The sequence below is a fragment of the Methanosarcina acetivorans C2A genome (genome assembly GCF_000007345.1).
Lineage (GTDB): Archaea > Halobacteriota > Methanosarcinia > Methanosarcinales > Methanosarcinaceae > Methanosarcina > Methanosarcina acetivorans.
Genome location: NC_003552.1, coordinates 461374 through 519044, shown reverse-complemented (window position 1 = coordinate 519044; position 57671 = coordinate 461374). Strand labels below are relative to the sequence as shown.

Annotated in this window: 53 protein-coding genes and 5 pseudogenes (1 of these 58 running past the window's edge); 14 read left to right on the top strand and 44 right to left on the bottom strand. The window is 41.0% G+C overall.

Annotated elements, in window-relative coordinates; all coding sequences use genetic code 11:
• Positions 1-886: 886 nt before the first annotated feature.
• On the bottom strand, positions 887-1702 hold the full coding sequence (locus MA_RS02290; protein WP_011020489.1) for an IS5-like element ISMac11 family transposase: 816 nt from the start codon (positions 1700-1702) through the stop codon (positions 887-889).
• Between the two features lie 94 nt (positions 1703-1796).
• Entirely contained in the window at positions 1797-2792 is a 996-nt protein-coding gene (locus MA_RS02285; protein WP_048066092.1) for a radical SAM protein, read from the bottom strand.
• A gap of 264 nt (positions 2793-3056) precedes the next feature.
• Between MA_RS02285 and MA_RS28300 the strand changes: the two genes are divergently transcribed.
• The 6 genes from MA_RS28300 to asd all read left to right on the top strand — a co-directional run bounded on the left by MA_RS28300 (position 3057) and on the right by asd (position 8419).
• Positions 3057-3563, top strand: coding sequence for a hypothetical protein (locus MA_RS28300; RefSeq protein WP_011020487.1), 507 nt, complete (start codon positions 3057-3059; stop codon positions 3561-3563).
• A 1250-nt stretch (positions 3564-4813) separates the two neighbouring features.
• Entirely contained in the window at positions 4814-5119 is a 306-nt protein-coding gene (locus tag MA_RS02275; protein WP_011020486.1) for a hypothetical protein, read from the top strand.
• A gap of 233 nt (positions 5120-5352) precedes the next feature.
• Positions 5353-6417, top strand: a complete 1065-nt coding sequence (locus MA_RS02270; RefSeq protein WP_011020485.1) for a CobW family GTP-binding protein — start codon at positions 5353-5355, stop codon at positions 6415-6417.
• Positions 6418-6553: 136 nt separating this feature from the next.
• Positions 6554-6862 carry a hypothetical protein gene (locus tag MA_RS02265; protein WP_011020484.1) on the top strand — a complete coding sequence of 103 codons (309 nt, stop codon included), beginning with the start codon at positions 6554-6556 and terminating at the stop codon, positions 6860-6862.
• A 246-nt stretch (positions 6863-7108) separates the two neighbouring features.
• The gene (locus tag MA_RS02260) at positions 7109-7291 is read left to right on the top strand and encodes an indolepyruvate ferredoxin oxidoreductase subunit alpha (protein ID WP_011020483.1); all 183 of its coding nucleotides are present in this window, start codon (positions 7109-7111) and stop codon (positions 7289-7291) included.
• A 99-nt stretch (positions 7292-7390) separates the two neighbouring features.
• Entirely contained in the window at positions 7391-8419 is a 1029-nt protein-coding gene (asd, locus tag MA_RS02255; protein ID WP_011020482.1) for an aspartate-semialdehyde dehydrogenase, read from the top strand.
• 254 nt (positions 8420-8673) lie between these two features.
• On the opposite strand, the gene larC is transcribed toward asd, so the two are convergent.
• The 4 genes from larC to MA_RS02235 all read right to left on the bottom strand — a co-directional run bounded on the left by larC (position 8674) and on the right by MA_RS02235 (position 12849).
• On the bottom strand, positions 8674-9864 hold the full coding sequence (gene larC, locus MA_RS02250; protein WP_011020481.1) for a nickel pincer cofactor biosynthesis protein LarC: 1191 nt from the start codon (positions 9862-9864) through the stop codon (positions 8674-8676).
• 37 nt (positions 9865-9901) lie between these two features.
• Positions 9902-10735: a nickel pincer cofactor biosynthesis protein LarB gene (gene larB / locus MA_RS02245; protein ID WP_011020480.1), complete on the bottom strand. Its 834-nt coding sequence runs from the start codon at positions 10733-10735 to the stop codon at positions 9902-9904.
• 343 nt (positions 10736-11078) lie between these two features.
• A complete protein-coding gene (locus MA_RS02240) occupies positions 11079-12281 on the bottom strand; it encodes an aldo/keto reductase (RefSeq protein ID WP_011020479.1) in 1203 nt (400 codons plus the stop codon).
• A gap of 355 nt (positions 12282-12636) precedes the next feature.
• Positions 12637-12849 carry a hypothetical protein gene (locus MA_RS02235; RefSeq protein WP_193589513.1) on the bottom strand — a complete coding sequence of 71 codons (213 nt, stop codon included), beginning with the start codon at positions 12847-12849 and terminating at the stop codon, positions 12637-12639.
• Between the two features lie 310 nt (positions 12850-13159).
• Between MA_RS02235 and MA_RS02230 the strand changes: the two genes are divergently transcribed.
• Positions 13160-13552, top strand: a complete 393-nt coding sequence (locus MA_RS02230) for an SBBP repeat-containing protein (protein ID WP_226990920.1) — start codon at positions 13160-13162, stop codon at positions 13550-13552.
• A 230-nt stretch (positions 13553-13782) separates the two neighbouring features.
• On the opposite strand, the gene MA_RS02225 is transcribed toward MA_RS02230, so the two are convergent.
• The 12 genes from MA_RS02225 to MA_RS02175 form a co-directional block, all read right to left on the bottom strand.
• Complete coding sequence (locus MA_RS02225; protein ID WP_157860079.1) at positions 13783-13944, bottom strand: hypothetical protein; 162 nt, start codon at positions 13942-13944, stop codon at positions 13783-13785.
• A 197-nt stretch (positions 13945-14141) separates the two neighbouring features.
• Positions 14142-14372: a CxxC-x17-CxxC domain-containing protein gene (locus MA_RS02220; RefSeq protein ID WP_083755869.1), complete on the bottom strand. Its 231-nt coding sequence runs from the start codon at positions 14370-14372 to the stop codon at positions 14142-14144.
• Between the two features lie 546 nt (positions 14373-14918).
• Positions 14919-15158: a hypothetical protein gene (locus tag MA_RS26425; RefSeq protein ID WP_011020475.1), complete on the bottom strand. Its 240-nt coding sequence runs from the start codon at positions 15156-15158 to the stop codon at positions 14919-14921.
• Positions 15159-15441: 283 nt separating this feature from the next.
• A complete protein-coding gene (locus MA_RS02210) occupies positions 15442-16644 on the bottom strand; it encodes an aldo/keto reductase (protein ID WP_011020474.1) in 1203 nt (400 codons plus the stop codon).
• A gap of 450 nt (positions 16645-17094) precedes the next feature.
• Positions 17095-17694: a DUF2202 domain-containing protein gene (locus MA_RS02205; RefSeq protein ID WP_011020473.1), complete on the bottom strand. Its 600-nt coding sequence runs from the start codon at positions 17692-17694 to the stop codon at positions 17095-17097.
• A gap of 123 nt (positions 17695-17817) precedes the next feature.
• On the bottom strand, positions 17818-18006 hold the full coding sequence (locus MA_RS29270) for an NAD(P)H-dependent oxidoreductase (protein ID WP_282679574.1): 189 nt from the start codon (positions 18004-18006) through the stop codon (positions 17818-17820).
• Positions 18007-18074: 68 nt separating this feature from the next.
• Complete coding sequence (locus MA_RS29265) at positions 18075-18161, bottom strand: hypothetical protein (RefSeq protein ID WP_282680155.1); 87 nt, start codon at positions 18159-18161, stop codon at positions 18075-18077.
• Between the two features lie 69 nt (positions 18162-18230).
• Positions 18231-19214, bottom strand: coding sequence for an alpha/beta hydrolase (locus MA_RS02195; protein ID WP_011020472.1), 984 nt, complete (start codon positions 19212-19214; stop codon positions 18231-18233).
• A 213-nt stretch (positions 19215-19427) separates the two neighbouring features.
• On the bottom strand, positions 19428-19967 hold the full coding sequence (locus MA_RS02190) for a flavodoxin family protein (protein WP_011020471.1): 540 nt from the start codon (positions 19965-19967) through the stop codon (positions 19428-19430).
• A gap of 335 nt (positions 19968-20302) precedes the next feature.
• Positions 20303-21487, bottom strand: coding sequence for a glutathione-independent formaldehyde dehydrogenase (locus MA_RS02185; protein WP_011020470.1), 1185 nt, complete (start codon positions 21485-21487; stop codon positions 20303-20305).
• Between the two features lie 63 nt (positions 21488-21550).
• Positions 21551-21976, bottom strand: coding sequence for a cupin domain-containing protein (locus MA_RS02180; protein WP_011020469.1), 426 nt, complete (start codon positions 21974-21976; stop codon positions 21551-21553).
• Between the two features lie 170 nt (positions 21977-22146).
• Entirely contained in the window at positions 22147-22917 is a 771-nt protein-coding gene (locus tag MA_RS02175) for an SDR family oxidoreductase (RefSeq protein ID WP_011020468.1), read from the bottom strand.
• Positions 22918-23612: 695 nt separating this feature from the next.
• Here MA_RS02175 and MA_RS02170 point away from each other — a divergent pair.
• Complete coding sequence (locus MA_RS02170; RefSeq protein ID WP_011020467.1) at positions 23613-23969, top strand: winged helix-turn-helix transcriptional regulator; 357 nt, start codon at positions 23613-23615, stop codon at positions 23967-23969.
• A 256-nt stretch (positions 23970-24225) separates the two neighbouring features.
• On the opposite strand, the gene MA_RS02165 is transcribed toward MA_RS02170, so the two are convergent.
• From MA_RS02165 to MA_RS02100, 15 genes and pseudogenes are all read right to left on the bottom strand, one after another.
• Entirely contained in the window at positions 24226-25134 is a 909-nt protein-coding gene (locus tag MA_RS02165) for a cyclophilin-like fold protein (protein ID WP_011020466.1), read from the bottom strand.
• 18 nt (positions 25135-25152) lie between these two features.
• A pseudogene (locus tag MA_RS02160) lies at positions 25153-26056 on the bottom strand (DUF3737 family protein).
• 340 nt (positions 26057-26396) lie between these two features.
• Complete coding sequence (locus tag MA_RS02155; protein WP_011020463.1) at positions 26397-26972, bottom strand: sugar O-acetyltransferase; 576 nt, start codon at positions 26970-26972, stop codon at positions 26397-26399.
• A gap of 30 nt (positions 26973-27002) precedes the next feature.
• The gene (locus tag MA_RS02150; protein ID WP_011020462.1) at positions 27003-27755 is read right to left on the bottom strand and encodes a carboxymuconolactone decarboxylase family protein; all 753 of its coding nucleotides are present in this window, start codon (positions 27753-27755) and stop codon (positions 27003-27005) included.
• A 20-nt stretch (positions 27756-27775) separates the two neighbouring features.
• On the bottom strand, positions 27776-28060 hold the full coding sequence (locus MA_RS28295) for a 4Fe-4S dicluster domain-containing protein (RefSeq protein ID WP_226990919.1): 285 nt from the start codon (positions 28058-28060) through the stop codon (positions 27776-27778).
• A gap of 36 nt (positions 28061-28096) precedes the next feature.
• Positions 28097-28918, bottom strand: a pseudogene (locus tag MA_RS02145) (aldo/keto reductase); the annotation flags it as partial.
• Positions 28919-28965: 47 nt separating this feature from the next.
• Positions 28966-29505: a flavodoxin gene (locus MA_RS02140; RefSeq protein ID WP_011020461.1), complete on the bottom strand. Its 540-nt coding sequence runs from the start codon at positions 29503-29505 to the stop codon at positions 28966-28968.
• Positions 29506-29559: 54 nt separating this feature from the next.
• Positions 29560-30180 (bottom strand): flavodoxin family protein, encoded by a 621-nt coding sequence (locus tag MA_RS02135; protein WP_226990728.1) that lies wholly within the window; start codon positions 30178-30180, stop codon positions 29560-29562.
• A gap of 36 nt (positions 30181-30216) precedes the next feature.
• Positions 30217-31200, bottom strand: a pseudogene (locus tag MA_RS02130) (aldo/keto reductase).
• Positions 31201-31444: 244 nt separating this feature from the next.
• On the bottom strand, positions 31445-32524 hold the full coding sequence (locus tag MA_RS02125; protein ID WP_226990727.1) for an aldo/keto reductase: 1080 nt from the start codon (positions 32522-32524) through the stop codon (positions 31445-31447).
• Between the two features lie 185 nt (positions 32525-32709).
• Positions 32710-33837 carry an NAD(P)-dependent alcohol dehydrogenase gene (locus MA_RS02120; protein WP_011020458.1) on the bottom strand — a complete coding sequence of 376 codons (1128 nt, stop codon included), beginning with the start codon at positions 33835-33837 and terminating at the stop codon, positions 32710-32712.
• 6 nt (positions 33838-33843) lie between these two features.
• Positions 33844-34269 carry a cupin domain-containing protein gene (locus MA_RS02115; RefSeq protein WP_011020457.1) on the bottom strand — a complete coding sequence of 142 codons (426 nt, stop codon included), beginning with the start codon at positions 34267-34269 and terminating at the stop codon, positions 33844-33846.
• Positions 34270-34598: 329 nt separating this feature from the next.
• Positions 34599-34820 (bottom strand): hypothetical protein, encoded by a 222-nt coding sequence (locus MA_RS02110; RefSeq protein WP_011020456.1) that lies wholly within the window; start codon positions 34818-34820, stop codon positions 34599-34601.
• A gap of 349 nt (positions 34821-35169) precedes the next feature.
• Complete coding sequence (locus tag MA_RS02105) at positions 35170-36045, bottom strand: MMPL family transporter (RefSeq protein WP_052279095.1); 876 nt, start codon at positions 36043-36045, stop codon at positions 35170-35172.
• Positions 36042-36959: an IS481-like element ISMac4 family transposase gene (locus tag MA_RS02100; protein WP_011020628.1), complete on the bottom strand. Its 918-nt coding sequence runs from the start codon at positions 36957-36959 to the stop codon at positions 36042-36044. Before MA_RS02100 ends, MA_RS02105 begins: the two co-directional genes overlap by 4 nt.
• Before the next feature lie 57 nt (positions 36960-37016).
• Between MA_RS02100 and MA_RS02095 the strand changes: the two are divergent.
• A pseudogene (locus tag MA_RS02095) lies at positions 37017-37445 on the top strand (ISNCY family transposase); the annotation flags it as partial.
• A gap of 158 nt (positions 37446-37603) precedes the next feature.
• On the opposite strand, the gene MA_RS02090 reads toward MA_RS02095, so the two are convergent.
• The 10 genes and pseudogenes from MA_RS02090 to MA_RS02055 form a co-directional block, all read right to left on the bottom strand.
• Positions 37604-37954, bottom strand: coding sequence for a DsrE/DsrF/DrsH-like family protein (locus MA_RS02090; RefSeq protein WP_011020453.1), 351 nt, complete (start codon positions 37952-37954; stop codon positions 37604-37606).
• Positions 37955-38679: 725 nt separating this feature from the next.
• Positions 38680-38965 (bottom strand): annotated as a pseudogene (locus MA_RS02085) (acetyl-CoA synthase subunit delta); the annotation flags it as partial.
• 1281 nt (positions 38966-40246) lie between these two features.
• A complete protein-coding gene (locus MA_RS28135) occupies positions 40247-40591 on the bottom strand; it encodes a hypothetical protein (protein WP_011020452.1) in 345 nt (114 codons plus the stop codon).
• 47 nt (positions 40592-40638) lie between these two features.
• The gene (locus MA_RS26415; protein ID WP_157860078.1) at positions 40639-40794 is read right to left on the bottom strand and encodes a hypothetical protein; all 156 of its coding nucleotides are present in this window, start codon (positions 40792-40794) and stop codon (positions 40639-40641) included.
• Positions 40773-40904 carry a cation transporter dimerization domain-containing protein gene (locus MA_RS24965; protein WP_157860077.1) on the bottom strand — a complete coding sequence of 44 codons (132 nt, stop codon included), beginning with the start codon at positions 40902-40904 and terminating at the stop codon, positions 40773-40775. Before MA_RS24965 ends, MA_RS26415 begins: the two co-directional genes overlap by 22 nt.
• 266 nt (positions 40905-41170) lie before the next feature.
• Positions 41171-42496, bottom strand: coding sequence for an energy-coupling factor ABC transporter ATP-binding protein (locus MA_RS02075; RefSeq protein ID WP_048064875.1), 1326 nt, complete (start codon positions 42494-42496; stop codon positions 41171-41173).
• Between the two features lie 33 nt (positions 42497-42529).
• On the bottom strand, positions 42530-43312 hold the full coding sequence (cbiQ, locus tag MA_RS02070) for a cobalt ECF transporter T component CbiQ (RefSeq protein ID WP_011020450.1): 783 nt from the start codon (positions 43310-43312) through the stop codon (positions 42530-42532).
• A 269-nt stretch (positions 43313-43581) separates the two neighbouring features.
• Positions 43582-43761 carry a hypothetical protein gene (locus MA_RS02065; RefSeq protein WP_048064874.1) on the bottom strand — a complete coding sequence of 60 codons (180 nt, stop codon included), beginning with the start codon at positions 43759-43761 and terminating at the stop codon, positions 43582-43584.
• An 18-nt stretch (positions 43762-43779) separates the two neighbouring features.
• Positions 43780-44130: a hypothetical protein gene (locus MA_RS02060; RefSeq protein ID WP_226990726.1), complete on the bottom strand. Its 351-nt coding sequence runs from the start codon at positions 44128-44130 to the stop codon at positions 43780-43782.
• Between the two features lie 300 nt (positions 44131-44430).
• Positions 44431-44805, bottom strand: coding sequence for a putative zinc-binding protein (locus MA_RS02055; RefSeq protein ID WP_048064873.1), 375 nt, complete (start codon positions 44803-44805; stop codon positions 44431-44433).
• Between the two features lie 1280 nt (positions 44806-46085).
• Here MA_RS02055 and MA_RS02050 point away from each other — a divergent pair.
• The gene (locus tag MA_RS02050; protein ID WP_048064872.1) at positions 46086-46322 is read left to right on the top strand and encodes a hypothetical protein; all 237 of its coding nucleotides are present in this window, start codon (positions 46086-46088) and stop codon (positions 46320-46322) included.
• A 223-nt stretch (positions 46323-46545) separates the two neighbouring features.
• Here the strand turns inward: MA_RS02050 and MA_RS02045 are convergent, their stop codons facing one another.
• The gene (locus tag MA_RS02045; RefSeq protein WP_011020446.1) at positions 46546-46755 is read right to left on the bottom strand and encodes a hypothetical protein; all 210 of its coding nucleotides are present in this window, start codon (positions 46753-46755) and stop codon (positions 46546-46548) included.
• Positions 46756-46924: 169 nt separating this feature from the next.
• Here MA_RS02045 and MA_RS02040 point away from each other — a divergent pair, with 169 nt between their 5' ends.
• The 4 genes from MA_RS02040 to cobN all read left to right on the top strand — a co-directional run.
• Positions 46925-48229: an ISNCY-like element ISMac19 family transposase gene (locus MA_RS02040; RefSeq protein ID WP_011020445.1), complete on the top strand. Its 1305-nt coding sequence runs from the start codon at positions 46925-46927 to the stop codon at positions 48227-48229.
• Between the two features lie 312 nt (positions 48230-48541).
• Complete coding sequence (zupT, locus tag MA_RS02035; RefSeq protein WP_011020444.1) at positions 48542-49309, top strand: zinc transporter ZupT; 768 nt, start codon at positions 48542-48544, stop codon at positions 49307-49309.
• Between the two features lie 417 nt (positions 49310-49726).
• Positions 49727-54043: a cobaltochelatase subunit CobN gene (locus MA_RS02030; RefSeq protein WP_048064871.1), complete on the top strand. Its 4317-nt coding sequence runs from the start codon at positions 49727-49729 to the stop codon at positions 54041-54043.
• A gap of 579 nt (positions 54044-54622) precedes the next feature.
• A protein-coding gene (gene cobN / locus MA_RS02025; protein WP_162013063.1) for a cobaltochelatase subunit CobN crosses the window boundary here: on the top strand, positions 54623-57671 show its 5' portion. 2648 nt of this gene lie beyond the right edge of the window; 3049 of the gene's 5697 nt are visible here — the first part of the coding sequence; the start codon lies at positions 54623-54625; its stop codon lies beyond the right edge, outside the window.

Genomic DNA, 57671 nt, shown 5'->3' with positions numbered 1-57671 from the left:
TCTTAACCAATAGACCTTAACCAATAGGCCTTAACCAAAAAACCTTAGCCGAAAGGCCTTAGCCGAAAAGCCTTGACAGGATAAGCCTTTTTAATCTTTTTTCGTTATTTTGTTCACATAGAATTACAACTTTTGAATGATGCCCCCGGAACTTATTAGAGACATCTCCGAAACCCCTGTCAGGATATGTCCGGAATTGCATTGACCTTATCAGGAACTTCAATCTAAATAGATGGATGTGAGACTTTCAACAATATGAACTTTTTTTTCAAAATAAGTTTTCCTTCCATTGAAAGTTTACCAGATCAGGAACCTGCTATTGTATACACCGGAAAAAGAGTATTTGTTTACCTGTAGATTCCAGTGGAAATAAGGGGGTTTGAAAATTACTACCTGTAGGGAAAAATGTGAGGTTTGTGTCTTGTGAGGAGTTAAGAGAATAACATCCGGGTAAACTAAAGAAAAAGGCAAGGGAAAGGGAATTTTTGTGAATACGAAGGCTTCTCGAGAGTGTAGATACATGTAAGAAGTCATTACAGTCTAAAACAATAGCAGAGTGAGTAAAAAAAGTTTCTTCTCTGAAAACAGAAATAAGTGAAACAATTGAGAAAATATATAGAAAAAAGATGAAATGTCATAGAACAGAAGAAAATACAGATCATAAAAAAAGTTAATCTGCAAATGTCTCCAGTGGAAACAATGGGGTGCCTGCTGGAGGAGAGAAAGAAAATTGAAGAGTTCCAGAGAAGGGGTTGAAAACCTGTAAAAAGATAAAGACACCTCTCAAATAGTAAAAATTAAAAACGAGAGTTTGGAATTTAGAGAGAATTACTGTTCCAGACCGGTAATTCATTCTATGAAACCATACATGAATCAAACTTAGAGCCTATCCGAAAAGTCCCGCTGCTCTGAAAGTTATCCATGCGCATGCTAAATGTAGCATTGCGAGATAATTCTCAATCTTCTTTTCCCATCTAATCAGCAGCCTCCTGAATCTATTCAGCCAAGAATGTGTCCTTTCCACTACCCACCTTCTTGCCCTGTAACCTGGTATATCTATTTTTATGTTTTCTTCTCCACGTTTCCTGATATGAGCAGTATATCCATAATCATTAACCAATTGTCTGATATCAGGAAAATCATATCCTTTATCCATGCATATATTCTGAGTTACTTTATGCGAAGGTCTTTCAATAATAATGGCATCAAGAGTCCCTTTCACAAGCATTTTATCGTGACGATTGGCACCATCCACAACAACAGAAAGCGGTATACCTTTTCCGTCTGTTAACAGACTCCTTTTTGTACCTTTTTTGCCACGATCAGTAGGATTTGCTCCTGTTCCAGCTCCACCCAATGGTGCTTTTGTCATAGCTCCATCAATAGCTTGCCATTCCCACTCTAGCCCTTCTTCATCATCATAATCCAGCAGACCTAATTGCCATATTTTCTCAAATAAGCCTGATATTTGCCATTCCTGAAATCGATCATGTACAGTGCTTGGTGCTCCATAACATCTTGGCAACGCTTTCCATTGGCAACCTGTACGAAGGAGGTAGAAAATGCCATTCATTATTTTCCGATCATCCTCTCGCGGTCTTCCAGCCTTCTTTTTAGGTTTGGGCAATGGCAGTAAAGCTTTTATTTTAGTCCACAATTCATCAGAGATCTCGTAGTCGTGTTCCGTTTTTCGTTTTGTCACTACAAAACATTACCCTAAATCGTAAGTAAAATACTTTTCGGATAGACACTTAATGCATTATATGAAGCCATACATGAATAAGGACATGCCTGAATCAGAAGTCTACAAAGGGTACAAGGTCACAACCTGTGCATTTCAGGCACATCGTCTTCGCAAGTCCGGGATCAAGCCCGTATTTCTTCAGGATCTCAGCTTCCATTTTCGCAAGTTTCAAAAGGCGTTCAGGAGACGGGCGTTCGGTAAAGCAGTCTCTGGACCTGAGAGGGTGAGGGTTTACCGGGCGTAAGATGGGGATTACTCCTATCTTTGCAAGGGTTTCGATTCCTTCCCGGACAGTAGCGTCGCTCTCCCCAAGCCCGATTATAAAGTTGCTGAAGACCCTGTTTTTTCCGAAAATTTCTACAGCCTCTTTGAGCCGGTCCAGGATATAGTCAAGGGAAAGGTCTCCACAGACTTTCCGGAAAATCTCTCTATCCATGGTTTCAACATTGTATTTGACTTCGGCAACTCCGGCATCATAAAATTTGCGGGAACAGCCTTCGGTCGGATAAACCGAAACTCCTATTGGGACATTGTATTTTTTGAGAGCAGGAAGCAGCTCGAGCACACGCTCAACTTCCCCTTCGATTGAGGTCTCTACTCCGGAAGTAAGAGAGATGGCTTTGAGAGTTCCGGCTTTCATGACCTCCTCAACTATGCTCAGGACTTCCTCTTCATTTTTGACATGCCCCTGAAGTTTGGGCACAGGGCAATATTTGCAGTCAAAGATACACCTCTCGCAGAGCGTGATGAAAGCCTGCTCAGGGCAGTGGGCAGGAGCAGGCTCAAGTTTTCCCCTGAGCAGTTCTTTTCCTTCATGTAAAAGCGCAACTGTTCCGTCCTCTCCTGCGGCTTCGATGGAAAGCAGGGAGTTCTTATTTACACTGAGCCGGACTCGCTTTTTCCCTGACCTGAAAAAGACGGAGCTGGTACCTGCTCCAGGACCTGCAGTAGAACCTCGTGCCCTTGGAATCAGCGAAGGGTCCACGGAAACGGAACCTGTAGAGATCAGAAAAGCCTTTATTTCCGGAGTAATTTGCGTGCCTTGCATTCGGATGTTCCTCAAAATAGTTATTTTTTCCTGTAGTTCCGGCCTGTTTGTCATCTCCACCAGATAGTATATAAATTATTCTGAAAATATAATTTAAACAGTCTGGAGCCAGCTTTGAAATAAGGAAGACTCTTTTCGTTGAATATTAATTTAGGATATCCGGCCCGAAAAAAAGCCTTTTTTCCCGGGAAAAGTCAAAGTAAGCACATATAAATAAAATAAATGCTATTTAAATTTTGAAGTTAATAGAGGAGGAGTAGATTTATGTTTAAGAAGTGGTTTCCAGTACTGGTAATACTCATATGTGCCATCTTTGCTGTTTCTTCGGGGTGTAGTGACAACAGCGAAGAGGACACAAATGTTCCGGAAGAATCGATTGAAGAAGTAAACGAAGAAGAGGCTTCTGCAGAAGACACCGAAAATGAAGAAAACGTTGAAGTGGAAATGGTTAGCGGAGACACCAGCAACTGGTGTGCTGTAGGATCTTCCTGGAAGTCAACAAACCCCCAGACAGGCGAGGAAGTAACAATGGAGATCGTAGGGACCGAAACTGTTGATGGGGTCCTGATGTGCAAAGCCGTTTATGAGACTAACGTCGAAGATGAAGATGTCTCCAGCATTGAATATTTATGGTCCGAAGACGGAGCAACCTATTTCTGGACTGCTTATGACTCTTCGGGAGACGTAATATCCGAAATGAGCATGAAAGACGGCAAAATGAAAATCGTAGATGAAGAAGGCAATGTGATGGAATATTCCCAGGGGCAATAAAAATTCCCAGGGACTATAAAATGAATACTCTGCAATTCTGCTGGATTTTTCCAGCATATTCTGTTTTTCTTAAAACTCGGACTTTATTCGTACTTATTCTGAACACTACTCCATAATTGGTTCTAAGAATCAATATTATAGAAATTTTTTATAGAGAGTCCAGATCCAAAAAAAAGAGAATTCACACCATTACATATCAAGAATTTGTGTTATAAACCAAATTTTATAATCTATTTTCAAAGCCGTTTTTGCAGGAAAGAAACGCCGGATTTATTTCCGAACATCTTTAAACTCCGATGCAAATATGGGAAATAAGAGGGCATAAGATACTGATTTTTCCCGAGATTTGGAGAGGTTATAAAGGTTCTATAATATTATACCAGTGAGTTAAAGTTAGATAGAGGTAACAATGATACGAGAATAAAATAACATTATGTGTTACATATAATTACAAAAGTGTTATATACATGAAGTGCATAGTATAACTTGCGTTCTCATCCCTTCAACACCCCACACTAGTACAAGATCCACTCCGCAAGTAAAGGGATAAAATAAATAAACAACTCGCAACCCGTGAGTCCAGTACCTCAATATCTCTTCCCAGACAAAAAAAGCATCATTTAAAGCCGTTCGGAACTTCCAGGTTTTTGGATGGGAACGCAAAATTATTTTCAGGAAATTTCTGCAACAGTTAGTAATTTGTGAATCTTTTCTGAAACTATTGACACTGTTTTAAGAAATATTATTCCAAAGATATTTCTTTCCAAGATATTGTTCATACATCGTTTCTAGAGATATTACTTCCAAATTATTGTATTATATAATACTATTTCATGCGTCTTCGGTTAAGTGAGGAATCATGATAAATTGCCTCCATTTTCGTAACAGTTCTCAAAAACTGTATCCCATTGGTGATTGGAACTGGATATCGATTTCATGTAAAAAGGACAAAATTTAAGGCGACTTTTGGTGCAAAATCGATATCCTTCAGGCAAGAAAATTCCTTAACCGATGACCAATGAATACTATTTTTGTGATTCATTTCCACGCCCTGAGCGACGCCCGAGCCTGCGTGCTTAAAGCAGAAAGGAAAATGAAAACACCCGGCAGGCAACTATTGCCCCAACAACGATTACACAGACTTCCTTTAAAAAATTCCGTATCCTTAAACCGGGAAAACAAAATCAAAATAATTATATATTTACCCTCCCGAATTTCAAAGGACATTTTTACGGCACAGGAAGGCATTAATGATGGAAGAAATAGATGAAATTGACCTTTTTCTGGATTCGCAGGTAAAAACCGAAAAAGAACTGATGCAGGAAAAATGTGAAAAAACCTACAATGCAGCATCCAGCCAGACCCGCAGAAATATAATGAGAACTGTTTGTTTTCTCGGGAAAAGGAAAGTAGAGCTTCTTAAAGAAACAGGTCTCGATGAAGCTGCTTTAAAGTTCCACACTGAAATTCTGATCAGTGCTGATTTTCTCTTCCAAGACGAAAAAGGCGTTTACAGGCTGACCGAACTCGGGCTGAAGGTGCTTCCCAAACTATGAAAAGTTTGCAGCCCGGATGGAAAATTAGCTCGGGATCGTTTTGAATATTTACCGGTTTTCATTTGTTATAACCACCTGGATAGAAGGCTTTACCAATTTTATATATATGAGTAAATATATTATACTTGTCAGCCCTAAATAAAAGATTCTTGCACAGAATCTACCTATACGGGATCTTCTTATACGGAATCTCTTTTCAGGATAATTTTCAGGATAAAAAAGGATAGAAAAACATGAAAGTCATGATCATAGGAGGTTTTCTCGGAAGCGGGAAAACAACTGCAATTCAGAAAATAAGCAGACAACTCAGTGATGCCGGAAAACGGATTGCTATTATCGTAAATGAAATCGGAGAAATAGGGCTTGACGGAGATACCCTCAAAAGCCCTGACATCAAAACTGAAGAATTGACAAGTGGCTGCATATGCTGCACCTTAAAAATCAGTATGCAGTACACTCTTCAGACCCTTGAAGAAGAATTCAGGCCTGAGATTGTGATTATCGAACCGACAGGTATTGCTTTTCCAGGGCAGATAAGGGAAGAAATCGAGATAATGGGGCTCTCCGAATTGTCCTTTGCCCCGATTGTGACCATAGTAGACCCGGGGCGTTTCGGCACCGAAGCAAAAGAAATCCCCAGGTTTATTGAGACCCAGGTAAAAGAAGCCGAAATCCTCGGGATAAATAAGGTGGACATAGCCCCTGCGGAAATAGTTATGGCAACAGAACAGATGCTTACCGAACTGAACCCTGAAGCTAAAATTCTGAAGTTTTCGGCAAAACTGGGAGATGAACAGTTCGAAAACCTGCTCGCCCACCTTTCGGTTCCCGGGACCGCGAAACCTCCACAGGAAAAGCAAAATTCCATTGAAATTTCGGAAGTTTCGGCCCACTCGGTACTCTATACCTTCAAGGTCTGCAGCCTTAACCCTGAAAAAGGCAGGTTCCTTATTGAAGAGAGCCTTCAAACCATAAGGGACAGGGTAGAAGAAATGAACCCCGAATTTATAGGGCATATCAAACTTTCCCTGAAGCTCCCGGACTTCATGGTAAAGGGCAGTGTGACATCCTCAGAAGAAACTCCGCAGGTGGAATTTATTCCCCGCAAAAATGAAAAGTTCGAACTCAGGCTGCTCTCCGCAATTACAAAGGTTCCGAAAGACAGGCTCAGAAATATCGTGGAAAGCACACTTGAAGCAAAGTTGAAGGAATCAGACATATCTTTTGAGAAAAAGGAACTGCACCACGGCACGCTTACGAAAATCGACGGGCTCATGAAAAAGAAGGTTTCGTATTAATTCCAGATATTTTAAGAAATCCGGTTCCAATCAACGAAAAAAATAAAAGCAACTATATTCAGTATCAAAAACTGAAACAAACTGATAAATTAAAGAACAAACTGATAAATTAAAGGATAAGAATTGGAGTTTCAATATGCAAGACGAAATTGACGAACTTGATGCTTATTTCGCCTCAAAGGGAGAAGTGACCGAAGCCGAAGCTGTCAAGCTGGACCACATGATGATGGAAAAAGTTTCCATAAACCCGGCGAGAAGGAAACTTCTCAGGATAGTCGGTATCTTTGGGAAAACCGAGGAACAGCTAAAAGAAGAGTCAGAGTTAACCGATTTTTTTTACAAATTCCATATGGATTTCCTGTTAAAAGAAGGACTCCTCAAATTTGAAGAAGGAATGTACCGGCTTACGGATTCCGGAATTACATTGCATGATTCCGTATGTTAAAAAAAAAGATTTTCTCATATTTTTTTGTTATTTTTATGTACTTTCAAAAACATAAATTTTCGGAGCTTGAGCCTTAGCTCCTTCCGATTATTGAAAATTGCCTTTTGCTAAAAAGCGATAAGTTTTTATGTTTATCTGAGTAATGGCGTTATGATCAATTTTTCGATATTCTATGGAAGTTTCAAAAACGCCCCGATATAATTTCCTGGTACATATCGAGCAAATCAAAAGGAGTGTGAAAAAAATATGCCAGCAATAGTTAATGCAGATGAATGTTCTGGATGCGGAACCTGTGTCGATGAATGTCCTTCTGAAGCAATCACCCTCGATGAAGAAAAGGGACTTGCAGTTGTCGATCAGGATGAATGTGTAGAGTGCGGTGCATGTGAAGAAGCATGCCCGAACCAGGCAATTAAGGTAGAAGAGTAAAAACAGAGCTCATTGTGGAATAATTATTTATTCCATTTTTTTCTTTTTCCTTTTTATCTTATCAAATCATTTCTTATCTCTCCGGAGGCAATTTTTTAGATGGTAGCAGTTAAAGCGGGTATTTTAGGCGCCACCGGCGCTGTAGGGCAGCGATTTGTAGAAGCACTTGCAAACCACCCCTGGTTTGAGATTACAGCCCTTGCAGCGTCCGAAAGAAGCGCTGGCAAAACGTATCGAGAAGCGGCAGGATGGAGGCTGGATACAGCCATGCCGGAAAGTGTCGAAAACATAGAGGTTGTTCCCGTAGACCCGAAAACCGTTGAAGCGGATGTGGTCTTTTCGGCTCTTCCTGCAGACCTTGCCCTTTCAGTGGAACCCGAGTTTGCAAAAGCCGGGTTTGCAGTTGCAAGCAATGCATCTTCCTACAGGATGGAAAAAGACATCCCTCTGGTGATTCCCGAAGTAAACCCCGAACACCTGGGACTCCTTGAGGTCCAGCAGGACACAAGGGGCTGGGACGGATACATCATTACTAACCCTAACTGCTCCACAATTGTCATGACAATTACCTTAAAGCCCCTCATACAGTTTGGGCTTGAAACCGTACAGGTAGCAACCATGCAGGCGATTTCCGGAGCAGGTTTCTCCGGCGTTGCAGCCATGGCAATCTATGATAACGTAATCCCCTATATAGGGAGCGAAGAAAAGAAGATGGAGACTGAAACCTTAAAGCTCCTCGGGGAATTTAATGGCTCGGAAATCGTGCCTGCAGACATGAAGGTCAGTGCTTCCTGCCACAGGGTCCCTGTAGTCGACGGGCACACGGAAGCCATCTGGGCAGGCATGAGGGATAAACCCACCCCTGAAGAGGTAAGAGAATCCTTCCTCAAATTTGACCCGAAGCTCGGAGAACTCCCCTCAGAACCAGGGAAAGCCCTTATAGTCCGGGACGAAGTCGACAGGCCCCAGCCGCGCCTTGACCGCAATATGGGAAAAGGCATGAGTGTTTCGGTGGGCAGGATCAGAGAAGGAATCCGTTACATCGCAATGGGGCACAACACAATCCGGGGAGCTGCAGGGGCAAGTGTCCTTAATGCGGAACTCCTGCACTCAATGGGCAAGCTCTGAGTTAAAGCAGAACTTGCGGCTCAAGAAAAATCGTAAAGAATAAGAATGAGAAGTAAAAGGTCTGAAAATCCGGACTTTTACTTTTCTTAAAACTCTTTTCTCAGAAACTTTTCGTTTTTTGTTTTTAATCTCTTTTTCTCGGGTTTTTCAAACACATTTTTAGATATTACTTTGTTTAGCTGGAAAGTTTGGCTGGAGAGTTTAGCTGGAGCAGTTATCTGGAGAGCTACTTTTCAGGCAGCTCTCGGGTAACATCAGGAAAAGAGTTTTCTTGCGACTTCTTCTGTCCTGCGCATGATCTCTCGAACAGGAATACCGCTGGCTTTTGCAATCTTTTTGCAGTCCTCAAACTCCGCAGAGATATTGAGCAGAACCCCTTCCGAGTCCCTGGCAACCTTGACTGCGGTTTCAAACTCCTGACCTTCGAGTTCTATTTTGATCCTTTCAATGTTGCGGGCAGCCATGAGCCTGTGGCGTGCAGGCATAACCCTGACTCCAAGCGACCCTGTTTCAACAATGATTTTCCTGGCGAGTTTCGCACTGTCTTCGGGCTTTGCAATGACTTTGATGATATGGGCAGGCCTTCCTTTTTTCATGGTTGCGGGCATAATCGCAACATCCCTTGCCCCCATCGAGAGCAGTTCTTCAAAAAGGTTGCCCAGAACTTCCCCGCTTACATCATCGGCATTGGTCTCAAGCACCTCAATTATATCCGAAATCAGGTGGGAGTCAGGTTCAAGAAGCACTCCCTGGAGCACATTGGGCCCTGGAAGGTCGGCATTTCCTGCCCCGTATCCGATGGCTATTGCCTTCCCCTGGGGAAAAGTCTCAACAGGCTTTGCAAAATGTGAAAGGATAGCAGCCCCTGTAGGGGTCAGCAGTTCCTTATTCACGCTCCCTCCTCTGAAATAGAGTTTCCCCTTTCTGAGAATCTCCAGAGTTGCGGGAGCCGGCACAGGAAGGGTCCCATGGGCACATTCTATTGTTCCGCTGCCCACGTTGATGGGAGTGCAGTAAACCGAATCACAGTTAAGCGAATGGAGGGCTGCAGAAGAACCTATGACATCGGCAAGGGCATCACTCTGTCCCACTTCGTGGAAATGGAGCATTTCAAGGTCGGGCTGCCCGTGGACGGCAGCTTCGGCTTCGGCCATTTTCAAAAAGATACTAAGAGTACTTGCTTCCAACTGAAGAGGTAGTTTTGCAGCCTTTACGAGGTCTACGATTTCAGGATACGTCCGGACATGTTCATTTTCAGGCACTTTTATGCGGACATCCAGGGCTTTTATTCCCTCTTTCACCACTTCCCTTATATCCATGGATACGGGCGCTGAAGCTTCAACAAGTTCCTTCACCGCTTGCTTGTCAGCTCCGAGATCGAGAGCGCACGCCAGAATCATATCCCCAGCTGCCCCTGAAAAGGGATTAAAGACCAGTGTTTTCATAAAGTTCCTCCCTAATCATACTCCTAAATTATCACAGTTATGCTTCTTCCTGTTCCTCTCTCGGTTCTTCTTCCTGCTTAAGGTCTTCGGGATTTTCTTTTTTTCCAGAAGCTGCAGCAATCATGTTTGCGATCCTGGCTGCATAAGCTCCTGCAACGAACCCTGCGTCAATATTTACCACTGCAAGGGTCGAACAGGACTGAAGCATTGATAGCAGAGCTGCTTTTCCTCCGCCGCCAGCCCCGTAACCCGTAGATACGGGAAGCCCTATTACAGGCACGTCGACAAGTCCTGAGACTATAGTCGGAAGCGTCCCCTCTCTTCCGGCTGCAACAACTATTGCCCCCGGATTCCGAATCTTGAGCTTCTGTAGTTCGGGGATCAGCCTGTGAATCCCTGCAACCCCTACATCGTAGACAGCTACGGTTTCGCAGCCCATCTCGGAAGCAACGACCCTGGCTTCTTCTGCAACAGGAATGTCTGCCGTGCCTGCGGATATTACTCCAACAACCCCTCCTGTAAGCGGAGCAGGAGTCCCGTCATGAATAACCACTGTGCGTGCACGGCTGTTCCACTCGAGTTTATCAGCACCAAAAGCCTTCATTAAAGCTTCCAGATGCGAGGCAGAGACGCGGGTAATCAGGGCTCTATTACTTTTTACTACCATAACCCTGGCAATCTCGACAACATCTTCAGGCTCCTTGCAGTCAGCAAGAATAGCTTCGACTACTCCGGTTCTGTTTTTTCTATGGGTATCCACTTTAGCTATATGCGAATAGGAAACAAAACCCAGACCTCGAACCTGCTGTTCTGCCGATTCAAGATCGATTTTTCCTTCTTTGACAGACTTTAATATATCAGTAAGATCCATGCGCCACCCTTAATCGAAAGGAATTGAATGCTTTAGCAATAAACAGCTTAAATACAAAGCTACCAGGCACTAATTTATTATTTTGGAGACTCTTTAGAGTTTCGTGCTAACTCATACAGGTTTGATTTTTATAATTATTTGGGTTACTACTTTGTAATTTGAGGTAAAAAAATCAAAATTCTAAAGCTGAATGAGTATAATTAACTGAAAAAGCTGAATGGGTATAGTTAACTGAATTTGGAGATCAGCAGTGAAAAATGGGAATATTGTTTAATCTGTTGGTAAAAGCCAGCTTAAACAATATCTTCATTTTGTCACTTTTCACTTCAAATCGTTCTTACTTTTAAATCTGCTTGTGCATCTCCTGTTTTACTATAGCAATCCTTTCCTCCAGATCGGATCCTTCAAGCTCTTCTGCAACTGACTCGAGAATCGTTGGAATATCGATGTGCTGGGGACACTTCTCAAGACACTGCCCACATTGTACGCACTGGGATGCCATTCCTGGTTTTCCACCTGAAACGGCGCCACTCAATAATCCTATATACAGCAAATTTGCATCTTCTGCATTGCCGAAAGTACTCAGGTGATTATAAATACTAAAACATTCAGGTATATTAACTCCTGAGGGACAGGGCATACAATACTGACAACCCGTACAGCCAACTTTCATAATCTGACGGTACTTTTGCTCAACTTTACTGACAAGTTGTAATTCGGCTTCTGTCAGAGAATTCGGATAAGCTTCGGATGCTATTTTCAGGTTTTCCTTTATGTGGACTTCTTCATTCATGCCTGAAAGCACGACAGTAACTTCAGGGTGATTCCATACCCATCTCAGAGCCCATTCCACTGGTGTACGTTCTACATCGGCTTCGCTCCAGATATTTTCAATAGCAAGTGGAACTGTCCTAGCGAGGTTGCCTCCTCGCAGAGGTTCCATGATCATAACTCCCAGTCCCTTTGAAGCTGCATATTTAAGTCCTTCAGTTCCTGCCTGATGTTTTTCATCCATGAAATTGTACTGAATCTGACAGAAAGTCCATGGATATGCATCTACGATTCTCTTAAAATCATTGGCTAATCCGTGGAAGGAAAAACCTGCATTAACAATCCGTCCGTCACTTTTTGCTTTCTCAAAAAAATCTATCACATTAAGAGCTTCTATTCTATCCCATGTTTCTCCTGAGAGGTTGTGAATAAGGTAATAATCGATATGATCTGTTTTAAGTTTCTCAAGCTGGGCATTCAGGAATTTATCCATATCCTCCCGGCTTTTCACCATCCAGCTGGGAAGCTTTGTTGCGAGTTTAACCTTTTCGCGGTATCCGTCGGCAAGGGCACGACCCAGGAATGGCTCACTCTCTCCCATGTGATAGGGCCAGGCAGTATCAACATAGTTCACCCCCTGGTCGATTGCATAACGTACCTGCCTGGTGGCTCTTTCTTCGTCGACGCTACCATCTTCTTTTACGGGAAGGCGCATGCACCCGAATCCAAGTATCGAAAGTTCGTCTCCATTTTTAGGCATTTTCCTGTACAGCATTTTTAGTTCTCCTGATTTATTGAATTGTTTAACCTGATCCTGATCGATCTTTGATTGACAGCTTATTTTTGCGAGAGATCATCCGTTAATTTATATATCTGATTGACTGGTCACTCGTGTGTGGAGTGAAATATTAATTTTGGGGCGAGGTCATTGTATAACTTAAGTTTTGTTGTGACTGATTAGTCAATCAACAGAATACTTAATACTATATAACTATTTGCCCCCTCAATAACGACGACATGAAAAGAAAAACTGATAAATAACTCACGGATATGACTCCGTATTGATTTCCTAACTAGCTGGGTATTTTGAGGCAGGTTTTCAATTAATCCCCAAATCTGATTAGCTGATATCACTCACGCAACGAGTGAAAAAAATTATTTTTTAGCCAGACCTCTCCAGATAATCCGGAATCCATCCTTTCCTTTATAATTTTATTTTCATCCTGTGATGAATCTGGATCAGGGATAAAGTTCACTATCGCTCTTCTAGCCTGATAAAACATTACAATGGTGAGCTCCTCGGAAAAGTCTCTGCTCTCTCCTGTTTCCTTTCCTTCATTCACAAAATGCACTACATTACTTATTGCTTTCTGGCATTATCTCATTTAAACAATGGGCTGATCCCAAAACTCAAAATTTGCTTTTTTGGATCTCATATTTAAGCTACATATCTAACCTCGTTTATGAAGCAATCCTGAATAACCCTAGATAATTAGATAAAACTGGGTTTTGGGATGAGTTCATATAGTAAAATGTTGGACTATTAACAACATAATATGAAAAAATAAAGGAGTGATTCAAAAAATGAAGTGTCAACAAGTCAATATTTTTAGGAAAATATTGTTTTGTTTGGTTTTATTATTTCTTTGTTTGATGATCGCTTCTGCTACGTATGCTGAGACTTATAATTTTGTTACTAAACGGGGTTCTTATGGTAGCGGAAACGGACAATTTCTTTTACCATGTGGTATTGCTGTAGATTCTTCGGGTAATGTTTATGTTGCCGATGACTTTAATCAGCGCATTCAGAAGTTTAACAGCAACGGCAGATACCTCACTCAATGGGATTCTTCACGCAGCGGAAACGGACAAATTTATGACCCAACTGATATTGCTGTAGATTCTTCGGGTAATGTTTATGTTGTTGAATCAGGATATTCACGCATTCAGAAGTTTGCTCCAAATTTCGTAGATTTCCCTTCAATTATTGTACTTGTTGCTGCAATCCTTGTTTTAACAGTAATATTTAGACGTAAAAAATGGTGAGGTTATCCTCTTTTAAACTTTTTATCAAAACTCCAACATGTATTTTTTCTCGGAGCATGGAATAAACGTTGAGCTTCTCCCAAAACTCAAAATTTGCTCTCTAAATCTTAAATCCAGAATAGTCAATCGAGCCCACAGATAATGATAATAATTCGGAGATTTCTACCGATGGAGTAATAAAATAGGTTTTGGGATAAGCTCTATGTTAAAACATGTGTAATACCCTATAATTATTTTTGTAGTTCCTTTTTAAGACATTCAGGGCATCCCACTCCTATTTTAGTCCATTTTCTACCTATATACATATAAACAGCTTGCTTATAGAATTCTCCGCAGTTTTCACATGGAGTATAATTCCCACCCTTCTTTGTTTTCGATTTGCCTATTTTCATATTCAACTCCTTTAAGTCTATAAGCATTAATCAAGATCTTTACCAGTACAGAAATTGAAAATTACATCAATAGCTAAATTTCCAGTAGATTTACAACACTACAAAAAACTTAAAGCAAAATTCATAAGGCAAAGCTTTAACTCTGCCCTAAATCTTAAAGAAAATAAATGCTTTTAAATCTTTTTATATGATCGCATTTAATACCTGCGATTCTCTCTGGGTTTCCTGTGATTAGGAAGACAATCCTTACAATAAACAGGCCGTCCTTCTGCTGGTTTGAATGGAACTTCAGTCTCAACACCGCAATCTGAACATATAGCCTTGTACATTTCTCTTGGAGCCGCTTTGTACATTCCTCTTGGAGATTCGAAATCTCCACGATTGTCGTACTTTCCCCTGAAGGGTTTTCCTCTGTCATTAAAAGCCATTTTATTTACCTTTGTTTGTAGTTGTCTTATTAGTGTTTAGGACGTATGCGGTTGAACTAAGAAATCAATAACATTAACTTCAAAGCTTAGAGTTCGAATGAAGATAAAAAACCACTGTGATTGATTTTGCACCCCAAATATATGTCCTATATCATATAATACGAGTAAGTTGTATATATACATACGTACTTGTATATATACATTTAATTTCTGGTTCTGTCATGTTACAGTTGCTGGACACTTTTTAAGCTCAATCATAGCTGAAAATTCTTTAGCCCTCATAGACTTGACAGTACCCAGAAAAGAGTGAGTACGTGAGGAACCACCTTCATCACGTACTTTTAGACTAAATTTAATGGAAGTTAAAGGTAAATTACTCCTTGGAGACTACAGATCTAAAGAACAAAATACCTCTTTGCTGTTGAAATCAAGTATCCGATTTACCAAAAGGTAAAAAATCATGTATGTATAGCTTTTTACCTTTTTTTGAAACTACACTCACCCGAGCCCAGAATCCTTTTGTTTCATGCTTTTCCGGACTCTGTTTTATATCCTAGCTGGCAGACCAGAACTGAATATTGAAGGTCCAACATAGAGCCCCGGAACTTGGAGACATTGATTTTTCAAGATAATCAGAGAGAAAGCCGGCTGGATCTTGACCACCTGCTTCTTTTGGAAGTTTACGCGCCCAGGTCCAACCTTCTTTTGTTTGGTAATGGCACAGATGTTCATCACCGGGCCGCCCCCGTAGCTAACCCATATCTTTTTAAGAAGTTTTATTGGCATTATCCAATTAATACCGAAAATTACAAGATGAAAGTGCAGCCTGCCGTTTTTCTGGAAATTAAAAAATCGCCTGCAAAGCAGGCAAATGCGTAAGTCCTATATGATTATCGTGTTACTGCTTTGCAATTTGAGGTAAAAAATCAAAATTCTAAAGCTGAATGAGTATAGTTAACTGAATGAAGATCAAAAGCGGAAAATGGAGATATTATTTAATCTGTTGATAAAAGTCAGCTTAAACAATATCTTCATTTTGTTTTTTCGGTACTTAGAATCGTTCTTGCTTTTACGCCTGCTTCTTGAACAACTGCCTTGCCATGGCAACTCTTTCCTCCAGATCGGATCCTTCCAGTTCTTCTACAACGGATTCGAGCATCGTTGGTATATCAATGTGCTGGGGACATTTTTCAAGGCACTGTCCGCACTGGACGCACTGGGATGCAAATCCGGTTTCTCCAACGGATATGGCACCACTCAACTGTGCGGCATAGAGGAACTTTGTCTCGTCTGCGTTGCCGGACAGATAGAGGTTGTTGTACAATTCAAAACAGAGTGGGATATTCACTCCTGCCGGGCAGGGCATACAGTATCTGCAGCCTGTACAGCCTACTTTCATCAGTTCACGGTACTTCCGCTCTACTTTTTTTACTAGTTGCAGTTCGGTTTCTGTAAGGGAATTCGGGTAAGCCTCGCCTGCCACTTTCAGGTTTTCTTCCACATGGGTTTCTTCATTCATCCCGGAAAGAACTACAGTGACCTCCGGATGGTTCCAAACCCAGCGAAGAGCCCATTCTGCAGGGGACCTCTTTATCGGGGCTTCGTTCCAGATATCTTTCACGGCTTGAGGCACGGTTTTTGTCAGGTTTCCTCCACGGAGAGGTTCCATGATGATAACACCAAGACCTCTGGAGGCAGCGTATTTTAGACCGGAAGTCCCTGCCTGGTTCTTTTCGTCCAGAAAGTTGTACTGGATCTGGCAAAAGTCCCAGTCATAAGCGTCCACTATCCGGTTGAAGGCCTCTCCCGAGCCATGGAAGGAGAAACCTGCATTTCTGATGCGTCCGTCAGCTTTGGCTTTGTCAAGGAAATCAGCCACATCCAACTTTTCAATATTGCCCCACAAATCACCAACGAGAGCGTGTATGAGATAATAGTCGATGTGGTCTGTTTTGAGTTTCTCCAGTTGAGCATTCAGGAACTTATCCATATCCTCCCGACTCTCTATAAGCCAGGAAGGAAGTTTTGTTGCGAGTTTAACTTTCTCGCGGTACCCGTCAGCAAGAGCACGACCCAAGAAAGGCTCGCTCTCTCCCATGTGATAGGGCCAGGCAGTATCAATATAATTCACTCCCTGGTCGATTGCATAACGTACCTGCCTGGTGGCTCTTTCTTCGTCTATATTACCATCTTCTTTTGCGGGAAGGCGCATGCATCCGAATCCAAGTATCGAAAGTTCGTCTCTATTTTTAGGCATTTTTCTGTATAACATTTTAGTTCTCCTGAATTTTTGAATTTTTAACTTGATCCTGATTGATTTTTGATTGACTGTTTATCGACTGGCTGCTTATTTTTGCGAGAGATCGATCAGTTAGTTTTTGTATCTGATAGACTGGTCACTCATAAAAAGAATGAAATACTTACTTTTGGGATGAGACTACTACAGAATGTAAATTGTTGTGACTGATCAGTCAATCAACAAAATACTTAATATTATATAACCATTTGCCCTCTCAATAACTACTGAATGAAAAGAGAAATGATAAATAACACTCACGAATATGACTCCGAACTGATTTCCCAGAAAGATCCATGATCTGCGAATCAATTCAAAAGTCAAGTTTTATGAACCTATTCCAGAATGAGGTACTGGAAAGATTTACCCTTAAGTCCCGCCAAAAGTAGAGTATTCGTCCACGGAAAAAGGAAAGTGTTGCCTATGTTACTTTCCAAGCTGGGTGTTGAAGGCGGAAAGGTGATTGTTCGAGCCTCGCAGCAAGTTGCCGTAGACAATCTTGATATCGCTGTTCGTGGTATTAGCGAGATCTGCTTCTAGATCGCGAATGTCTTTCTCCTCGATGATCACACCTACTTTAAGAGCATCTTCCCTGGAGACACTTCCCTGCTGGATCAGCTGATTGTAGAGTTCCTGCAGCTCGGGATTGGTGAACTCTCCCTCAGAAGTCGTGGAGGCTGGATCCTGCACGCCATACTGCGTCAGTAAGGATTTCACTGCATCTGTATGTTCCTGTTCGCTCGCAGCGATGTTTCTGAAGATGGGTATATTCCATTTGTCGTAGAGGTAGAGGTACACGTCTCTTGCTAACTTCTCTTCCTCTCGCATGTATATGAGAGAGTTTATTTCCGTATCATTCAAAACGGAATCCTGTAAAGTGACGCCCGACGTATCCGTACTTTCGGAGTTTGTCCCGTTTTCCTGGCATCCCGAAATCCCGACCACTGCGGTGATCAGTAGCAGGACAAAAAAAGTTAAGCTGCTTATGTTTTCCCTAATTTGTATCACTCCCAGATAATTTATCATTTTATGTATACTTAGTTAAATAGCTATTGATGATGTTTAAAATATGCTATTATGCGGATCAATTTTCCTGAGGCAGCTTGCTGGGATGCGTTCCTGAGAGTATCAGCAATTGGGGAGTTTTGGTCATATATTGCAGTTGTATATCGTGCACATGTGACCCGTTATTTCACTCCAAACAAGGTACTGGAACAATAATCGTTCCAGAAAAGACCTCATCTCTCCGGTCACATCCCCGAAGTAGATAGAAGCTCCAAGAATAAAGGTATCGACTTCTTCTATTTTATTAAGGACAGGGGTCAGTTCATCTTTCATGGCACATACGCCATAGCTTTGACCGCCTACTCTCTTGCAGGCAAAGCAGCTTATGAACCTTTTGTAGTTTAGATCATAAAGTGGATGAGTTCTGTTTCCGCACCCTTGGATTCTGCTCCCTTACGTGCATGTTCCAGGATTATTGCAGTGTTCATATTCTTCCTATGACTACCATTGATTGCTATTCTCTTCATGTAATCATCTCATTTTGATTTCTAATGGGATCATTTTAGATTTTCAGAGAAGAATGATTCTAATTTGTCAAATGGAATCATGTCGGTCCTGTCGTACAGATCAATATGTCTTGCTCCCGGAACAACGTAGAGTTCTTTCGGTTCAGCAGCCCTTTCATAGGCATCTTCACTGAAATACCTGGAGTGAGCATTTTCACCGATGATGAACAAAATTGGTCGTGGTGAAATGGTATCAATATAGTTCATCAATGGGAAATTCATGAATGACATGCTACTTGTAATAGTAAATGCGGCTCCTGCATTAGGATGATGTCCACGCTCCATTCCGTAGTATTCAAAAAATTCACTTGAAATTGGATCTAATCCTTCTGGGATTGAATCAGCTGGTTCACTTGGGAAACCCATAGGCACTTCTGGAGTACCATTCTCAAAGTCTTTCCATCGTTGCTCGCCCAACTGAACTAAAGTTTGAGCACGCTGTTCATCAGTCATTGTTTTTCCAAATCCATCTCTTATCATGCTACTTATATCATACATACTTGCAGTAGCAACTGCTTTGATACGTGGGTCAACTTGAGCTGTAGTAATTGAAAATCCGCCACTTCCACAGATACCGATAGCGCCGATTCTATTTCTGTCCACAAAAAGGCGTGTTCCCAAAAAGTCTACTCCTGCACTAAAATCTTCAACAAATATATCTGGAGAAGAAACATGTCTTGGTTCACCACTGCTTTCGCCATTAAAAGATTCATCGAACGCAATAGCAACGAATCCTCGTTCTGCCATATTCTGTGCGTAAATACCAGCCCCTTGCTCTTTTACACCTCCATAAGGTGTTCCTATAACAATTGCTGGATATTTTTTAGACATATCAATATCTTTTGATAAGTACATGTCTGCTACAACGGTAATTCCGTACCTATTATTATAGGATACTTTTTCTACAGTTACCTTTTCACTGAGTTCAAAAGTTTTCCCACTAGATTCATTTTTAGATTCCATATTTCCCGACATTCTTAGTTCTCCTGAATATTAGAATTGTATCAAATAGTATTACTACTGACTGATCAGTCAGTAATAGATAGGGGTTTTAGTATATATTTACTTTGATTGACTAATCACTCATAAAAAGCGTGAAAAAATTAGTTTTTAGTTAGACCTCTCCGGATAATTCTTCAAATATCTGTTCGCATGATTCTACTCTGATCATTGTACCTCATCCTTCAATCAAACTGTTTTTCCCATTTCATATGCCTGTTCCATTGCTTTGCTTCCCTTGATATCTCCTACGTTCCAGGCACCCGTTCCATAGACAACGCCTTTTTCATTTGGCCCTTTAAGGCAGGAAGTAAAACCTCTGAATCCCTCAAGTGTTCTCTCCATGGCCGGTTCACTATCGGAGGCAGCTGCTACGATGAAATAGAAATCCTTGTAATTGATCTCTGTGTATCGGGCGCAAGTGCGGTCTATCAGGGTCTTCATCTGACCATTCATTGTGTAGAAGTACACCGGAGTGGCCATTACGATCACATCTGACGCGATCATTTTATCCAGGATCTCGTCCATGTCGTCCTTTTGGGAACATCCATTCCCTCTGTTAAAGCAGACCCCACATCCTGTACAGTAAGCGATCGTCCTGTCATTCACAAAGATCTTCTCCGCCTGATTGCCCGCCTCTTCCGCTCCACGTATGAACTGGTCGCACAGCAGGTCGGAGTTTCCGCCTTTTCTTGGACTTGCAGACAACACTAATACTTTTTTGCTCATTTGTATTATCCTCCATATTCTTGATTATGTTTTATACTCGGCAAATTTGAGCTTTGAGATAAGTTCATTATATAATGTGAATGTCAATATTGACTGATTGGTCAATCATCAGATACTTAATGCTATATAACTATTTGCTTCCTCAAAAAAATGAGAATAAAAAAGAAATTGATAACTAACTCATGGATATGACTCCTGATTGATTAAAGGAAAGTTTTCAATTAATCTCTATATCTGAATGACTGATTTTTAGTTCGCAGTCGCTATAATTAGGGAGAATTAATCAAATGAAAGTTAAATTAAAAAAATAAGTTAAGTTCTTATTTTAACCATACTTAATGGAATTTGATTATAGGCTTAACTACATCATCCCTCTTATCAAATTGCTTATATGCTTCAGGAGCTTCATCAATGCTGATACGGTCAGATACTATGAAGCTTGGTTTTGCTTTACCATTGAATATCAAATTTCTTAAAAACCCGTGCATTTGTTTAACAGGTGTCGGTCCAGTACCTATAGATACTCCTTTGAACCATAATTCAGCCCACGGAAGCGTTAAATATCCTTGTTTCTCATTCTCATCCTTACCGGCAGGATCTGGACTATAAACACCAATTACTCCAATGCTGCCCCCTGGGGCTATAATTCTTGCGATGTCCATTAAAACTTGGTTTGGCTTAAATTCTTCAGAATTATTTCTATCAAGTGCTTGATAACCCACTGCATCAATTGCACAATCCACACCTAAAACCTTTTCTTCTCCAGGCCTTAGAGAACTCATTAAATTTTTGTTATTTTGACGGATTTGCATTATCATCTCAACGGGATCACCATCTGTAAAGTTAATTGGAACTGCACCAATTGATTCAGCAAGTTTTAAACGTTTATCAGATTTATCAACAACGTAGACTTCACTTGCACCCATTAACATTGAACTGTACGCTGCAAGTAAACCCACAGGCCCGGCGCCAAAAACAGCTACCGTTTTCCCAGTTTTTACTTTAGCTAACTCTGCTGCATAATATGCAGTTGGAAATATGTCTGCAAGCATCACAAAATCATCTTCAAATTCATCCCCCGGCTCACCGGGTAATTTTAAGCAAGCCCAATCTCCATAAGGAACTCTCAGGTACTCAGCTTGTCCACCAGCATATGGTCCCGCTCCAGGATATCCATAGTTTGCTATAGCTGCGTCTGGATTCATGGTAAGACACATATTGGTTAAACCTCTGATACAGTTCAAACAAGATCCACATGCAACATTAAATGGTATTACTACCCTATCACCAGGTTTAACTAGCTCAACTGCATCTCCAACCTCTTCAACAACTCCCATTGGTTCATGTCCTAAAATTGTTCCTAATCCGTCAGGACCATGGCCATCATATAGATGTAAATCACTTCCACAGATTCCACTACTTGTCACTTTTATAATTACGTCAGTTGGCTTCTCTATTTCTGGTTTTTTAACTTCTTCAACATCTACATTTCTTGGTCCTTTATATACCACGGCTTTCATTTTAGCCCCCCATATTGGATTTTGTATAAATAGTATTATTTTACAAGAATATCGTATTCTGAGTTATTCTAACTTGTTATATTCTTCATCAGTTACGGGTTCAAGCCATTCGGCCGTACCTGCACTAACATTCGTCTCAACGGAAAGGTGTACGAACCAGCTATCATGTGCTGCTCCATGCCAGTGTTTCACATTCGGATGAATTTTTACTATATCACCTGGATTAAGTTCCTGTGCAAGCTTTCCTTCTTCCTGATAGTAACCACGTCCGCCTGTTACTAACAGAATCTGTCCGCCCGGATGCTTATGCCAGTTATTCCGACAACCTGGTTCAAACGTTACATTGCCTATTGGACAATTAAATTCATTATCTCTTGGCACCAGCATGCTAAGCCATGCTTTACCTGAAAAATACTTGCTGAACATTTCCGGAAGTTCTTCTCCTTTCGGGAAGATTACACTTTCACTTAAATTGTTTGATTTATTCATGATTTATTCTCCTTCAAATTTTTTCGTGATACTACTTTCTTTTCAGCACCATATGGAAGTTACCGATAATTGCCGACATTACATGTTCCAAAGAACGGAAGCAAGTAGTAAGCCCAATGACCATTAACACCGATCTTGATCCAAAATTCTAAGTAGTATGGGATGTGCCGTTAGTGCGCTAACTGTCCTCCGTCAACACGCATCACATCTCCGGTCACAAAGGAAGCTGCATCTGAACAAAGCCACAGAACCGCAATGGCGATCTCCTCGGGCCTGCCCATTCTTCCGATTGGCTCCTGCTCGATTATTTTTTCGTAACCCTCGGGAGTGCCCCCGCTATACCGTTCCATCATCGGAGTGTCGGTCATTCCAGGACAGACTGCATTGATCCGGATATTTGACTTGGCATAATCAAGAGCAGCTGTTTTTGTAAGCCCTACCACCCCATGCTTACTGGCAACATATGGTGAGATATCTGGAAAACCGGTCAGTCCGGCCCCGGAGGAACAATTTACAATTGCTCCGGCACCTTGCTTAAGCATCTGCGGAATCTCATACTTCATACAGAGGAAGACTCCTGTGAGATTAGTGGCAATGACCCGGTTCCACTCTTCAACCGGATATTCAGCGGTTATTACGGTTTTTCCTTCAATGCCGGCATTGTTAAAAGCGTAATCAAGCTGACCGAATGTTTGGATGATCTTTTCTATAGCATTTTTCACATCTTCCTCACGTATCACGTCGCACTTGATGGCTAATGCTTGTCCGCCAAGTTCTTCAATCCTACGAACAGTCTGTTCAGCCCCTTGATTGTGATAAGTCAGTGCCACATTAGCGCCCTCACGAGCAAAAGCTACCGCAGTGGCCTGACCAATGCCGGTCGCCCCTCCGGTAACGAATGCAACTTTCCCCAAAAATTGCTTAGTCTCGTTAATAGCCATTCTTTTCCCCCTATTTTTGCATTTATGAAAAACGGGACTAATAATATATTGTAAGCTTATAATATTCACTATAAAGTTCCACTAGGAATTTCTATTCCCGGCGAGCTCAATTCTCCTTATGTGTAGAAAATACATTTAGTAGCTCTTTGGTCCTATCTTGTATTTTTCAGATAGTGTTTATCTGATAGTACTTTTGATAATGTCTTTAGGATGTGTGCTTTCAATAGCATTCTTCGATAGTGTCTTCCTAAAGCTCTTGTTTTTAAAATATAACTTTTGAGTTTTGACCATTCTTTGTATGGCTGTTTGCATGCTGGTCAAACTGCCTGTAGGCTTCAGGCAGTTCATAAAAGGAGATCCTATGCTCACTGAAACTTGGGCTTTGCTTGTTCTCCAATTATCAAACTACGCCGATCTATTTTGATTCATTATATACGACAGCTTTCAATTTTTAGATCCCTGTATTTATTCCTCTTAAGGGCGTGACGATTAGAACTCCCCTTCCCCGACCTTACTCCCTCTGGGTTCAAATACATAACAGTCATACTCTTATAATGGATAATAAATTAAATATAAGGAAATATTAAACTAATTTTAAGTAATTTTTGTAACCATTTGGTAATTAATTACTATTTGGTAATGGGGGAGTTAGTACGACTCAAAAGGACTATTATTTCGACGAAGTATATCGAACCATTGATGAAACCTTTGACTATCTTGGGAAAAAATGGAGTGTTAAAATAATTAAAGGGCTATTTTGTAATCGCAACCATTTTAAAGACTTATTGGAACTTAATCCCGCTTTAAGTAGTAAAGTTCTCTCCGAACGATTGAAAGAATTAGAAAAGAAAGGTATAATTGAAAAAAAAGTAGTAAATTCTAATCCCTTTCATACGGGGTACTTTTTAACTGAAAAAGGTCTTAAACTAAATAAGATAATCTTCGAACTGTTTGATTTTGCTTTAGATACAGTAGATATAAATAATGAACACTGTTCTAAGCTAAGAGAAGAATCTAAAAAAAAGATAAGAGTTTGCTTAAATATAAAATGATTTTAACTCTTTTATAAATTATTTATACAACTTTCCTTTATTACATTATTTAAACTTAACCATTTTTGTTCATCGAGTCACCATATGTGGAAAAAATAAATCAAATAAATAGCTTTATTTAAATTCTCTAACCGTGCCTGATAATTAATTACAATTTAGTAACCGTTTACAGGCTTTTTAAAGCATTCCAAGGCCCACATAGTTGATCCCTTGATTATTGGTTTTGGTCATTTCTCGACCGCGATTTTGCCTATGTTTACACTTTCTCGATCAGTATCGTGCCTGACATATTTTTGATATGCTCGCCGCCTGATATGACAGTCCCTAACTCATATAAACCGCCTGCAGAGCCAAATCTATCATAAAACATTACCACGTCCTCCCATGGAGCATAATATGCAAGCGTTCCAAACTGTGCATTTGCCATAGGTGTGTTAGTTGTATCAAGTTTCTTGGGTGGATAAAATATCTTTTCATTATTGCTGTAGTCTTCAACATCGATCGTCAATGGCAACTGTTCATAGAGTTCTTTTGCAGCTTTCCCGTCATTGAGCTCATAAATCGTTGTTTCTCCATTTGCTTGAATACTGATTCTCATTTTTGTTTCCCCCTCTTCTTGACTAAGTTCATTTTTTTCTATCTGCATGCTACCTGACATATTGACAATCTCATCTATTCCATTGATGCATATGCCTAAACGGTGCATCTCGTCACCAGCATAGAAATCCTCATAGAGCATGAACACATCACCCCATGGATCATAGTAGCTGAGTTCGCCCTTTTTACCGTCATGATAAGCCTCTTGTGCAGTAGCATTAAGTTTCTTTGGTGGGTAGAACATCCACTGTGCATCTCGGAAATTCGTTAGATCTAATTCCAGTGGCAATTGTTCATACAATTCTTTGGCGGCAACCGTATCATATAGTTGGAACGTCGCTATATGGCCCTGTGAAGTGATTTTAACGCTCATCTCCGATAAAGCCAGACCATGCTCCGGCTCTGTTGAAACTGTTTTTTCGGATGAATTCATTTCTGATTGATTACTGATGGCTCTTTGATCAATGTTATTTTGTTCAATACATCCTGTCGCTAAAATTGCTAGTAAAAATACTCCTAAACAAATTAACATCCATTTTATGCCATTATATTCAGGAATCATTTTCATAGATAAGGCCTCACTTTGCTATGTCTCTTGCACAGGAAAATCCTTATTGTTGAATAAATTTCCATTACAATTATCTGAATTTTGAATTTCTTCTTTATTCAGCTCGCTCCGGCCTTCAATTACACATGAAACGTCTACTGGTTGATTCTCATCCAATATTACTTCCCCAATTGAATCCGCACTGATATGTCCGCTGCACGGATTTTTTACACTTGTTATCGAACCTGTAATTACAGCATGAACCTCACTGTATTCAAAGGCAAGATCACAACCAATCATTTCGCAATCTTCCAGAATCAGACCTTTTGCATAACAAAGCGGCTGAGTTCCGATAATTTTACACCGGATCAGTTTGAGATTTTCGGAGTACCAACCCAGATATTCGCCTTTTACTATACTGTTTGAGACAGTGACATTTTTGCTGTGCCAGAAAGCATCCTTTGTATCCAGACAGGAATCCCTGATTTCAACATTTTTCACATACTGAAAAGAGTATTTACCATTCAATATAAAGTTATCAAGCAGGATATCTGAGCTGTAGAAAAACGGATATTCAGACTCAAGCTCTGTATTCTTTATTATCATTCTGTGTGATAACCATCCAAATTCGGATGATTGAATATTACAGTTTTCAATAGTGACATCCTCACATTCCCGTACAGCTTTAATGCCTTCCATATGACTTTCTTTTATTGTCACCTGTTTGCCATACCAATGCAGCACGGCATGTATCTGTCATACGACTATTTTCAATTTGAGCGTCCCTGACATGCCAGAAAGGATAACGAAGCCTGAAGTCACAATCTGAAACGTATATGTCTGCGCTTTCCTTTAAAGCAGATTCTCCATCGCGAGGGCCGCCAAAGATACAATGAGTGATTGTTGCGTTATTTATACCATACAGGGCACGCTCTTTATCCATTTTCAGGTCTTTAAATTCATTTATTTGTTCTTGTTTTTGTTCAACACTGATTGGAGTGTTGAACTTTGCGGATAATTCAGTCGTCTTGGAGCAAACATAGGAACTCTTTTTATATTGAGTATTATCGAAGGGAATTGATTCACTTGCTTGCATTATTTCTAAGACGTCTTTAGTGTTTTGACTCATATTTGAACCTGTTTTTATCCTGGATTTTCTTTGAAGAATGATTCCAATTTATCAAAAGGAATCATGTCTGGCGAGTTTTTAACTAATCAATATAGATAGTGAGTGAGTGGTCAGTCATCCATGTAATAAAAATACTAGTATATAGGGCTAAACATTACAATGTTCTGATAACTTTTGCTGGTACGCCAGCCACGACTGTGTTAGGAGGAACATCTTGTGTAACTACAGCTGCGGCTGCTATTACAGAGTTCTCTCCGACAGTTACACCGGGTAAAATAGTTGCAGCAGCACCGATCCATACATTCCTTTTAATCCATATCGGAGTTGAAATTAATTCCTTTCTATGGGCTGGATCCAATGGATGATTGGATGTGATAAGATTGGCTTTTGGTCCTATCTTGGTGTCATCCTCGATTGTTATGCCTCCTCTATCCATAAAGGTGCATGCATGATTGATAAACACATTTTTACCGACCTTGATATTTCGTCCGAAATCTGTATAGAATGGAGGAGTTACCCGGGAGGATTCATCCACCTCCGAACCTATCAACTCACTGAACAGGCTCCTGATTTCATCCTCATCATGAACTGAAGTATTCAATCTGGTGGTTAGTTCCGCAGCACGAAGCATCACTTCCTTTAACTTTGGATATTCCGGGTCATCTATGGAAACTGGTTCTCCAGACCTATCACGTTCAAAAATGTCTTTATTCAACACTTTTTCGCTCATTGAAACTGTCCTCTTGATCTACCATTAAATCTACTCTGGTATCACTTCGTTCAAACACGCAATCGCATTCAATGTTCTTGGATATCCGATATATGGCAATAGCTGAGTAACTGTGCTGAGCAGTGTTTTTTTATCGTTTCCGACATTCAGATTTCCCTGAATATGTCCCTTTAACTGAGGCTCACATCCTCCCAGTGCCAGGATCATAGAAAACGTAAGGAGTTCTCTTGTTTTTACATCCAGACCTTTTCTGGTGTAGTAATCACCAAAACAATTTGCAGATAGATATTTCTGAATATGGATCTGGTTTTCCGGTGCTGCCTCGTACATTTTATCGATTATGTCGCCAAATATTTCCTTCTGAACTTCCAGTCCTTTTTCAAATCGTGTTTCAGGTGAAGTTGTAGACTGGCCTTCCAATGGCAGTTCAATTCCCCTGCTTTCCAGTATTTCATTGGTGGCATGGATAAAGTCAAATATCTTCGCAATTCCCACATATGGTACGGATTGATATACAATCTCCTTGACCTCGATGGGAGTTACTCCTACATTGAGTGCACCGCCAAGCATTACTTTATATTCGCTTAAGGTCTGACTTGCTATCAGCGAGCCCAGAATAACCATCATTCTGGTCTTTGTATCTAAATTTCCATAGCTGATTACTTCATCGAAAGCAAAATTGTCAAAGACCTCTATAAGTTCCGGATCCGTTACTTTAAGTGTCGATTTGTGATCAGGGAATAATTCTTTATGGTTCCTGTTTGCTGTTTCACTTATCCTCAAGATAAAACCTCACTTTTATCTTATTTTGTAGGTAATGCAGGTCCTCCGACCTCGAATTCCTCTACCACATCATTGAGATACTCCGTTATCTTCAGATGCTGAGGACATGCCTCCTCACATTGCTTACAATCTATGCAATCGCTAGCCTTGCCATGATTTGAAGTAAGGTTCAAATAATAAACAAACTGACTTGAAATATTATCAGTTACAGCACGCTTTGCACTATTATATAATGCAAAGTAATCCGGTATTGCAATATTCTCAGGACATCCTGCTTCACAATATCTGCAGGTTGTGCAGGGAATCGCAATATTTTCATTTATAATATCAATTACCTGGTCGATGATCCTGTATTCTTCCTCGTTAAGGGGTTTGAAATCTGTCATATAAGATGTGTTGTCAAGAACCTGTTCCATGGTATTCATACCACTGAGAACCATCATGACACCTTCCTGACTGGCAGCGAATCTGATTGCCCATGAAGCAACTGAAGCATCCTTGTCGCATGCTTTCATCAATTCTTCGGCCTTTTTTGGAACTGATGCAAGGTTTCCACCCTTGATTGGTTCCATCACAACAATTGGCTTGTTATGTTTCCTTGCAACTTCATAGCATCTTCTTGACTGGATACCTGGATTCTCCTAGTCGATGTAATTAATCTGCAACTGCACAAAATCAAGCTCCGGATGAGCAGTCAGGATCTCATCCAGCAGTTCCGGAGTGTCATGGAAAGACATACCCACATTCTTTATTTTGCCTTCTTCCTTTTTCTTCAAAGCAAAACCGAATGTATCATACTTACATGCCTGCTCATAGGCGCTCACACCAACATTGTGAAGCAGATAATAATCAAAGAATTCTACACCACAATTTTGCAGTTGCTCGTTAAAGATCCTTTCCTGATCTTCCACTGATTTCAACATTCTGGGTGGAAGTTTAGTCGCAAGGGCGAATTCATCTCTGTTGTGCCTTTTTACCAGAGCCTCTCTGACAGCTTCCTCACTCTTGAACCCATGATATGTATACGCGGTATCAAAGTAAGTAAATCCTTTTTCCAAAAACGTATCTACCAATTTGTTTAATGTTTCTGTGTCAAATGATGTCTGATCATCTTTGTCCAGAAGTGGCAGTCTCATACAGCCAAAACCTAATCGTTTTACCATTTTATCTCCCCCGTTCAATGTTTCATAAATGTCCTTAATCGAACAATTTATGAAATAATCCCAAGTTTATTCAACCAATCCGTAACATCTTTTTTCGCTGCACCTACACGAGAGCCATGGATAGAGAGCCCCTTCAAAAGTGTTGCTTCCGGGCAAAGTTTTGCAATATCTTTTTCACTGCGGCCAAATCCGCTTCCTTCATGTGTACAGAATGGAACAATAGTTTTTCCGGAAAGGTCGTATTCTTCCAGGAATGTAAACACCGGCATCGGCATCGTTCCCCACCAGTTAGGGTAACCCAGGAATATCACATTATAAGAGTCCATATTCTCCACATGGCTGGAAAGCTCCGGTCTGGCATTGTCATTCAGTTCTTTTTTTGCCACGTTGGTAGTTGCAGAGTAATCCTTTGGGTAAGACTTTACTGTATCGATCTGGAAAACATCGGCTCCTGTTATTTCCCGAACCATGCCAGCTACTACTTTTGTGTTACCTACCGGCAGATTCACAATCTTCCCACTGACATAGTTATTGCTAGCACGCGAAAAATAGGCTACCAGACATTTCTCTTCATTCAAATTCGTCATTTTAATCCCACTCTTTGTGTTTGTTAATTTTCAATCTAAAATTCCAAATGATAATTATTCCCGAATAAAATTCGTAGACATCCTTTCTTCTTTCACCGGGAGCGGTACGCCAGCTTTCATGCCAGCCTCTTTACACTTCAGGAACCATGCCATATTTCGTGCAAGCACACGCATGATCTGCAATCCTTCCAGATCCTTTTTAACATCTTCCGGCTTTGCTCCATGAACCATATTCCAATATCGGGAAGAAATAACCGGCATCTCCGAAAGTGTGAAGTACTTATTAAGCTGGTCAAATGTAGTTGTTGTTCCCGCTCTTCTCGCCGAGATGACTGTTGCTGCTGGTTTCAGATAAAAAGACTGTCTGCCTCCCAGCAGGTCAGAATAGAAAACGCAATCCATAAAAGATGTGATCGCGCCGGTAGCAGATGCATAATGCACCGGAGAACCGAAAATGAATCCATCGGCACCTTTGGCAATATCAAGAAAATCGTTGGCACGGTCATTAAATGCACAGCGCCCTGTTTTGGTGCAGCTCTTGCAGGCAGTGCACCCGGTAAGTGGTTTTTTTCCGATCCAAAAAATTTCTGTGTCAATCCCTTCTTCATTCAAAGTCTTTGCTACTTCCGTAAGAGCAGTATAGGTACAACCTTTCTCATGCGGACTTCCGTTCACCAATTAATACTTTCATTCTCATACCTCGATCATGACTTAATAATCGTCTTTAACCCGGTTGATCCTGCTTCCTGCAATCTTTATCTTTGAGAGCGTTTCATTTAGCATAGCTAACTCTTCTTCAGTCAGTTCAACATCTGCTGCAGCTATGTTCTCTTCCAGACGTTCCAGTTTGCGAGTTCCAGGGATAGGAATGATCCAGGGCTTTTGTGCAAGTATCCATGCAAGAGCAATTTGAGCCGGAGTTGCATTTTTGGTTTCAGCTATTTTCCCGATCAAATCTAATAGTACCTGATTTGCGTCAATGTTCTCTGAAAGGAAACGGGTAAGTATGCTGCGTATATCCCCCTCACCAAATGTGGTGTTCTTATCAATCTTGCCTGTAAGGAAACCATTGCCAAGCGGGCTAAAAGGAACAAATCCAATACCCAACCCCTCAAGTGTAGGCAAAACCTCCTCTTCAGGTGTCCTCCACATCATAGAATACTCGCTTTGGACTGCTGTAAGCGGCAGAACGGCATGTGCTCTTCTGATCACATCTGCACTGGCTTCTGAAAGTCCCCAGTGTTTGACTTTCCCTTCCTGCATCAGTTCTTTAACAGTCCTGGCAACCTCTTCGATGGGTACATCTGAGTCGACACGATGCTGGTAAAGCAGATCGATAGAATCAACCCTTAATCGCTCCAGAGAACCTTCAACTGATCTTCTGATATTTTTCGGGGTACTGTCCATCAATAGCTTACCACTTTAGCCGTGTTCGAAAGCAACACCAAATTTTGTGGCTATCACAACTTTTCCCTCATATGGTTCAAGTGCTTCACCAACCAGTTCTTCGTTTACATAGGGCCCATAAATTTCTGCTGTATCAAAGAATGTAATACCAAGCTTTACAGCTGAACGGATCAGTTCTATCATTGCTTCTTTATCTGCTGTCGGTCCATACGCATGGCTCATTCCCATACACCCCAGACCAATTGCAGATACCTTGAGACCGGAGCTGCCTAATTCTCTATATTTCATTTGCAATCCTCCGTTCCTATTTTTTCGTTTAAACATACTCTCTCTTGGCCCAACTCGGGATGCGAAAAAGAACCTGTATGAACTTCTTTGTGTCTTCGCCGGAACACATTTTCATTGATCAAACTGGCAATTTCACATGTGTTACTGGAATGCAAAAAGAACCGATACGAATTTTCTTTGCGTCTTCACCGTAACTCGTAAATTCTTTTTTAGTCACTAAAATTATCCTCTTTATTCGCTATTTTTATTTTTCAAAACAATTCCTGGCTTCTTTCATCCTGCTGCGGACATCTACATGGAAAGGACAGTTCTCTTCGCAAACACCACATTCAGTGCAGTCATTTGCATTTTTGCTTAATTTCATGTAATGGTCTTTGGCGAGTTCATCACCCGCTTTTTCCAGATCCAGATATTTGTTTACTGCACCGATATCGATCCCAGACGGGCACGGTTGACAGTGATTACAATAAATGCAGGTGCCCTGCATGTCTCGGTGCGGCAAACTGCCGATAAAAGAATAGTCCCGTTCTTCTCCAGAAGCGGAGTAGTATTTAAGTACATCCTCCAAATCTGCTCTGGAGCGTACGCCCGGCAGACACGAGAGAACAGCCGGGCGGTCCAGCGCATACTGTATGCACTGAGGGATTGTCATGCTACGGCCGAAAGGAGATGTCTTTGCGTTCAGCAACTGTCCGCCGCCATAAGGCTTCATGACCGTGATGCCAATGCCACGTTTTTCACATTCTCGATAGAGTTCCATGCGCTCGTGTGATAAAGCCAGCTTTCCACGTGACGGTTCAAAATCATAGGCGGCGTTGAGGCTGAACATAAAAATATCGACCTCTCCGGTCTCTATAAAAAGTCTGCAGATATCCGGAGAATGTGAAGAAAAACCAAGATAGCGAATGGTTCCTTCCTGCTTTAGCTTTCGAGCGTAGTCAAAAAGACCGTCCGACATGATCTTTTCAAAATCATTAACCTCATCAACACAATGTATAATGCCGATATCAGCGTAGTCGGCACCGTATTTTTTAAGTTCCTTCTCAAACCCGCTCTTAATTTTTGAAAGAACTCTTGTTCTCGAATATATTCCACTGGGGTAGACGGCACCCAGATGCACCTGCATGTTCATCTCGTCCTGCCGTCCTTTAAGCGCCTGTGCTATGGGCTCCGCTGCGCTGGAATCATACATAACCGTGTCAATAAGGTTTATGCCATTTTCCATGCCATAATCGATGATGTCTTTGATTTCCTGTGATGTAGATTCACGTAGACTTCCTGCGCCAATGCCAATTGTGCTGATCCTGTCACCGCCATGCGGCAAAGTTCTGTATTCCATATATCTTAGCTCACTTTCCAGATACTTTCATTATTTCATAAGAAAATCTATATTGCAAATTATTCTGCGATCCATCCATCTTTTTTCTTTGAAGCAATCCTTAATTGCAGGTACCAGCAACAAACTATTTGAAATTGTGACTGGTAAAAAAGTAAGAACCTAGTTAGATCTTATTTTAAGGATGACATGTCAATTACATATCGATAGCGAGCTTCTTTATTTACGACCTTATCCCATGTCTCATTGATCATTTCAGGTTCGATCATCCGAATTTGTGGATAGATCTTATTTTCTGCACAATAATCAACCACTTCCTGAGTTTCCGGGATTCCTCCAATAAGTGATCCATTGAAGTTTACTCTGTTGAAAATCATATTGAAGTTGTTAATTGTGAGTTCTCCTCCAATTGGTTGTCCTACTTGAGTGAAGTATCCGTATGGTTTTACGCAATCAATGTATGATGACATTTCGTATGCGTATGGAATTGTGGATATCATGTAATCCATTTTTCCTTTCCATGGTTGTAGGTCGCTTGGTGAGTTAACAACAATAACTTCCGTTGCTCCGAATGCAAGGCAATCTTCTTTTTTGCTTTCAGTGGTTGTAAAGGCATAAACTTCGGCACCTTTTGATACGGCTAATTTAATAGCCATGTGTCCCAGTCCACCAATTCCTGCAACTCCTACCTTGTCCCCTTTTTTGATATTAGCTTTCATTAAAGGTGAATAAATAGTAATACCGGCACATAGTAATGGAGCAGCTTCCTGAAGATCTATGGAGTCGGGTATCTTTATCGCAAAATGCTCGGCGACAACGATATTTTGGGAATATCCTCCCTGGCTTATACCTGTAGGTGATGATTCTTCCAGATAACCATATGTCATTATAGTTGCATTGTTGTCGCAATGATGTTCTTCACCATTCTTGCAGCTTTCACACTCCATACAACTGCTAACCATGCACCCGACTCCTGCACGATCACCGACTTTGAAGTTTGTTACGTTCTTTCCAACAGCAGCAACCACACCCACAATTTCATGACCAGGCACTTGTGGATATTGTTGTGGTCCCCAGTGTCCTTTGATCTGATGAATGTCGGAATGACAAACTCCACAGTATTTAATGTCAATTAGAATGTCATTATTACCTACAGGTCTTCTTTCAAAAGACCAGGGAACTAGCTTTCCTGACTCATCTTTTCCAGCATAACCTTTTGATTGAATATTTTCCGCCATATTTATGCACCTCTTATTTACTTTGTAACTTTTAACTTCAATTCGAATTCTTAATTTCCTCAACCAAATTCATTTCAATTTACTGTAGTCTTCATCAGCTACAGGTTCTAGCCATTCTGCCGGGCCTGCGTTGGCATTTGTCTCAACGGAAAGATGTACGAACCAGCTGTCATGTGCTGCCCCATGCCAGTGCTTTACATCTGGTGCTATTGTCACTATATCACCAGGTTTAAGTTCCCTTGCAGGCTTTCCCTCTTCCTGATAGTAACCACGTCCGCCTGTTACTAACAGGATCTGACCTCCGGGATGCTTATGCCAGTTATTTATGCATCCGGGTTCGAATGTCACATTGCCGATGGGACAATTAAATTCATTATCCCTTCCAACCAGCATGCTAACCCATACTTTACCTGAAAAATACTTGCTTAAAAACTCCGGAAGTTCTTCTCCTTTCGGGAAAATTACACTCTCACTTAGATTATTTGAATCGCTCATATTAAATCCTCAATTTTCTTTTTCTGAAAGTCTTAGATACTCAAGGACTAATGGGATTGAGTAATCAGTCATCAATTCTGAGGCGCTTTACATTTAGATGATAATATCCATGATTGACTGATCAGTCACAGCTATTGTGAATAATAATATATAAGGATACGCATTACAAAGTTATGGCAAATTAAAACTATCTCTTTGATCTACTATTACAGTCTACTCAGGTATCATTTCATACAAACACGCAATCGCATTCGATATTCTGGGATATCCGATATATGGCAAAAGCTGTGTAACTGTGCTGAATAGTGTTTCTTTATTGTTCTCCACATTCAGATTACCCTGAATACTAAAAATAAGAAATCAGTTATCTTCTTCTTTTTTCCGAGAAATTTCTTAGCACCTATTGCAGCCACGATTACAGAGATATGCATTACAACAATACCCACATATGCTCCAAAGCCGGAGTCAGATGAACCTGTTAGTAGAACCTCTGTTGTGATCTTCACAGTATCGGATAAATGACTGATCATCGGTTGTGCTGAAAAGATCATCAGAACTTATTCTTACAGTTGCGTCTTTTACGGCCTCTTCACCAACATTCTTGTAAGTAACATGAATTATGCCTTCCTCTCCAAGAACAAGTTCTCCGGTGACATTGATTACTTCAAAATCAGCTTCCTCGTCAACAATGACACTTACCTGGTCGTCTGCTGGCCTGCTACGTACCAGAGATCTACTTTCATATGAGACCTACTTCCACATTAGTTGTTCCAAGGTCAGTTTCATTGTCACCGTTGATCTGCACATTTTCCTGATATCCATAGTAAAGTAGTACATTTTTTAAAACCACTTATATTATTATATCTCACATTCATTCGGTAATTGCCTCCTGAATGCTTTTCAATATATTACTTCCACCTGAACCGGACCTGTTGTGTGATTCGTGGAAGTTTTTCCTTTTTTCCTGTATTTATCCAGTGTAACTATAATTGGAGGGAAAATAACAAATGTTGCAAGTAATGCAAGTATCACATCCAGTACTGTGATAAGACCAAAATTACTTGTGATCGTGAATGGTGAAACAATTAGAGCAGCGAAACCAAATACGGTAGTAAGACCCGAGGTCGCAATAGCCTTTCCGATCTTAATGCATGCTTCCTGCATAGCTTCCTCAGGATCACAGCCCTTATCCCTTTCTTCAAAATAGCGTTCCATCATTAGAATAGAATATTCCGACCCAACAGCAAGAATCAATGCTCCCAGAGTCGCAGTCATTGGTGTGTACTCTATTCCTGTAAAGTACATTAGTCCTCCAGACCAACCTACAACCATAGCCATGGTGATGACAGGTGTAATGGCTTTGAGCAAATCCCTGTATATTACCAGCAGGCCTGCAAATACAAGGATAATACCAAGTGCAGTCACGAAAACCCTGCCTGAAGTCAGAGCAGATATTAATGCAACATAAACTACGGAGTCACCGGTTATCGTTACATGCACACCAGGTGGTGGTGCCATCCACAGAAGGTCCTCTTCTACAATGCCAGAAAGAGCTTCTATTCCTTCAAGACCAAGCTCGCCCATTGCGTCGCCGATGTTAAAGTTCAGTAGGGTAATTGTCCCTCCCTCGAGATAGGCATCCCTCTCTGTATCAGAAAGCTGATCGTAGATCGCCTGTATCTCCTCTGAACTATCCGGAATCTCACCGAAATTTGCTTTGTTTTGTCCTGAAATAATTTCGCTTTGAAACTTTTTTCCTCTTGTCCATGTTTTCACCACCCAAACAATCTCACTCCTATTCTGAACTTTGCCTCAACTGGTAATCTATTCCAGAATGCTTCCTGTGGCGATTCTAACTGTTCAAGTTTCAAAGCTCCATGAGGCCTCTTGTTATACCACTGTACGAATTCTTCAAATGATTCAAACTCTCCTCTAAACCTTTGATATGTATCGAACCATTTCTCTATTTTTCCGTTTGTCTGAGGATGTCTTACCCTTGCAAGTATTGGTTTGATTCCAAGTTCTTCAATGCATCTTTTAAAGTCACTATCCCATGAACCATCCTTATTAATCCTGTGAGCTCCGAATTCACTTCCATGATCCATAATGAGCTCTCTTAAAGGGTATATGTCCCAGTACTCTTTAACAAGTTCATCAATCACTTTAATGGTGTTCTCCGTGTTGCAATGAACGTACTCTCCACCTGCAATTATCATTCTTGATGAATCATCAAGAATGGCACAGACTTGAAGTCCTAACAGGGGATTCTCATGCCAATCGATGTGTGCAGCAGACATGCTGTGTTCGCGTTCGTATCTACACCATTTTCTTCTCTGTTTCTTTTTTCGGTTTTCCTTGGCAAGGTCCATGCTAAGTAGATAGTTATGGATTCTGTTATGAGATATCTTACGATTATATTTGCCTTCGATGAGAATCTCAAGGTAACAGGCTCCAAACTTATAATCAGAGTAAGTTTGGTCAATCAATTCCTGATCAGAGGAGGATAAGGGGTTCTTTGGTCTTCCAAGATTAATGCCAACTTGAGGAAGCTGACCAGTTTCAACGTATTCTTTGTAGATCTGCTGAACTCGACGGGCTGAGATCCCCTGGATCTCAGCTATCGTCGAGGTAGATTCACCTTTCGATTTTTGAGCAATGATCCAACGTATCTTTTTTCCATTAAGTTTCACAAAAGATAAGGGATTACAACCGACATATTTAGCGCGAAATAATTTCGGGATAAAACACATCAAGAATGGATTAAAAAAGCAAAAAAGGAATTTTGCCAGTATAGACATAAATTAAAGCTTGAAATCAGAAGAAAAAAGGAAAATCTTCCACGTAATAGTCTTGAAAAAGCAAAATATAACTTTGATAAATTAATGGAAAATATAAGAACATATGATGAAAAGGTTCAAAAACGATTGTGGATGATCAATAAACACTGGTTAAATCTTACTTTGTTCCATTATCTTCCAGGAGCGCCAGCGACAAATAACCCTATCGAAAGCTATTATTCAAAAAGTCTAAAAACGGATAACAAGAAGAAGTTTAGAACTGACAAAGGAATTGAAAATCGGATTAAACTTACTCAGATGAGAAGATTAAATTTACTTAAGAAACCACAAAAGTCATTTATGGAATTGTTCAGATTATTTTCTCCATTTAAGCTTTAGTAATATCTATTTTTGAGAGAGTAGTTCAGAATGACATAGCGGAGCGTGTCGATTTTAGTCAATAGGTTCAGTGAAAAATTACAGAAGTAAAAGAATTCTTTGGCAGAAATGCCAAAAAAATTGTTTCTCAAGGGTTATATTACAGTTTATTTAGGAAGTTAGCAGAGAAATTGAAGTTTAAAGGATGGAAAAAAATGAGAAATCACTAAATTATGGAATTGTGTCGGAATTAATTCCTCTTTATTAAACCCGATCATATCTGAGGCAAGCTGACAGCACCGAAACTCTACTCCCATGTCAATGCACTCCTGAACAATGGAATCATATTTTGGTGATCCTCTGGTTTTATCTTTTTTTGCAAGCAGCACACCCATAGGTCCCCATAGAATCACCAGTACTTTGAGTCCCTTACTCCGGTAAAACTTTGCAAATTTGAGAGTTTCCTGCGGGCTGTTGCTCTCATATACCATATTTTTAAGTAATAGTAAAACTTTTTCGACTTTTGCCATAATAGCTCCAGGTCTAAATCATACCAAATAGTTAAATTGAACGAAAACAATAATTTTCCTTTCCGTTATTGGATTAATCCTAGGTTTTAGAAAGAAAATCGGGCTTCTTTGAAACTACAGGCTACTCGCTTCCAGATTTTACTTCCCTAACTATTTTGGCTATGCTGAAGATAATCTACAATTTGGAAAAATAAATGAGATTGAAAGCTTTGTTTGAGATTAAATCATGAAAAACATCAGTCTGACATTAATGAACAACTAATCTAATTATACTCAAAAAATAACTAAAGATATGGGTTTAGATAATAGATTTTAGCTTCGTAGATAACATAAATCCCACATTCCGCAGTATTTTTTCAAAAATCAATATTTTCCCTGATAGCGTTTTTGAAACAAATCAAATTAATTTGGACTTCTAATGGAACTTGGTGAAAATTGAATGATATCGTTTTTTGTCTCTATGATACACCATATAGCTGCTTTACCTCCTGCATAAAAGTCCAATAAATCCACGTTTTATTGAAAATCGATAGCAGGAAAAAATGTGAATATGCGAAAATTTACTGCGGAAAGTGGGATAAATATAAAAAATCTAATTATACTCAAAAAATAACTAAAGATATGGGTTTAGATAATAGATTTTAGCTTCGTAGATAACATAAATATAAAAATAAGGGATTATCCGTTTTTGAGCCATTTTGCAAGAATTCCATGCTTATTTGGCAGATAAGGTCTTTATATTTTGGTTGCAGGAGAAGGGGAAACTGCAGGAGCGACTTTGGGAGCACCTTTGCCCACAGGGACGCCGAACATGCTATTAAATCTTGATAACTGCTGTGCAATCATTGAACATTCCTGTCCGAGAGCAGCAGAAAGCATCGGATCAAAGCCGCTCCCGAGTCCATCAAGATCGAGCTCGGTGTCTCCTTCTATAGTTACCCCTTCAAGAGATAGTATTTGTACGTCTTTTAATATGCCTGTCATTTCTGATAACTTAATTTTCTTTGTCATGTAAACCTCACTTTATCCGTAAGTTTTTCGTTTGATATGTGACTAAATAAAGTATAAATACAGATTTTACTCTTCGACATGAAAATACTGGTTTTGTTGCAAAAATTCTGAAAGTTAACAACTCTAATCACCTGGAAAATGGTACATAAAAGTATCAATTATAGCCTTAAAGTGCGAGAAGAAAATTTTTGCAACACAACCGGGATTTGGGACCTCAATGAAGGACCCTTACTTTGTTTCTATTCAGTTTTTATGTTTTTTCAATCCTTGAGGCAAAGTTCTGGAATTTTTTTCTTTTGGTGAAGTTTCTGGCTTATGTAGTTGATACTGATTTCTCAATACTTTTGCATTAGTTCTCAAGGCGGTAGTAATGCTCTGTCAAATTGTTTGACATCTTTACTTCCAAGTACTGCTTATAGAAGTTACTTTATATAAATTTAGCAAAAATGATAACAAATTTTAGCTTTATGAGTAAAATAAACACATTACATGCGTCTTCGGTTAAGTGAGGAATCGTGATAAATTGCCTCCATTCTCACAACAATTCTCAATAATTTTAATGTGTTGTGGACTGAAACTGGGTATCGATTTCATGTAATAAGGTCAAAATTTAAGGCAGCCTTTTGGTGCAAAACCGATAGCTTTCAGGCAAAAAATTCCTTAACCGATGACCAATGAAAGACTCTATTTGTTGGGAGATTATCAAGTATGTTGCGTTTAATGGTTCCACAATACGTTTTGGATGATATTAACAGGTTCATACATGAGAATTATCATTACTCTTTGCCACACTCTTTACTTATTGCTCAAGCATTTTGTTTAAGGCTTAAAAGATTATGGAAATGAGTTTGGGGTATCTGAAATAACCGATGCTGTAGAATATGTAAGAAATTATCAAAAGAAAGCGAGACTGGTTGATCTGAACTAAAAAATGTTTATCCTTGAAGACCTGGAAAGTCTTTATTAAAATCGATATCTTAGTAAGTTTTATTATGATCCCGATTCTACTGACTATGATAGCAACATTTTAGGGATAAATATTGTATCCAGACAATTGAAAAAATCATGGCGACCTCAGAAACCTTATATTGTACTTTCCCTTTCAGACATTCTTTGAGCAATCCTTCTTTTCTAAAAACCTGACTTTGTAATAATTCTCCAGCTAAACTTAACTTTTTCGAATCCTAACACAAATCAACCCGAAGAAAAAGGTCATATAATTTTCTCTTTATTTTGTGGTGAGACAACCTGCAAGTTATTTCGCGATGGGTCCTACGGGCTTTACTCCTCTCTTTTGATTTTCATCTGCTCCCCGCAGCAAACAAACTCCGTAAGGTCACAGCAACCTTCGGTCAGGCAGCTCAAGTTGCATTCTTTTACAACCGTCAGCTCAAAGCCGCAGTTTTCGCAGACCAGGGAATCCCCTTTCTTCAGTTCATAGCAGGAATAGGTTCGCAGTTTCATAGGCTCGTTACAGCAGATAAACTGAGAGAGGGTACAGCAACCCTCATCTTCACAGGCCTTCTCACACTCATTTACAACTGTTAGTTCAAAGCCACAGTGCTCGCAGACCAGAACCTGTTCCTTTTTCAGATCATAGCACCTGGCATTTATCACTTCCGTCATTTCTCAACTCTCCTTATTTCTTTTCTCAGTATCTTGTTGTTTCAGTTTCAAATTGCTCGTTCAATGCCCATGCGGAGGATATCCCCCGTGCTCATGTTCCTCAATACGATGATATTCTTCCCGGAATGACCCACCGGGTCCACATGAATGACAGAGTTGGAAAGATATTCAAGGTGATGCATCATTTCATGCCTGACATCCATGCAATTTCATGCCCTTCTTCAACAGATAGCTCGGGGTCAACTGCGATGTTCACTTCGGAATGCAGCTTGTGCCCGATCCAGCACACACGGACTTCCTTTATTTCCTTCACTCCCGTGACATGGCCGATTTCATGCTCGATCTCCTATACCATTTCTGGGTCCATACAGTCGAGCACGCGGGTAAAAACAGCTTTGCTCGAGTCCCGGACGGTGCGCAAGAAGGGTCTACAGCCCAATGGGTGTGAACATGGGCGTGTTTGCTGTGGTTGTGGGTATGTTCGTACTCTTCAAGGTCAACGTTTGGAAGCTTTTGAATTCCCCCTGTAAATTCCCACTTTTCAAGAAGTCTCGAGATTACACGCTTCCGTATTTTCCTTTAATCCTGAGCCTCTCCTGTTTCCCTGTTAAAAACATCCACGTTAATCCTGACCCCGCTTTTTTTACAGTAGTCCGAAATCCGCCTGACAGCGTGGTCCACCATTCCCCCGCCTGTAAAAATCAGGACATTCTTCCCGCAAAGTGCCGTCAGGATGGATTTATCGATTACCCCGACAGTGAGATCCGGTTTCAGGTTATCACTTTCCACTATGAGTTTGGTCTTTTTACCCATCGCACCCACTACATCGAAGTCTCCGGAAGCAAGAAGTCCTTTGATTTCTTTGAGTTTATAGTTGTCCGTATCATAAATGAGGACTCTTCCTATCCCCGCTCTTATCCGCTTCACAGCCACGATGGCCTGCCCACTCTCATGAATATGGAGCACCCTTGTGTCCACGACCCCCTCGGAACAGATCTCTCCCAGCTGCTCTGCATATAGCCCGAGGTCAAGCTTATCCCCTTCTTTAACTCCTTCGGGTACATCCAGCCAGATAAGGGACGGGGGCTTTAAAGTATCCACGATTTCGGGAACCGTTTTTGGCACTCTGTTTACTGAAGCCATATTTCTTTTCTGGATTTCGTAGTAAATCTCAAGTACCATTGGAATCCTGAGCCCGGCATCTTTGAGCATGCCAGGATCACGGAATATCTCTTCCGGAGTACCGCTTCCAATGATTTTACGGTTCACTAGAAGGTAGATGTAATCCGCCCAGGAGTATGCAAAGTCAATATCATGGGTTGAGATCACAATTGCCTTTTCAAACTGGTTTAACTCGTTCAGCAAATCGAGGATCTCGTCAGCCCCCACGGGGTCAAGGCTCGTAAGAGGTTCGTCTAGGATGATAACTTCAGGCTCCATTACCACAACTCCTGCAATTGCGACCTTCTTTTTTTGCCCTCCGCTAAGGTGGTGAGGAGGCTTGTCTTTTAGTTCCAGAAGCCCCACATATTCCAGTGTCTCATTTACTTTTGCAGCCACTTCTTCTTCTGGCATTTCAAGGTTTATGGGCCCGAAAGCCACGTCCTGGTAAACGGTAGGAGCGAATATCTGGTCATCGGAGTTCTGGAACACGATACCTACGCTTTTCCGGACGTCTCTAAGTGAAGCCTTTTCGTAGAGAAGCGGCTTGCCGTGAAAGATTATTTCCCCTTCCTGGGGTTTCAAAGTGCCATTCAGGAGCAAAAAAAGTGTGGACTTCCCGGACCCGTTTGGTCCTACTAAGGCAATTTTTTTCCCCTTTTCAATCGAAATGCTGACATCCTCAATTGCCAGGGTGCCGTCAGGATAGGTGTACTTAAGGTCTGTTGTCTCCAGAATTGTCATCTTTTCCAACTTCGATAAGGATCAATTTGGGATTCACACTATCTGGATGTTTTTTGTGAGATAAAGCAGGGTTAAAACGGATGGGAAGTACGCTTCAGTCAGTATGATTTCCGGAGACTTTATCGGTTTCCTTGCTTCAAAAAGGGGCAGCTTTCCGCTATAGCATCTCGAGTTCATAGAGACAAAGAGTTTCTCGCCCTTTTCCCACACCCGGATGAACAGGGTGCTCAAAAGCATTGCCATGAAATGGAAAGAAACCTTTTTGTCTTTATACCTGAGCCGGGTTTCCTGGGCGACTTTGACAGCCATAGCAACATCCAGGAAGACAAAGAGATCGCGATAAATGAGCGTGGAAAGCTTCAAGAAGACGTCCGGAATTTTCCAGGCTTTTAACACGGAGAAAAGCTCGACCATTGGTATTGTGAAATACAGAAAAAGGAGGCAGCATATGCCTCCGAGGGTTCTTGAAAGAACGAGAAGTGCCGTATTCAGCCCTTCTGTACTCATATCTATCCGGAATCCAAACACGTCAAACCCGAATATCTCGGCGCCTGAACCGAAAAAAAAAGCAATTATCAATACTCCGGTCAGAGAAAATCCTAATGGTGCTCCGAGTATTTTCAAATATGCTTTTTTGTTAACCTTACCAAAATATATAATTGCAGTACTAATGCAAAGCGTTATAAACAGGGGAGGGAGAGGAGAAGAAGATGAAACCCCTGCCATGGTCACGAAAAACGCGATAAACAGTTTAAGGTTATTGTTTCTGTGCCTGCCGGGGCTCATCAGGGCATGATCATCCATAAACCTGTGCATATTATCCAATACTCCCCATTCATAGATTCCCATCATGTCGTTATATATCAAATTTAGTTGATTACATATAAAGTAAACTTTATTTTGCGCCTCCAATTAGATTTACTGAAATTTTGAGCGGATTTACTTTGCTTTTAATATCCCTTTTCTGATCGGGAAAATTACCTGAGAAAATTACCTGGGAAATATCAGAAATGGATCAAATTATAAATAGAATGCAAAGACCAGTTTTCGTAAAGATAAATTACCGTTTTTTAGTAGATTCGGGCTCATTCCGCCAGGTTCATGGGTTTGCCGCAGCATTTGAATTCGTTGATTTCGCAACAGCCTTCACTTTCACACGTTTTGTCGCACTCTCTTACAACTGTCAATTCAAAACTGCAGTCATCACAGACAAGTTTCTGTCCTTTTTTCAGTTCAAAGCATTTCTTGTGTAGGTGGTGAACCATTTCTTATCCCCCGTTCCCTTATACATCTTTCCTGATGAGTTTCATAACCTTGCCGCAGCATATCATTTCGGTAATTTCACAGCAGCCTTCTTTCCTGCAGTGCTGGTCGCATTCATCCACGACCTCCACCTTGAAACCGCAGTCGTCGCAGATCAGGACATCTCCCTTCTTCATCTCGTAGCAGCGAACATGCTGTTTCAGTGCCATGGGTTTGCCGCAACACATCAGTTCTTCCACATCGCAGCAGCCTTCTTTCTTGCAGCTCTCGTCACATTCCTTTGTTACCATGACTTCGAATCCGCAGTCGTCACAGTAAAGGGAATCTCCCATTTTCATTTGATAGCACTTGAGGTGCATATGGTGTACCATATATTTCCCTCCCCTATTTTTGAAAAATTGTATCAAAGTACTCTAAGCATAGCACTTTAAGTAGTTATATATTATAGTTGCATATATATCATAAGAAATTGCTAAGAATCGTTAGCAGCAGAGCTAACCTCAAAATGAAGAATTTTAACCCGTGGGAAGAATAAAACCTCTCATTTTTCTGGATTTGACGGGAGAAAAGGTACTTAATACTCCATAAGCTGGAAAAATGGATACACAAAAAAATATTTTCCCGGGAAGATATTTGTATGGAAAAAATATCCCGGGATTAACACCAGGTTTTCATAACTTGTCTGAAAGTTTTTCCATGCTCTCGCTGACCAGGGAGTCGGAGATGTTCATTTCTCTGTTCAGTTTCATTCCGAGTTCTTTTGTGAGGATGAGGTGTCGATCTGCCTCAAAGCCAGCTTTTCGGAGCATTTTCATCGAGCAGTTGAAATCACAGCCGTCGATAGCAATTATTTTGTCACAGCGGGTAGCAGCAATTAGAAAATCCGAACGCTGGGAGCCAATTCCCGCCGTGCACTTGAAGGTACCAAGGCCTCTATTTTCCATTTCAATTCCCAGGCGGGTTGAAAGCTGTCCAAGGTTCGTGGCACCTGCACAGGGGAATATTAAGACAGTGCCATCGCCAGATGACGATTTTGATTCAGGCATAGCGTTCAAAAACTCCTTTCGTTTTTAGAAAAAACGCAGTATGTCTCATATCCGTCTCATATCCACTGCAGTACGTATAATGCTCAAGAAACGGCTACTATTTATTATTCAAATTACTAATGAACCGACAAAAAATAGATAGGGTGGATAAAAGTTTATGGGACTTTTTAGAACCACTGGTCGAGAGTTTTCTGCCCTGCTCCTGAAGCTGCTTTAAGGTGTTCCGCAGCTTTTTCCATCCTGTCTACAGAGAAGTTGTTTTCTTCGCAGAGGAATTTGGTTAGTTTTTCGGAGTTGGGCTTGCCTCATTTGATTCCTTAGAGCCTATCCGAAAAGTTAGTAATGCATGTGAGAAGTCACAATAGGTCTATAATATCAGAGTATCCGTTCCGGTTTTGCATATTGCATATTGTGAAAGTTACAGTAAGTAACCACTTTTCGGATAGGCCCTTATTTAAAATGTTTGGACTTGAGGAAGTTGAGTGCCTGGCAGAAGGATCTAATGGTTTCTAAGGAAAAAATCGAGGAGGGAGAAGGGCCTGAGATGCCTTCAGTAAATAAGTTTCATATGGGAATTTGAGCAATAATCGATATCAAAATCATCGTTCTGGTACTTGCTATGGTCGACGATCAAAATGAAAAAAGCTGGTGATGGGTATGAGTTATTGAAAACCGGAAGCACAAGACTATCCAAATATTTTCATTAAATACGGAGGACGTGCTCACTTTTCCGGAATTGATCAATAACTCACGTACACGACCAAAAAATTTAATGGAGGTTTCATGGCAAATCATTCTCTGAAGACCGCAGGTTTAAAGGAGATATAAAATGGCAAGTCACTACTGAAAGACTGTAGATTTAAGGAGGATTCATGCGTCTTCGGTTAAGTGAGGAATCATGATAAATTGCCTCCATTTTCGTAACAGTTCTCAAAAACTGTATCCCATTGGTGATTGGAACTGGATATCGATTTCATGTAAAAAGGACAAAATTTAAGGCGACTTTTGGTGCAAAATCGATATCCTTCAGGCAAGAAAATTCCTTAACCGATGACCAATGAAGGAGGATTCAAAATGGAACCTTTAAGACAAATCAAGTAAATTTGGTTTGATTGTGGATAAAACCATCTCTATGGGAATACAATTTTCGTGATCATTAGGGCCGATTAATAAAAAAAGAAAATATCAAAACAAGTAAATGTGAATATGTTATTATATGATGAAAATAAGATATAGTCCGAAATAAATAAAAACCTCTATTTGTTGGGAGATTCTCAAATATGTCGTATTTAATAATTCCAAAATATGTTTTGGATGATATTAACGGGTTCATACATGAGAATTATCATCACTCTTTACCACACTCTTTACTTATTGCTCAAGCATTTTGTTTAAGGTTTAACGATTACGGGAATGAATTTGGTGTATCTGAAATAACCGATGCTGTAGAATATGTAAGAAATCGTCAACAGAAAACGAGAGTAGTTAATCTGAACAAAAAAACGTTTGATCCTTGAGAACCTGCAAGGCCTTAATTAAAATCGATATCTCGGTACATTAAAATCGATATCCCGGTAAGTTCTATTTATGATCCCGATTTCTGCATCATGATAACAACATTTTAGGGGTATGCATTGCTATTCAAGCAGATGAAAAATTAACTGCTAAAGTTCCATGATAGTTAATTTTCACTTCAACCTTATCAGCATCTTAATATCCATAGTTTCCTGTTTTCTTTCTTTAAACAATGTTTTTGCCTTCTCTGCTTGATTCCTGAACTCGGTAATACCATTTGTTGTCAGGTCTTGTTGTCAGGTCTATTTCTCCGTTTGAAACGTTTTCAAATTTGATACCATGGTGCATATCTGAAATCATCTTGCCAATGTACGGATTGTTGTAGGCATCAATATAATTTTCAATAATTCTGATATACGTCGTATCTCGTATCATCTCTTTTCTTGTGACCTGTAGTTATACAATTTGATAGCGCATAAAATCGGCAATGAATATTGCATGCATGTATATGACTCAGTCCCAAAATCTAGTGATAAAAGTAAGTGTAACATCACTACACAAAATTATAATCCTATAATTATGTAATGATGTTACGGCAGAAGCAATGGTGACTATAAATCTTACACTTAATAACTTTTCTGAGCTCCATGCTCTCTTAGACGTTTTTGGTTGTTTTGGAAACGATTATGAATATACTACACGAGGAATTTTTCGTAGAAAAATTCCTCCCGTCTGTTCAATTTGTAATACTCCAATGGTTCATAATGGCTATAATCCCCATACCAAAGACGGTCTTGGGGAAATCAACATTGGTCGGTATAAATGCTCAAACTGTGGTAGTACACACGAAGAAGATTATAGTTTTTGGGAAGATATGAAGACTTTACTTTTTGATACATTCAATGATTTTTTCCAGTTACTCAGATACCATAACGTTTCATATGATGGAATTTCTGATCTAATGGATTTCATATATCCAGGATCAAGAAGCACGATTTTTAGAGCATTCTACAAAGAAATGGAACAGGAAACTATTCCATATTCAGAAAATATACATATGGTGCATTATGACGAACAACATCCAAAAGAAGGAAGATGTCAGAAATACCGTTTAACTTTACTGGATGCAAAAGCTCAAAGAACGATAGCAGATGAACTTTTCAAAGATAAGAGTCCAGAAACCATCAAGAAATTTCTAAAGAAAAATCTTGATGCATCAGAGCCAGTGTTTATCGTTACGGATTTTGATAAGAGATACCCTGATATATTAAAGGAAATTTTTAGGGATAAGTTAGTCCATCAATATTGTTTGATGCATTTAAATAAGCTTATTGTTAATGATTTTCCAAAGAACACAACGATAGAACAGGAACTTTTGAAGTACAGGTTATTAAGTATATTTTATAATAGAGAGAATGAGATTAAATTTCTGCAAAAACTTCAATCTGAAGAACTCAACGTAATTAATAACAAAGAAAAGCATCAAGAATGGATTAAAAAAGCAAAAAAGGAATTTTGCCAGTATAGACATAAATTAAAGCTTGAAATCAGAAGAAAAAAGGAAAATCTTCCACGTAATAGTCTTGAAAAAGCAAAATATAACTTTGATAAATTAATGGAAAATATAAGAACATATGATGAAAAGGTTCAAAAACGATTGTGGATGATCAATAAACACTGGTTAAATCTTACTTTGTTCCATTATCTTCCAGGAGCGCCAGCGACAAATAACCCTATCGAAAGCTATTATTCAAAAAGTCTAAAAACGGATAACAAGAAGAAGTTTAGAACTGACAAAGGAATTGAAAATCGGATTAAACTTACTCAGATGAGAAGATTAAATTTACTTAAGAAACCACAAAAGTCATTTATGGAATTGTTCAGATTATTTTCTCCATTTAAGCTTTAGTAATATCTATTTTTGAGAGAGTAGTTCAGAATGACATAGCGGAGCGTGTCGATTTTAGTCAATAGGTTCAGTGAAAAATTACAGAAGTAAAAGAATTCTTTGGCAGAAACGCCAAAAAAATTGTTTCTCAAGGGTTATATTACAGTTTATTTAGGAAGTTAGCAGAGAAATTGAAGTTTAAAGGATGGAAAAAAATGAGAAATCACTAAATTATGGAATTGTGTCATGTATATCTGCAGAATATTAATTCCTTGATCTTTTTTTCTACATATTTTAAACCTTATCCCGCATATTTTCTTTCTTGGGAGATGCATGGGAGATGTAACAACTGCTTTTTTTCTTACAACATTTGCAGGAATTTCAACTGGCCTTGGCAGTCTTATAGCCTTTTTAGTGCCCAATCTGAAGTTTTCCTGGCTGTCTGCACTACTCGGTTTTGCGGCAGGGGCTATGATCTATATCTCTTTCGTGGAACTACTTACTGAGTCTGTTGGAGCTGTGGGTTTTTTCCAGGCAAATGCTGCTTTTTTCCTGGGAATTTTCGGGATGTGTCTTCTGGACCGCATGGTCGAGCACATCCACATGGATACTCTTCATGACGGGAACCCTTTTTCCGTAAGTGAAAACCACAATCTTCGGAAAACAGGCTTGTTAACGGCATTTGGGATTGCCATGCACAACTTTCCCGAAGGCATGGCCGTTCTGTTTTCATCCCTCAGTTCTACTTATCTGGGGTTTTCGGTTGCAATAGCCATAGCAATCCATAACATTCCTGAAGGGGTTGCGGTTTCGATTCCTATCTACTATGCCAGTGGCAGCCGGAAAAAAGCCTTTGCTTATTCTTTCTTTTCAGGGCTCACCGAACCCCTGGGAGCGGGGATCGGGTATTTTCTTCTTTTCCGCTTCTTGACCCCGGAAATTCTCTTCTTCATGCTCGCTGCAGTCGGCGGAGTCATGGTCTTTATTTGTTTTGATGAATTGCTGCCGATAGCCATAAAGTATGGAGATGAGCATCTGACTTTCCTGGGCGTGTTTTCGGGGATGCTTGTGGTTTCCCTGAGCCTCTATCTTATTCATTGAGACTTTTTTGATTTCCGGCTTGAATGTAAGGATAAGCATACCCTCGACAGAAAAGTGGTTGCTAAAGAATTGATTCTGATCTCTTAATTTGATTTAACTACGTTTCTTTCGGCCATCTTACCTTAATAGCTAATAATTGTTAGCTAAAAACTGCGTTTTATGTATTTTATTCCCTAATGCTCCGAATGTTGAAGATATAATCAGAATCGGCTGCTCATTCGTTTTTGGAGGTTCCTGGGTTGATTTTTCTGTTTGAATCGAGAGCTTCCACTTTCATTTTAAAAACTTGACGGCTGTTTTCCTGTAGATTCCAAGAATTAGCAAACTTTCACTCAAAAATAAACCGGTGGACCAGGCATCCTGGTTATTTTTCTATTGGGGTGCCGCAGGGTTCATGATAATTTGACTGGGGATAAGATGCATACGGCACGAAGTAGGTTACTTGTTTTATGTGCAGTTTTCTTTTTACTGTTTGCACAGAATGTATCGGCTGATGAAAATCAGGTAAATATCACTTTTATCTGTTATGACGGAAACGCTTTGAATGCAGCAGAGCAATCCAATCCGTATAATGCAAGTATAAATGTAACTTATATTTCGGGTTATTCGGACTTTTCCAATGTCACTATTGAAAACCAGGATGTAATATTTACCTATATGTTATGGTCTCAGTACCAGTATATCGGGGCCGATCTTGAAAGGGCTCATGAAAACGGAACCGCTCTCATAGATATCACCTCTGTGATGGACCCGACATACATCAATACCTCAAGTTACGACTTGATACTGCCGGGGACCAAGCCTTATAATTCTACTGAAGAGAAATACTTCTACAGTATGGGTCCGACGGGAATTTTGCTGAAAAACACTGAAAATTTCCTTATATATCTGGCAAAAACTTACGGGGATAAACCCGAGCTTACGGACCGCTGGGTTTATAATGATCCCATAGAATTCCCTGACGCTGCCCTCTATCATCCGGACGCTCGTTCCTCTTTGAATGAGACGGAACCTGACTGGTTTGAAAATACCACGGATTACCTTGACTGGTATTCCAATTCAACTGTGAACGAGTCTCACCACGTTTACGATAAGAACAAACCCACCATAGGGATCTGGTTCCATGCATCCGATTATACGGCTGGCAACCTTGAAGTCATAGACTACCTTATCCGGGATCTTGAAGGAAAGGGCTGCAACGTAATTGCAGGTTTTGAAACTTTTAATGATATTCATAATTTTTACTTTGATGAAAATGGAGATCCTCTTGTTCAGTGCGTAATTTCTCTCAAGAGTTTCCGGTTGAATTACGAGGACCCTGATAAAGGGATAGAGGAACTTGAAGCCCTTGATGTCCCGGTTTTAAGAGGTATGGTAGTTTCAAATCCTGCCGACTCTTCCGATACGGCTGACAGTAACAGGGGTATTCCCAACAGTGAGGTTGTGTACAAGACCCTGCTTCCGAGCATTGACGGAATTTTTGAGTACATCGTGATAGGGCTTGATAATTATGATTCCGAAACCGGGGAAAGCAAATACGAACCCCTCCCCGATCAGGTTGACTGGATCGCAAATAGGGCGATAAACTGGGCGGACCTGAAGTTAAAGGATAACGAGGACAAGAAAGTCGCTGTTATCTATTACAACTACCCCTCCGGAAAAGACAACATCGGGGCAAGCTACCTTAATAGCACCAAGAGCATGCTGGACCTTATCGATGCGATGAATGAAAGCGGGTATGAAGTTTCAGGAATTCCGGATAACAGCAGCGAGCTTCTGGAAATGATGCAGGCACAGGGAATCAATGCCGGGTCCTGGGCTCCGGGTGTCATGAACGAAATGGTAGAAAACAGGACAGAATGGGGCCTGTACCTCATACCCATGGAAACCTACAGGGAATGGTTTGAGTCGGAAATTCCGGAAGACCTGAGATCCGATGTAATAGAGGAATGGGGTGAACCCTGGGCTGAAGACCTGCCCCAGAATAAGAGTCTCATGATCTATGAAAACGAGACAGGACAGTATATTGTAATTCCTGCGGTGCGTTTCGGAAACGTCTGGCTTATGCCTCAGCCTGCCAGGGGCTTCCTGCAAAATGACGATACCCTTTACCACAGTAGCCTCGTGCCTCCCCCTCACCAGTACATAGCTTTCTACCTCTGGCTGAACCATGAGTGGCAACCCGATGCAGTTATCCACATGGGTACCCACGGTACGCACGAGTGGCTTCCGGGCTCTACCTACGGCATGAACCGGACTTCTGACTGGGCGCCTTTGCTGCTTCAGGATATTCCTAACATCTATCCTTACATAGTTGCCAACGTAGGAGAAGGGCTGACTGCCGAGTACAGAGGTAATGCTCTTATTATCGACCACCTCACTCCTACCCTTGAGCGCAGCGGGCTTTACGGAGACCTGCTCAACCTTTCAATCAGTGTGGAGCAATATTATGATCCTGCCATTTCCACACAGACAAAGGCAGGCTACCAGAAAGTCATAGTTGACCAGATAATTGAACTTAACCTGGATGTTGACCTGGGAATCGATAACGCAACAGCTCTCAGGGATTACAGTGAAGAGGAGTTTACGGCTTTCGTAAAGAACGTCCTTCATGAGTATCTGGAAGATGTGGAGGGAGAAAACATTCCTTACGGGGTGCATGTCCTTGGCAAGGTGCCTTCAACTAACCTGACAGATCCTGAGAAAGACGAGCTCTCTGCAATGGTAAGGTCCATGCTCGGAGGAAATTTCGAGGACAATGTTACAGCAGCCTTCTACCCGGAGTCGGTTTACCCCCTCGGGATTCCATTGAATGATACGAAAGTTAACAGGCTTGTCTGGGAGATAATGACCAATAATACCGGGGTTTCCGAGGCGCAGCTTGAGGTTTACGGGACAAGCAACAGTTCGGTTACCCTTGACCTTGAACGCGGGCTTGAGTACAGGAGCAGGCTTCTCGACTGCGATGTGGAGATTGACAGAGTCCTTTCAGCCTTAAACGGAGGCTTTATCCCTCCAGGCCCGGGTACGGACCCTGTTATGAACCCTGATGCGGTACCGACTGGACGGAACTTCTACGGCATCAACTCAAAGCTCTACCCTTCAAAGGCAACCTGGGAGCTCGGGAAATCCCTTGCAATCCAGCTGCTTGAGGACTACCACGATAAGTATGGGGAATATCCGGAAAAGGTTTCGTTCTCAAGGTTCGGAGTAGAATTTATCCGCGACCACGGGACCCTGGAAGCCGAAGTGCTCTACATGCTCGGGGTGCAGCCTGTCTGGGACGAGTACGGTTACGTAACCGGGGTTGAGGCTATCCCTGAAGAAGAACTGCTGCCGAACTATGATACTTCAAAGCCCGGGAGGCCGCGTATCGATATCGTATATACTACCGCAGGCATGAGGGATGCTTTCCCGGATAAGATCAAAATGGTAGACCAGGCCGTAAAACTTGCAAGCTCGCTTCCTTCGGGAAACTATCCCAACTACGTGAACCAGAGTTCGCTTGCTATCTACGATGCCCTGCTTGAGGCAGGATACGACAGTGAGACTGCAACAAAGCTCTCCACAATGCGCTGCTTTGCGGTAATGGATGGGACCTATGAAATAGGGGTCTCAAACGCTATCGGTGCGAGTGGCAGCTGGGATAATGAAGAGACGATTGCAAACGTATACCTGGATAAAATGGGATATGCTTACGGAGAAGATTTCTGGGGCATAAAATGCAGAGAACTCCTTGAAGGGAACCTTAAAAACGTAGAAGCCTCCGTACATTCTGACTCTTCAAACCTTTACGACACTCTTGACAACGATGACTTTTTCCAGTATTTCGGAGGTCTTAACCTGGCAACGAGGTACGTAAGAGGAGACGGTAAAACTCCGGAAATGTACGTTTCGGATACCAGAGACCCTGATAATGCTCAGATGGTTGGAATGGAGGAATACCTGAGCAAGAACCTGAGGTCCAGGTATTTCAATGATAAATGGATTGAAGGGATGCAGGGCGCCGGATATTCGGGCGGCAGGCTGATGTCCGAGTTCGTGAACAACCTCTTCGGATGGGAAGTCAGCGACCCTGACCTTGTGGACGATACGGTCTGGGAGCAGGTATACGAGACTTACGTCAATGACCCCTCCATGAAAGAGTGGTTCAAACAGAATAACCCTGATGCTTACCAGTCCATAACTGCCAGGATGCTCGAAGCTGTCAGGCACGGTTACTGGGAACCGTCGGATGAGATTATTGAGAGCCTTGCAACAGCATATGAAGAATCCGTGGCTGAAAACGGAGCTACATGCTGCCACCATACCTGCGGAAACCCCCTGCTTGACGAATTCGTCAGCGGGATTGCCTCTGTTCCAGGCTACTCCGAACAACTCGATGCAGCAACCCAGGCCAAAACTCCGGAAACCACGGAAGAGACGCAGAGCAGCAGAAGTAGCAGCAGTCACAGTACCGGAAATGCTACCGTAGTCTCAAAAGAAAGTACATCCAGCAACCAGACTACTCAGGATTCTGAAGTCGGGTATGGTATGGATTCCCCGGAATCTTCTTCCTCCTCTCCTGAGAAATCTGCAGATTCCGATTATGTGGAAGGCTACGAGATGCAGAGGGATCCGGTTGAAGAAGAAAGTGGAGGCATGTCCTTCTCGGGTTCCGATGTCGTCGGAGTACTCTTCGTGATTGTGGCAGTGGGTGGAATTTACCTGGGAATGCGGAAAAAGAAGATGTAAATTCGTACGGAAGAAAAGAACTTTTATTTTGTGTTCTTTTCTTTTCATTTTTCCTTTTTACCTTTCTTTTCACTTTTCCTTTTTATCTTTTCGTTCTTTTGCAATTCTTTTTCTCACGCAAACATTCCAATATTTTTTTGTTATCTATTTAGCTAATAATTCTTATCTGAAATCACAGGTTTTTATACAAGTAAAGTAAACTTGAGCTAAAATTGTCAAATATACCTCCTTATTAAAGGGGAAATGTTGATGCGTTTCGAGGCTACAGTTCTTTAAAATGTCTTCCAATTTCCTCCTTTGGATGATATTTTCTTGCTGTATTACGAAGTAAAGTTTACTTTATTTATTTGTATAATATGAGATTTTTTTCCTTCAAATCTGGTCTATCAGGTTTGCTGGTGAAATGAGTTTAACTGAAATTTTAAGAGTACTCCCCAAGCAGCATGCAGTTTCGAGATTGTACTCCGGTATTCTGGCAGAACCGAACAATTAACTGGAGAGAAGGTTATGATTAAAAATTTGAAAGAAGGAACAACCCCTTTGAATAAAAAAATTAAAATTTACGGATTAGTTTTCTTGATGCTTTTTTTACTGGTTTCAACTGCTCAGGCATCTGAAAGTGATGATGTGCAGTATGAGCTGGTTGCAAATACGACCTGTGATGAAAATGGATATTATATTTTTAATAATATCCCTGATGGTAACTATACTCTCGTTGCAACGAATTATTCTGATGATAAAAATATATGGTATACAGCTTCATTGAATATTACGGTGCACGGTACGGACCTGGTTGACCGGAATCTTCGGATAAACAGCAGCAATTACATTGATCCTTATTGGGTGCAGGATTTACTGAATAATTCTTCTGCTACGGATTCTTCTGTTTCGGGTTTTTCTGTTTCCGGAATTTCTTATGTTAGGAGTCTTGATTACCCAAGAATGAGTACTGTTATTTTGCTAAATAGTACATCCGACGATGGATTTGTAAATCTTACGTACATCTCTGATTCTTCCGAATCTGACTCTTCCGCCTCTGACGAACCTGATCAAAATGAGACGGAATCTCAGGACTCAGAAGAAAATCAGGACTCTACATCCGGATCTTTTTTCAAATTCTTTGGCAATACTACAAGTGATGAGAACGGAGAATTCTTTTTCTCAGATATCCCGAATGGAGACTACCGGCTTTCTGCTATAATCTACAGTTCCTCCATGGGGGGAATGTGGCTTACCAATGAAAGCGAATTCAGCATTGAAGACGGTCAGCCTGTAAATCTCACTTTTGCCATGAGAAGTAATGAGGACATCGACCATGAAGAGATCCTCGGATATCTTGACAGAACTACCGTTTCTGGCCTGACTCTCAGCAAGACCGGAGATATCAAGGCCGGAACCGATCTTGTCCTTACCACTCAGGATGAAGAATTCGTTGCCAACACTACAAGCGATGAGAACGGAGAATTCCTTTTCTCAGATATCCCTGATGGAGCCTACCGGCTTTCTGCTGTAATCTACAGTTCTTCCATGGGAGGGATGTGGCTTACCAATGAAAGCGAATTCAGCATTGAGGACGGTCAGCCTGTAAATTTCACCTTTGCCATGAGAAGTAATGAGAGTATCGACCATGAAGAGATCCTCGGATATCTTGACAGAACTACCATTTCCGGCCAGACTCTCAGCAAGACCGGAGATATCAAGGCCGGAACCGATCTTGTCCTTACCACTCAGGATGAAGAATTCGTTGCCAACACTACAAGCGATGCAAATGGAGAATATGTCTTTTCAGATGTTCCTAATGGAGCCTACCGGCTTTCTGCTGTAATCTACAGTTCTTCCATGGGAGGGATGTGGCTTACCAATGAAAGCGAATTCAGCATTGAGGACGGTCAGCCTGTAAATCTCACTTTTGCCATGAGAAGTAATGAGAATATCGACCATGAAGAGATCCTCGGTTATCTTGACAGAACTACCATTTCCGGCCTGACTCTCAGCAAGTCCGGGGATATCAAGGCCGGAACGGACCTGGTACTCCTGAAAAAAACATCCGGCTCTTCGAATCAGGATTCGGATTCTTCAAATTCAGGTAGCACTTCCCACCTCAATGTAGCTATAATCACGGGGTACTCAAATTATGACCTTAAATTGAATGCCCTCGCAGAGAGGATTAACGGCAACTCTTCCCTTAATATGAGTGTTTCCTATTACCTGCCTGCCACCAGTGGAGAGGATGTTGATCTCAGTGATATGGATATAATTTATATCAATATGTTTACCGACAGTGCCAGTAAACTTGAAAATACTGTCAATGAAGCGATCGCAAACGGAGCCGTTGTCATAGGCTATAACACTTATCTGCCGGAAAGCATAGACAACTCTTCCCTTCCTTCTTCGTTTTCGGATGAGGGGGAACTTAAGGCCTATCTTCAGGACTACTGGGTGTACGGGGCTACGAATGACGCAAACTTTGATAACCTGATCTTCTATCTGGCTCAGGTGTTCTATGCCCGGGACGACCTTCAGGTCTCAGCCCCGGAAGGAGCCGCCAGCGCCATTTATCACCCGGGTATGGTTAACAGTTCTTACTTTACTGCCAATGCGAGTGAATACTTTGAATGGTATGGAAGCAGGAATGAAAGCGAACATTCTTTTGATGAAAACGCTCCCACGGTAGGGATACTGTTCTACCTCTCTTATTATCCTGCGGACATGCAGCCTATCGATGCGCTCATAGAGGAGTTTGAGTCCCGGGGTGTGAATGTCATAGCATGCTACGGGTCCAGCAAGGAATATGTTGACAAATTCCTCAATTATAACAGCTCTACAAAAGCCGACCTGATAGTCTCGACCACCTATCGCAGTCAGTATTTTGATGTTGAAGAACTGGGAGTTCCGGTTATCAACTGCGTCCTCAACGGTTACATGAACCTCAGCGAATGGCAGAATGTTAGCGATCCTCTGACAAATACCTATATGATCAGGCTGTACAGGCCCGAGACCTGGGGTTGGATCGACCCGATAATGATCGCTTCCAATGAGCTGGATAACGAAACAAATACCGAAGTGTATGTCCCTGTTGAGGCCCAGGTGGAATGGCTTGTTGACAGGGCAGTTTCCCAGACCGACCTTTCAGGAAAGAGCGAATCCGAGAAAAAAGTTGCAATCCTCTATTACAGCCACGGCTGCGGAAATGACAGCATAGGAGCTTCTTATCTTGAGGTTATCCCGAGTATTAACAATCTCCTTGAAGGAATGGCCGATGAGGGCTATGATATTGATAAGGACTCTATTCCGAATGAAAGCGAATTAACAAACCTGATGTTAAAACAGGGTACGAATATAGGGACCTGGGCTCCGGGAGAGCTTGAAAGGCTTGTCGAGTCAGGAGAAGTTGAGCTTATTCCAGAATCAACATACCTTGAATGGTTTTCGGCGCTCCCCGAAGAGAGGCAGCAGGAAGTTCTCGAGACCTGGGGGCCCGCACCCGGAGAAATAATGGTCTATGAAGACGATTCCGGGGACAAATTCCTGGTAATTCCGAAGGTTGAAGTCAGTGATAATGTAATCCTTGCCCCCCAGCCAACAAGAGGGTGGCTTTCGGACAACGAACTTCTCTACCATGATGGAG

Excerpts from the sequence above, each read along its gene's own strand:
- MA_RS02285 (WP_048066092.1), bottom strand. The coding sequence starts at position 2,792 with ATGCAAGGCACGCAAATTACTCCGGAAATAAAGGCTTTTCTGATCTCT.
- MA_RS28300 (WP_011020487.1), top strand. The coding sequence starts at position 3,057 with ATGTTTAAGAAGTGGTTTCCAGTACTGGTAATACTCATATGTGCCATC.
- MA_RS02275 (WP_011020486.1), top strand. The coding sequence starts at position 4,814 with ATGATGGAAGAAATAGATGAAATTGACCTTTTTCTGGATTCGCAGGTA.
- MA_RS02270 (WP_011020485.1), top strand. The coding sequence starts at position 5,353 with ATGAAAGTCATGATCATAGGAGGTTTTCTCGGAAGCGGGAAAACAACT.
- MA_RS02265 (WP_011020484.1), top strand. The coding sequence starts at position 6,554 with ATGCAAGACGAAATTGACGAACTTGATGCTTATTTCGCCTCAAAGGGA.
- MA_RS02260 (WP_011020483.1), top strand. The coding sequence starts at position 7,109 with ATGCCAGCAATAGTTAATGCAGATGAATGTTCTGGATGCGGAACCTGT.
- asd (WP_011020482.1), top strand. The coding sequence starts at position 7,391 with ATGGTAGCAGTTAAAGCGGGTATTTTAGGCGCCACCGGCGCTGTAGGG.
- larC (WP_011020481.1), bottom strand. The coding sequence starts at position 9,864 with ATGAAAACACTGGTCTTTAATCCCTTTTCAGGGGCAGCTGGGGATATG.
- larB (WP_011020480.1), bottom strand. The coding sequence starts at position 10,735 with ATGGATCTTACTGATATATTAAAGTCTGTCAAAGAAGGAAAAATCGAT.
- MA_RS02240 (WP_011020479.1), bottom strand. The coding sequence starts at position 12,281 with ATGCTGTACAGGAAAATGCCTAAAAATGGAGACGAACTTTCGATACTT.
- MA_RS02230 (WP_226990920.1), top strand. The coding sequence starts at position 13,160 with ATGATCGCTTCTGCTACGTATGCTGAGACTTATAATTTTGTTACTAAA.
- MA_RS02225 (WP_157860079.1), bottom strand. The coding sequence starts at position 13,944 with ATGAAAATAGGCAAATCGAAAACAAAGAAGGGTGGGAATTATACTCCA.
- MA_RS02220 (WP_083755869.1), bottom strand. The coding sequence starts at position 14,372 with ATGGCTTTTAATGACAGAGGAAAACCCTTCAGGGGAAAGTACGACAAT.
- MA_RS26425 (WP_011020475.1), bottom strand. The coding sequence starts at position 15,158 with ATGCCAATAAAACTTCTTAAAAAGATATGGGTTAGCTACGGGGGCGGC.
- MA_RS02210 (WP_011020474.1), bottom strand. The coding sequence starts at position 16,644 with ATGTTATACAGAAAAATGCCTAAAAATAGAGACGAACTTTCGATACTT.
- MA_RS02205 (WP_011020473.1), bottom strand. The coding sequence starts at position 17,694 with ATGATAAATTATCTGGGAGTGATACAAATTAGGGAAAACATAAGCAGC.
- MA_RS29270 (WP_282679574.1), bottom strand. The coding sequence starts at position 18,006 with ATGAAAGATGAACTGACCCCTGTCCTTAATAAAATAGAAGAAGTCGAT.
- MA_RS29265 (WP_282680155.1), bottom strand. The coding sequence starts at position 18,161 with ATGAACACTGCAATAATCCTGGAACATGCACGTAAGGGAGCAGAATCC.
- MA_RS02195 (WP_011020472.1), bottom strand. The coding sequence starts at position 19,214 with ATGTCGGGAAATATGGAATCTAAAAATGAATCTAGTGGGAAAACTTTT.
- MA_RS02190 (WP_011020471.1), bottom strand. The coding sequence starts at position 19,967 with ATGAGCAAAAAAGTATTAGTGTTGTCTGCAAGTCCAAGAAAAGGCGGA.
- MA_RS02185 (WP_011020470.1), bottom strand. The coding sequence starts at position 21,487 with ATGAAAGCCGTGGTATATAAAGGACCAAGAAATGTAGATGTTGAAGAA.
- MA_RS02180 (WP_011020469.1), bottom strand. The coding sequence starts at position 21,976 with ATGAATAAATCAAACAATTTAAGTGAAAGTGTAATCTTCCCGAAAGGA.
- MA_RS02175 (WP_011020468.1), bottom strand. The coding sequence starts at position 22,917 with ATGGCTATTAACGAGACTAAGCAATTTTTGGGGAAAGTTGCATTCGTT.
- MA_RS02165 (WP_011020466.1), bottom strand. The coding sequence starts at position 25,134 with ATGAAAATGATTCCTGAATATAATGGCATAAAATGGATGTTAATTTGT.
- MA_RS02155 (WP_011020463.1), bottom strand. The coding sequence starts at position 26,972 with ATGAGCGAAAAAGTGTTGAATAAAGACATTTTTGAACGTGATAGGTCT.
- MA_RS02140 (WP_011020461.1), bottom strand. The coding sequence starts at position 29,505 with ATGACGAATTTGAATGAAGAGAAATGTCTGGTAGCCTATTTTTCGCGT.
- MA_RS02115 (WP_011020457.1), bottom strand. The coding sequence starts at position 34,269 with ATGAGCGATTCAAATAATCTAAGTGAGAGTGTAATTTTCCCGAAAGGA.
- MA_RS02110 (WP_011020456.1), bottom strand. The coding sequence starts at position 34,820 with ATGATCTTTTCAGCACAACCGATGATCAGTCATTTATCCGATACTGTG.
- MA_RS02090 (WP_011020453.1), bottom strand. The coding sequence starts at position 37,954 with ATGGCAAAAGTCGAAAAAGTTTTACTATTACTTAAAAATATGGTATAT.
- MA_RS28135 (WP_011020452.1), bottom strand. The coding sequence starts at position 40,591 with ATGACGGAAGTGATAAATGCCAGGTGCTATGATCTGAAAAAGGAACAG.
- MA_RS26415 (WP_157860078.1), bottom strand. The coding sequence starts at position 40,794 with ATGGATGTCAGGCATGAAATGATGCATCACCTTGAATATCTTTCCAAC.
- MA_RS02075 (WP_048064875.1), bottom strand. The coding sequence starts at position 42,496 with ATGACAATTCTGGAGACAACAGACCTTAAGTACACCTATCCTGACGGC.
- cbiQ (WP_011020450.1), bottom strand. The coding sequence starts at position 43,312 with ATGCACAGGTTTATGGATGATCATGCCCTGATGAGCCCCGGCAGGCAC.
- MA_RS02065 (WP_048064874.1), bottom strand. The coding sequence starts at position 43,761 with ATGGTTCACCACCTACACAAGAAATGCTTTGAACTGAAAAAAGGACAG.
- MA_RS02060 (WP_226990726.1), bottom strand. The coding sequence starts at position 44,130 with ATGGTACACCATATGCACCTCAAGTGCTATCAAATGAAAATGGGAGAT.
- MA_RS02055 (WP_048064873.1), bottom strand. The coding sequence starts at position 44,805 with ATGCCTGAATCAAAATCGTCATCTGGCGATGGCACTGTCTTAATATTC.
- MA_RS02050 (WP_048064872.1), top strand. The coding sequence starts at position 46,086 with ATGTCGTATTTAATAATTCCAAAATATGTTTTGGATGATATTAACGGG.
- MA_RS02045 (WP_011020446.1), bottom strand. The coding sequence starts at position 46,755 with ATGATACGAGATACGACGTATATCAGAATTATTGAAAATTATATTGAT.
- MA_RS02040 (WP_011020445.1), top strand. The coding sequence starts at position 46,925 with ATGGTGACTATAAATCTTACACTTAATAACTTTTCTGAGCTCCATGCT.
- zupT (WP_011020444.1), top strand. The coding sequence starts at position 48,542 with ATGGGAGATGTAACAACTGCTTTTTTTCTTACAACATTTGCAGGAATT.
- MA_RS02030 (WP_048064871.1), top strand. The coding sequence starts at position 49,727 with ATGCATACGGCACGAAGTAGGTTACTTGTTTTATGTGCAGTTTTCTTT.